Origin of the sequence: Paracoccus subflavus (assembly GCF_004310345.1) — a bacterium.
Classification (GTDB): domain Bacteria; phylum Pseudomonadota; class Alphaproteobacteria; order Rhodobacterales; family Rhodobacteraceae; genus Paracoccus; species Paracoccus subflavus.
On the sequence record NZ_SISK01000004.1, the window covers coordinates 1 to 55,162 of the forward strand.

Genomic DNA, 55,162 nt, shown 5'->3' on the forward strand with positions numbered 1-55,162 from the left:
CGACCGGCGCCGGAAAGCGGCCATGCACGCTGTCATAGCGCAGAAGATGCGCATTGGTCTCGACCGGCCCCAGATCGTTGATGGCGACAACCTCGATATCGGTGCGCCCCGATTCGATGATTGCCCGCAGAACATTCCGCCCAATCCGCCCAAAACCGTTGATCGCAACCTTCACAGACATGGTTCATTCTCCGACCAGATGATGCTGGTCTCGTGTATCGTGCTGTTTCGGCTGATGCAAATGCTGCAGGCCGGCGCCTGTCCGTGTTAGCGCCAGAAGCTGAGATATTCGATCAGCCCGTCGATCAGGCGCGCCGCGTTCAGGGGCAGCGCCCATTGGAACAACAGTTGGTCGGCGACGAACAGGACGCCGATCATCACCAGGATGGCGATCGCGATCGTATTGGTCATGACGGAGTTATCCATCGGACCCCGCCCCCGCGCAAGTGGCCCTCGCACGCAGACCTTGTGCTAGCAGCCTAGTCCTCATCCTGCGGAAGGGCCAGCGTGATGTCGCCCGATTCCTCCAATCGGCGGATGGTCCCAATGACTTCGTTCTTGGCCTCGTCGATGTCGGAAGCGCGCAGCCGGCCCAGGTCGTCACGCTCCTCACGCAGGATATCGGCCAGGCGCTGCGACAGGTTGGCCAGGATGAATTCCGCCGCGGCGGCGTCGTCTTCGCCCGTGGCGGCGAGGGCGCGGATCAGCACGGGCTGGTCGACTTCGCGCATGATCCGCGGGATGTCGCGAGGCAGCACCCGGGCCGGGATATGGGAAAAGATGAAGATCGCCTTGCGCACCCTGTCCGCGAACTCGGCATCATGCCGGCCAAGGTTGTCCAGCACATCATTGCGCAGGTCGGCGGTGGCAAAGTTCAGGATCGCCCCCATCCGGTCCGTCGCGGGGGTGGACATCGCCTGTTTGGGCAGGGCTATGGCCGCCTGGAGAAGGATCAATCCCATGCGGTGCAGTGATTCGGGGGTCACGTCTGCGGTCATCGACATGGCCTGGGCCACGGCCCGCGCCCGTTCGCGGGGCAGGGTCGTGAATATCTCGGACGCGCGTTCGACCGGCAGCTTGGACAGCATCAGCGCGACTATTTCCACCGCCTCGGAACCGGCCAGCGACATGATGGCGTGGGCCGGCAGGACCGCAATGCGTTGCCAGGGATCGCCCCCCCGCCCCTCGATCACGGCGCGACGGAGAAGCCGGTCGGTGCTGTCCGCAGACAGTTGCCCACCCAGAATGGCAAGCGTGCCGTCCAGATCGCCGGGAAAGGTCACGCCCACCGATTCCAGCCGGTCGCAGAATTCGGTGATGATGGCGTCCCGCGTCTGGCGGTCGATCACCCCCATGCCTGCCATTGCCTCGGCCAGAAGGGTCTGGCTTTCGCTGTCCAGCCGCGACAGGCTGGATACCTCGCCGTCGTCCAGAAGAAGGCGCACGATCACCGCCGCCTTTTGCCTTTGGCTCAGTCCCGTATACATCGTCTTGGCCCTATCGGTCGTCCGTCACGGGCGCAATCTGGCAGGAATTGTCTAACGTCGGGTTTATGCGCCCCTATTTTTCCGCATTCTCGAAGACGCGGCGAAAGATCGTGTCCACGTGTCTGGTATGATAGCCAAGGTCGAACTTATCCTCGATCTGGGCCGGCGACAGGGCTGCCGTCACCTCGGGATCGGCCAGCAGTTCCTCCTTGAAGTCGGCGCCCTGTTCCCAGACCTTCATGGCGTTGCGCTGCACCAGCCGATAGGCATCCTCGCGTGAGACGCCGGCCTGCGTCAGCGCCAGAAGAACCCGCTGCGACATTATCAAACCCCGGAACCTGTTCATGTTCTTCAGCATGTTGTCGGGATAGACGACCAGCTTGTCGATGACGCCCGCCAAGCGGTTCAGCGCAAAATCCAGCGTGATCGTCGCATCGGGCGCGATGCCCCGTTCGACCGATGAATGGCTGATGTCGCGTTCATGCCACAGGGCCACGTTTTCCATGGCGGGGATCACGGCCATGCGGACAAGGCGGGCAAGCCCGGTCAGGTTCTCGGCCAGGACCGGGTTGCGCTTGTGGGGCATGGCGGACGAGCCCTTCTGGCCGGGCGAAAAGAACTCCTCGGCCTCCAGCACTTCGGTCCGCTGCATGTGCCGAATCTCGATGGCGATGTTCTCGATGGAACTGGCGATGACGCCCAGGGTCGCGAAGAACATCGCGTGCCGGTCGCGGGGGATGACCTGGGTGCTGATCGGTTCCGGCCGCAGGCCCAGCTTGGCGCAGACATGTTCCTCGACGGCCGGGTCGATATTGGCGAAGGTGCCGACAGCCCCGGAAATCGCGCCGGTCGCGACTTCCCAGCGGGCCTTTTCCAGACGGTTCCGGTTGCGGTCCATTTCCGCGTAGAAGCGGGCGAAGGTAAGGCCCATGGTGGTCGGCTCGGCATGGATGCCATGGCTGCGGCCGATGCGGATCGTGTCCTTGTGTTCATAGGCGCGGCGCTTGAGTGCGGCCAGCACGCGATCGATGTCGGCCAGCAGGATGTCGGCGGCGCGAACAAGCTGCACGTTCAGTGTCGTGTCCAGAACATCGCTGCTGGTCATGCCCTGATGGACAAAGCGCGCGTCCTCGGCCCCCACATGTTCGGCCAGATGGGTCAGAAAGGCGATCACGTCGTGCTTGGTCACGGCCTCGATCTCGTCGATGCGGGCCACGTCGAATTCGACGTCTTTGGCCCGCCAGACGGCCTCGGCATTCTTGCGCGGGATCACGCCAAGGTCGGCCTGGGCGTCGCAGGCATGGGCCTCGATCTCGAACCAGATGCGGAACCTGGTTTCCGGCGACCACAGGGCGGTCATCTCGGGGCGGGCATAGCGGGGGATCATGGCGGGCTCCTTTCCGGTTGGGGCGGGCATAGCGGCACGCTTGGGCGGCGGCAAGATTTCGATTCCGGGCAAAGGTCCGGGCGGGAACATTCAGGGGGTGCGGACGGTTGAGGATCAGACCGATCCGAAACGCCGGAGTGAAGACATGTATCCGACCCATGATAGTGACCTTGGCCTGACCGAGGCCGACCGCACCAGTGAAACCCGCTTTGGCCCCCGCCCCGTGCCGGGCGGCCATCAAAAGCCCAAAGGCATCCAGTCCAGGCGCGCGGTCCCGTCGGGGCGCGTATCGCCTGACGGACGCTCGGCCTATCCGACGCCGGCCCTGAGCACCAAGATCGCCGTCTGGGGCGGCGTCGCGGTGGGCGTGGCGGGCGGAACCGCCGCCGCGATCTTTGCCATCCGCAAGCTGGCCGAGGCGATTTCCGGAGATTCTCCGTCCGGCCGCCACGACCGCAAGTCCATGGCCCCCCGTTTCCGAGAGATGGACGAGAACGAGCGTGACGCGATGCGTCAGCGCGTCCGTGCCCAGGACCGGGAGGATCGCCAGGAATTTGCCCGGCTGCGTGCCCAGGCCTCGCAGAACCGCCAGCCGACCCGGCCATCCCGCCAGAAGGGCAATTTCGTCGAGGATCTGATCCAGACATCGACCAAGCTGTCGGAAAGCCTGGAAGGAGTGGCGAAATCCGTATCGGTCGCCATGGACGGATTCCGCGGCGTCGCCCGGCAGGCGACCGAGGTCGTGTCCGAATTCGCCGATACCGCCGACCAGTTGCGTGCCGCGCTGAGGGGCGAGGCGCCAAGGCGTTCCCAGGCCAGCCCGGACGATCACGACCGCACGCGCCGGATGTAAAGAAGAGGACCAGAGCATGAGCAGCAGCCCGCCCGGAGTCCTCGATGCCCTGTTCGGCGACCTGGATGACCGGACCCGCCATCGTTTCGGTCTGAAAGCTGACGGACCGGCACCCGAGGATCGGCCCCTGCGCCGCAGGGCCGGGCCTGACATCGGCCTGCGCGACCTGACCCGTGACGACTGGATCACCGTAATCAAGGCGGTTTATGAACAGATCGGCCTGGACCGGGTGACGTCGGTCGCGGGGGGCATCACCTTTTTTGGGCTGCTGTCGCTCTTTCCGGCCCTGACCGCGCTGGTATCCATCTATGGTCTGGTCGCCGATCCGGGCACGATTTCAGAGCACCTCGATCTGCTGCAAAGCTTTCTGCCCGCGGGCGCGCTGGACATCATCAGGGGGCAGGTCGAATCCATCACCTCATCGCCCGAAACGGCCCTGTCGCTGGCGGGTATCGCGGGTCTGCTGATTGCCTTCTATTCGGCCAACGGCGGCATGAAGGCGTTGCTGTCGGCCCTGAACGTCGCCTTTTTCCAGACCGAGACGCGCGGCTTCATCCGCCTGAACCTGGTATCGGCGGCCTTCACCCTGGGGGGGCTGGTCATGATCGTGCTGATGCTGGGCATCATCGCGGTCATTCCCATCCTGCTGGAAATGCTGCCCCTGGCGGGAACCACGACGATGTGGGTGTCGCTGATCCGCTGGCCGATCATGTTCGGGATGCTGATCCTGGCCTTGGCGGCCCTGTACCGCTGGGGTCCTGCGGCGCCCGATTCGCGCTGGCGATGGGTATCGCCTGGCGCGGTCGTCGCCGCCATCGGCCTGGTCATCACCTCAATCCTGTTCAGTTGGTATGCCGCGAATTTCGCCGACTACAACGAAACCTATGGATCGCTGGGCGCGGTGATCGCCCTGATGACCTGGCTGTGGTTCGCATCCACCGTGGTTCTGGTCGGGGCGGAGCTGAATTCGGAGCTGGAAGGGCACATGAAAAGGCTGGCGGGCCTGCCCGACAATCGCAAAACCGACAAGAAATAACCCTCAGCGCTCGGTCAGCTTCAGCTCGATCCGCCGATTGGCCGCCATGGCTTCGGCGGACGGGTCCATGACCACCGGGCGGGTATCGGCAAAGCCCGCCGCGGCCAAGCGGTTGGCGGGAAAACCCAATCTGTCGATCATGTACTGAACCACCGCCAGTGCCCGTCCTTGGCTGAGTTCCCAGTTGTTGCGATACCGGCCCGACCCGGACAAGGGTGTGCTGTCCGTATGCCCGTCCACCCGGATGATCCAGTCGATCTCGGGCGGAATGTCGTCCGACACCTCTGACAGCAGGTTTGCCACGCGCTCGATCTGGCCGTATCCCTCGGGCGACAGCGTGGCCGATCCGGGGGGAAACAGCACCTCGGATTGAAACACGAAGCGATCCCCGACGATCTGCACGCCTTCGCGTCCTGACAGGATCTCGGACATCCGCCCGAAGAACTCAGACCGATAGCGTGCCAGGTCGCGCGCCTCCTCCTCGGCGCGCAGCCGGGCCTCTTCTTCCAGGGTCAGGCGACGGTCGCGTTCTTCGGCCACCCGCAGAAGGGCGGCGTTCAGTTGCTGGCCCAGATCGGCCACCCGCAATTCGGCCTGCCGCTGGTCCTCGCCTGCGGTGTCCAGCAGCGCCTGCAACGACCCCAGTTGGGCAGTCAACGAGGCCACCTGTTCATTGAGCAGCGCAACCCGCCGCTGCCCCTCGTCTGACAGGCGCTGTTCGTCAGCCAGGGCCTGTTCCGCCGTGGCCAGAACGGCTGCCTGGCGTTCCACTTCGGACAGGGCCTGGTCGGCCCGAGCCAGGGCCCCGTCGCGGGCGGTTTCGGCGGCGGCCAGCAAAGTCAGAGTTTCCTCGGCCCGCCTGCGGCTTTCCTCGAGCGCGAGGGTCATGGCGGTCAGTTCGGTATCGGCCTGTTCCAGCCGTTCGCGCAAGACCCGCGCGGCTTCGGCATCGGTCAGCCGGGCAGCCTCGGATTCGGTCAGTTGCGCCTGCAGTTCGCCGGTCCGCGCTTCGGCCGCCTGATTGTCCTGCCGCAGATCGGCGACCAGGGCCTCGAGCGCGTCGCGGCGGGCGGCGGCAAGACGGGCCTGCTCGGCCTGCGCGTCGATTTCGCGGCGCGCGGCGGCAACGGCCAGTTCGGCCGCGCTTGCGCGGTTCTGCGCCTCGGCCAGTTCGGCCTGCGCCTGATCCGTCCGGGCCTGGGACTGGGCCTGCTCGGCGGCGCGCGCGGCCATCAGGGCTGCGACCTCGGCCTCGAAATCGGTCAGGCGGCTGCGGGCTTGGGCCAGTTCGCTCTGGGTGGTTTCCAGTTGCGCGGTCAGACGCGTCACCCGGGCCGCACGGTCTCGCGCTTCGGATTCGGCATCCGCCAGGCGCGTTTGCAAAGAGACTTCGCGATCCTCGGACGCGGTCAGGGCCTGGCCCAAGGCCGCGACCTGACGGCCCAGTTGGCCCAGACGTTCCTCTTGCGCGGACAGGGTGCGGTCCTGTTCGGCAATGGTATCATCCTTGTCGGTAAGCTGTTCGCGCAGCACGGACTGCATCACGGTGAAAATGGTCAGAACAAAGACCAGAACCATCAGCAGCGTCGCCAGGGCATCCACGAATCCCGGCCAGATGTTCGTGGAAAAGCGGTTGCCCATGGTGGCGCGGCGCAGGGTCATGGCGTCAGCCCTTGCCGCGCGACATCAGCGGATCGCGCAAAAGATCGTCACGGAACGGGTCATTGAAGCGCGCCGCCCGTACCGCACGGGTCAGAACCAGAATGTCGGATCGCAATTCGGCCACCATCTCGTCCCGGCCTTCGGTCAAGTCGACCGAAAGACGATTGAGCGCGGCCTCGATCCCCGAAAGGTCGGGCGGGGATGCCCCCGGACGTTCGGACTGGGCGCGGATCAGGTCAACCAGCCGCTCCTGCCCTTCCGCCAGCCGTGACAGGGCGTCGGTCAACTGGGCGATGCGGGTCGCCGACTGTTCCCGCCCGGCCTCGGTCGCCAGCGCCAGCGACTCGACCGCCTGCGCCATCACGACCACCCGCTCGTCGGCCATGCCGGCGGACTCGTCGCGCAGCAGGTCGCGTTCCACCTGCATCTGCGCAAGCCGGTCCATCTGTCCGGCCATCTGGTCCAGGAAACCCGCCAGCGCGGCCTGGTCCAGGCCATCACCCTCGGCCCCGGCAAGGCTGACACGGGTAAAGCCTGACATCCATTCCTCGAGCTCGCGGTAAAAGCGGTTCTGGCCGTGGGTCGCGAACAGTTCCAGAAGCCCCACCACCAGCGATCCGGCCAATCCCAAAAGCGAGGAGGAAAAGGCCGTCGCCATGCCGCCAAGCTGGGATTCCAGTCCCGCCATCAGCTTGTCGAACACCGCGATCCCGTTGTCGCCGGGCTGGGGGGCAAGGCCGCGGATGGTTTCCACCACCGCCGGGATGGTTGTCGCCAGTCCGTAAAACGTGCCCAGCAGCCCGAGAAAGATCAGCAGGTTGGTGATATACCGGGTGATCTCGCGCAGTTCGTCGATGCGCGCTGCTACCGAATCGAGGATCGAGGCGGCCGCCGTGGTCGAGATGACGCCCCCTGCGGACCCCCGCGTGCCCAGCAGGGCGGCCAGCGGTGCCAGCAGCCGCGGCGGCTGGTCACCGCTGTCCAGGCTGCCGCGCGGGGCAATGCCCTTTTCGGCGGCATTGCGGCGGCGGGCGGCGAAACGCTCGATCCAACTGACCGACCGGATCAACTGGCCCACTTGCCAGAAACAGGCCAGCACCCCCAGGGCGAAAACGCCAAGGATCAGCCCGTTCAGCCACAGGTTTGCCTGAAAGATCGGCAGGATGCGTCCATAGGCGATCCATCCGCCCGCCAGCACCAGGACCAGCAGCGTCACCATCATCACGATCTGGCGCACCGGCTGGGAAAAGCGCGGGGCGACCGGCCCCATCGTGCGGGTGGCGGATATTCGGCGGTCAGAAGGCCCGATGCGGCGCGGAGAGGCAGACGGATCAGACGGCTGGCTTGTCGTATCGCTCAAAGGACTGCATTCCCGTTGCCTGGGGCCATGATGGGCAAGTGTAGGGCGGCCCCCACCGCTTGCCAAGCGATCCAATGGGGTCAGGTCGGGGGATCGTTGCGCCCCAGCAACCGCCGCACCCGCTCGGTGAGGCGATCAAGATCGGCATCGGCAAGCCCGATCCGGGTCAGATGCGCGGCGGTATTGAACAGATAATCGGCATTGGCCCCGCGACGCCCCTGCGCCCGGGCGATGATGCGCGCTTGCTCGTCCAGGTCCAGCCCGCCCGCATACTGGACATGATCGCGCCGCATCACATAGGTCAGCGCCTCGACCCGGCGTCCGTCGTCCAGCCGCAAGGGCAGAATCGCCTCGCGATAGGCTTCGGTCACCAGCTCGCGGGCGCGCAGATAGGCGATCACCTCGTCATGGTCCGTCTCGGCGACGCGCAGGGCCAGACCGCTGCATTCTGCGCCCGCCTGTTCATCAAGGCCCAGCACCAGCCCCGGCAGGGATACGGTGCCCCGATACCGGGTCGAGCGCATGCAGAAGCTGCGCGCATAGCCCGTGACCCAAGCCCGCCGGGCTTCGACCGGCGTAAAGCCGGGATCCCAGATCAGGGAGCCATATCCAAAGACCCAGTCAATCCGACGCATCGTTCCGGCATCCGTTCATGCCTGACAGACTAGCCGTGGCCGGACCCGGACGGAAGGGCCGGGGCCGGGTTGCCGGATGAAGCCACACGGCCGAAATCGGGCGCGGCGGTATCCTGGCCCGCCTCGATGATGCCACGGCGGATGGCCCGGGTGCGGGTGAAGTAATCGTGCAACTGCTGGCCGTCGCCCATGCGGATAGCGCGTTGCAGGACGAACAGTTCCTCGGTGAAGCGGCCCAGGATGTCGAGCGTCGCCTCCTTGTTGTGCAGGAACACGTCGCGCCACATAGTCGGGTCGCTGGCCGCGATCCGGGTGAAATCTCGAAAGCCCGCAGCGGAATACTGGATCACCTCCTCGTCCGTGACACGGCGCAGGTGATCGGCCACGCCCACCATCGTATAGGCGATCAGGTGGGGGGCATGGCTGGTCACGGCCAGGACCAGGTCGTGATGGGCAGCCTCCATGCTGTCGGTCTTGGCGCCCATGGCCCGGACCAGATCGGACAGGCGTGCGACGGCATCCGGGTCGCTGGCGGGCAGGGGCGTCAGCAGCCACCAGCGGTTGCGGAACAGGCTGGCAAAACCGGACCGCGGGCCGGAATGTTCGGTTCCGGCCAGCGGATGGCCGGGGATGAAATGAACGCCCGCAGGGATATGCGGGCAAACCGCGTCGATGACCGACTGTTTGACCGAACCCACATCGGTGACGGTCGCGCCCGGCTTCAGATGCGGGGCGATCTCGGCCGCCACGGCGCCCATGGCGCCCACGGGCACGGCCAGCACCACCAGATCGGCATCCGCCACAGCCTCGGCGGCGGTGTCGAATATGCGGTCGCACAGGCCGATCTCGCGGGCGATGTCGCGCGTCTCGGCGCTGCGGGCATGGCCGGTGATCTCGCGCGCAAGGCGGCCCTCGCGGATGGCATGAGCCATGGACCCGGCGATCAACCCCAGGCCGATCAACGCCACGCGGTCATAGATGACGGTCATGTCCGCCGCCCCTGCATGAAACGACCAAGGCAGTCGAGGACGCGGGTCACGCCGGTCTCATCGCCCAGGGTGATGCGCAGGGCGGCAGGCAGGCCGTATCCCGCGACGCGGCGGACCAGGATGCCGTCGGCGCGCAGGGCGGCGTCTGCCGCCTCGGCCTCGGCCGGGCCGGCAAAGCGGACCAGCACGAAGTTGGCGAAACTTTCGTCGCAGCCGATGCCCATCTGGATCAGGGACTGTCGCAGGCGATCCCGCATCCGGGCGTTCAGGTCCGCGCAATGGTCGCGAAAGGCGGTATCGCGGATCGCGGCCTCGGCCGCGGCCATCTGCGCATTCGACAGGTTGAACGGCTGGCGGATGCGGTTCAGCACGTCGATGATGTCGCGCGCCGCATAGCCCCAGCCGATCCGCAGCCCGCCAAGACCATGGATCTTCGAGAATGTGCGGGTCATGATGACGTTGGGATGCCGATCCACCAATCCTGCGCCGCCGTCCGCGCCCGCCGCGAATTCGGTATAGGCGCCGTCATGGACCAGCAGCACATGGGCGGGCAGGCCGTCAACCAGCCCCTGCACCTCGTCCTGGGTCAGCATCGTGCCGGTCGGATTGGCCGGGTTGGCGATGAAAACGATCCGTGTCCGGTCCGTCACGGCAGCCAGGATCGCGCCCACGTCGATGCGGCGTTCGGTTTCGGGGACGGTGACCGGAACGGCGCCGACCATGCGGGCCAGGATCGGATACATGGAAAAGCCATGCTGGGTGGTGATGACCTCGTCGCCCAGGCCGGCAAAGGCGTGGGTCACGAATTGCAGCACCTCGTCCGATCCGACGCCGCAGATGATCCGATCGGGGTCGAGGCCGTGGATCTCTCCGATCGCATGGCGCAGGGCGGCGTGGTCGGTGGAGGGATAGCGGTGCAGATCGGCCGCAGCCGCCACAAATGCCGCGCGGGCCTTGTCGCTGCATCCCAGGGGATTTTCGTTGGACGACAGCTTCAGCACATCGCTGCGCCCCGGCAGCCTGCTTTCGCCGCTGACGTAAAGCGCGATATCCATGATGCCGGGTTTGGGGATGATCTGCGTCATGTTCCTGATCCTTGTCGCGCCCCGTCTAGTGCATCCCGGCATGGCGCGGAAGTGCTGCGGCACAAGTCCCGGCTAAGAAAAAGCCGCACCCCGAAGGATGCGGCTTTCGGAAGGCCATGACAGGAAAGGTCAGTTCTTGGCGTAGTATTCGACGACCAGGTTCGGTTCCATCACCACGGCATAGGGAACATCGCCCAGGGCCGGCTGGCGCACAAAGGTCGCGGTCATCTTGTTGTGGTCGACTTCCAGGTAATCCGGCACGTCGCGTTCGGCCAGGCCCACGGCCTCCAGCACGATGGCCAGTTGGCGCGAGCGTTCGCGAATGGCAATCACGTCGCCTTCCTTGACCCGGTAGGAGGCGATGTTGACGCGCTGGCCGTTCACCTCGACATGGCCGTGGTTCACGAACTGGCGGGCTGCAAAGATCGTCGGCACGAATTTCGCGCGATAGACGACGGCATCCAGGCGGCGCTCCAGCAGGCCGACCAGGTTCTCGCCCGTGTCGCCCTTGACGCGCTCGGCCTCGGCATAGATGCGGCGGAACTGCTTTTCGGTCAGATCGCCGTAATAACCTTTCAGCTTCTGCTTGGCCCGCAACTGGGTGCCAAAGTCCGACAGCTTGTTCTTGCGCCGCTGGCCGTGCTGGCCGGGGCCGTATTCGCGGCGGTTGACCGGGGATTTGGCGCGGCCCCAAATGTTTTCGCCCATGCGGCGGTCGATCTTGTACTTGGCAGACGTGCGCTTGCTCACGGCTGATCTCCTTTTGCGTGTTTCAAAAGGGCGTTGTCCTTTGGTCCGATGACCCGACAGGCATCCCCTTGCGGAGGCCGCCAACACCAATGAAGTGCGCGCTTATAGACGCGTGCGCGCCGCTGTCAAGCCAGGGCGCCGCCCGGTTCAAAGAAATGTGCAAGCGGCAGGGCGGCGGCGCCCAGGATGCGCGCGCTCCGGCCCAGGCTGCCGGGAACGATATCGGGCCGGTCGATGCCCGCGGCGGGCAGGTTCATCATGGCAGTGCGGGTGGCGTCCGCCAGCCTGCCCCGCACGGCGGGGGGGATCGCACCGTCAATGACCACCGAGGGAACATCCAGAAGCGCCACTGCCGACACTGCCGCCAAGGCCATGGCGTCGGCCGCTTCGCCGATCCAGGCCCGCTCGACCTCTATGGGGACGTCCCATCCCGAATCGTCGGGCGGCAGCGACCGGCCCAGCCGCGATTCCAGAACCGAGACCGAGGCGCAGTCCAGAAGTTGCCGCCCCCCAGGGATGGGCATCGACCCAATCGCCCCTGCATTCCGGCGTGGTCCGATCCGCAGCCGCCCGTCCAGAACCACGCCGCCGCCGGCGAAATGCGCGATGTAGATATGCACGAAATCGCGTGGCAGCGTTGATCGGCCGAAAATCAGTTCGGCGGCGCAGGCGGTGCTGGCGTCGTTTTCCAGAAATACCGGAAAGGGCATGGCGCCGGCCAGTCCGGATGCCAGATCCATGTCGTGCCATGCCGTCATCTCGGCCCCCCAGTCCCAGAGGCGAAAGGGAATGGCGATACCCAGCCCGGCGATTCGGTCGGACTGGGGTGTGGTTTCCAGGATGGTCGCAATCCCCTGCCGGGCAAAGGTCAGCACCCGATCCGGGGTGGGATGGCTGTATATCTCCTGCCGGTGGAGTTTTATCTGTCCGGTAAAGTCCACCAAGGCCAGTTCGACCAACCTGCGCCCGATCTTCAGGCCCAGGAACATGGCCCCGTTCGGCGCCAGGGCCAAGGGCGTCGAAGGCTGTCCCACCTTGCCGCGCACAACCTGTTCTTCGGCTATAAATCCCTTGTTTATCAGATTTCTGCTGAGGTTGGTGATGGCCTGCGGAGAGACGCCCGTCGCTTGTGCCAAGGCGGCACGGGGCAGGGGGCCGCGCCGCCGGATCAAGGACAGGATCTGGCGTTCGTTCTGGCTGAGGTCCAGCCAGCCTTTCGCTTGATACAGCATCGAAACGGCCCTCCCGCTCTCATTAGTCAGTTTAATTGAATTATTGACAAGAGGGAATCGTTCATGTTTTGTGAAGGGGCAAGGCGGAGGAGGTTGCCGCCATTCGGAGGAAGTATCATCATGATCAATGCGTTTGCGCGGCTGTCTCTGGCCGCTTCTGCTGTTGCGCTGTCGGCGGGGTTCGCCGCCGCGCAGGAACCCGTCAAGGCCTGCATCATCACCAAGACCGACATCAACCCGTTCTTCGTGAAGATGAAGGAAGGCGCCACCGCCAAGGCCCAAGAGCTGGGCATCGAGCTGATGAGCTATGCCGGCAAGATCGACGGCGACCATGAAACCCAGCAGCAAGCCATGGAAAGCTGCATCGCGGCGGGCGTCAAGGGCATCCTGATCACCCCGTCCGATACAAAGGCCATCGTGCAGTCCGTGCAGCAGGCGCGCGATGCGGGCATTCTGGTGATCGCGTTGGACACCCCGCTGGACCCCATCGACGCGGCCGACGCGACCTTTGCCACCGACAACCGCGAGGCCGGTCGCCTGATCGGTGCCTGGGCCGCCGGCAGGATGGGGGACGAGGCCGCGAATGCGCGGATCGCCATGCTGGACCTGTCCCCCAGCGCGCCGTCGGTCGATGTGCTGCGCAACCAGGGTTTTCTTGAAGGCTTCGGCATCGACGTCAAGGACGTGAACACCATCGGCGACGAGGACGATGCACGCATCGTCGGCCACGAGGCCACCTCGGGCAACGAGGAGGGCGGGCGTCAGGCCATGGAGGCCCTGATGCAGAAAGACCCCGGCATCAACCTGGTCTATACCATCAACGAGCCTGCGGCCGCTGGCGCCTATGAGGCGCTGAAATCGTTCGGCATGGAAGAAAATGTCACCATCGTGTCGATCGACGGCGGCTGTCCGGGCGTGGAAAACGTCAAGGCGGGCGTGATCGGCGCGACTGCGCAGCAATATCCGCTGAAGATGGCCTCGATGGGGATCGAGGCGATTGCCGCCTTTGCCAAGGACGGCACCCGGCCCCAGTCCAGCGAGGGGCTGGATTTCACCAATACCGGGGTGAACCTTGTCACGGATCAGCCGGTCGAGGGCGTTGATTCGATCAGCGTGGAGGACGGTCTGTCCCAGTGCTGGGGCTGATCCTATCCTGCGGGCGGCGGTTCCGGCGCGCCGCCCCTTTTCTTCGGAGAGCATGATGTCCGACACTCCCGACCCCGTGGTCGAGCGCAACCCCGCAGAAGCGGTTGCCAGTTTTGATCGCCACACTCGCAGACCCCTGGAGCGGGTGCAGCATTTCCTGCACCGCTATCCGACGATGGTTCCGGTGATCGTGCTGGTGCTGTCGGTGATCGCCTTCGGGCTGATCGCGCCCAATTTCTTTTCGGCCTTCAACCTGTCGCTGATCCTGCAACAGGTGGCCGTGGTCGGCACCCTTGCCGCCGCGCAGTCGCTGGTGGTCCTGACGGCGGGCATCGACCTGTCGGTGGGCGCGGTCATGGTGATGGTGTCCGTCATCATGGGCAAGCTGTCGATCGATTTCGGCATTCCGGTGCCTATCGCCATCCTGATCGGACTGGGGGTGGGGGCGGCGACCGGGGCGCTGAACGGCGCGTTGGTGACGCGGCTGAAGCTGCCGCCCTTCATCACTACGCTGGGGACGTGGAATATCTTCCTTGCATTGAATTACTATCTGTCGAACCGCGAGACGATCCGCAGCCAGACATTGGACGCCGAGGCCCCGCTGCTCAAGTTCTTCGGGGAACGGTTTTCCCTTGGTGGCGCCGTTCTGACCTATGGCGTCGTGCTGATGGTGATCGTCTTTGCGGTGCTGTGGTATGCGCTGTACCAGACCGCGTGGGGGCGGCGTGTCTATGCGGTTGGGGACGATCCCGAATCCGCAGCCCTGGCCGGCATCCAGACGAACCGCGTGCTGATGTCGGTCTATGTCGTGGCCGGGGTGATCTGCGGCCTTGCGGCCTGGTCGTCCATCGGGCGCGTGGGATCGGTCAGCCCGACCTCCTTCTTCGAGGCCAACCTGGAATCCATCACCGCGGTGGTGATCGGCGGCATCTCGCTGTTTGGCGGGCGCGGGTCGATCCTGGGACCGCTGATCGGGGCGCTGATCGTCGGCGTCTTCAATTCCGGACTGCGCCTGGCGGGCGTGGACGTGCTGTGGCAGCTTTTCGCGACCGGCTGGCTGATCATCGTCGCCGTCGCCATCGACCAATGGATCAGGAAAATCTCGTCATGAGCCAGCCGCTTCTTTCAGCCCGCAATCTGGTCAAGCGCTATGGCCGCGTGACTGCCATGGATCATGCCGATTTCGACCTGTATCCTGGCGAGATCCTGGCCGTGATCGGCGACAACGGTGCCGGCAAGTCCAGCCTGATCAAGGCGATCTCGGGCGCCGTTCAGCCCGATGAGGGAGAAATCCGCCTTGATGGCCAGCCGGTCAGCTTTGCCAGCCCGCTTGAGGCCCGGCAGATGGGGATCGAGACGGTCTATCAGACGCTGGCCCTGTCGCCAGCGTTGTCGATCTCGGACAACATGTTCATGGGCAGAGAGATCCGGCGCCCCGGGGTTCTGGGCAAGTGGTTCGGGATGCTGGACAAGCCCGCCATGGATGCCTTTGCCCGAAAGAAGCTTTCGGAACTGGGGCTGATGACCATTCAGAACATCGGCCAGCCCGTCGAAACCCTGTCCGGCGGCCAGCGCCAGGGCGTCGCCGTCGCCCGCGCCGCCGCCTTTGGCAGCAGGGTCATCATCCTGGACGAACCGACCGCCGCCCTGGGCGTCAAGGAAAGCCGCCGGGTGCTGGATCTGATCCTGGACGTCCGGTCGCGCGGCATTCCCATCGTTCTGATCAGCCATAACATGCCCCATGTGTTCGAGGTGGCCGACCGCATCCACATCCATCGCCTGGGTCGGCGGCTGTGCGTGATCGATCCCAGGGAACACACCATGTCGGATGCTGTGGCCTACATGACCGGCGCGCGCCTGCCCGAAGGAATCGCTGCATGAAAGGGGTGGCAGGGGGGCTTTGCCCCCCGTCCTGCGGACTCCCCCCAGGGTATTGGGACAACAGAGAAGGACAGAAGGTGCTGGACCGCATTCGCGCGCTGGAGGGTGCGCGGGTTCTGGTTGCGGTAGCGGGGGCCCCGGGATCGGGAAAGTCGACATTGGCCGAAGCCCTGGTCCAGCGGCTGGACGATGCCGTTCTGGTGCCGATGGACGGGTTCCACCTGGACGACCGGGTGCTGGAGGCACGCGGCTTGCGCGCACGCAAGGGTGCGGTCGAAACCTTTGATGCCCAAGGGTTTGCGGCCCTGGTTGAACGGCTGGCCGTGCCCCGGTCCGAGGTGATCTTTCCGATCTTCGACCGCAGCCGGGAAATCGCCGTGGCCGGGGCTGGGGTGGTGGCACCCGATCATCGGGTCGTCTTGATCGAGGGCAACTATCTGCTTTTGGACTCCTCTCCGTGGAAGCAGGCGCGATACGACCTGCGGATCTGGCTTGATGTGCCCGAGGCGGAACTGGAACGCCGGCTCGCCGCGCGCTGGCAGGGATATGGCAAAAACGCGCAGCAGATTGCAGCGCATCTGGAAAATGACCTTGCCAACGCGCGCCTTGTCACCCGGCGGTCGAGTGGGGCAGACCTGTCAATCGTGTATCCAGCCCATCAGCCGCCAGGCCAGGGCTGAGCAGATCAGGGTGGCGGCGATGGCTGGAACGGCGGTGCCGTCGTAAAGCAGCCCGACCGGGGCCGCGATCAGCGTGGCGGCAAGGGTCGACAGGGCCGCGATGATGGATGCCGCCATGCCCGCGATATGTCCCATGCCCTGCAAGGCCAGCGCATTGAGATTGCCGAACGTCACGCCCGCCATGAAGAAGACGCTGACCGCCCAGAAGAAGAAGGCCGGGAACCGCAGGCCGTCGGGCAGGGCATCCGACAGGATCAGGACCAGCATTGCCGCCGATACAAAGGTCTGCATGACATAGGCCCATTTCGCAATCCGCCGCATCCCGAAGCGCATCACGAAGGTTGCGTTCAGCAAGGTGCCCGTTCCCGACAAAAGCGCCATCGCCGCGAACCAGGCCGGGAAACTGTCGCCCTTGCCATAGGTTTCCGCGAAAAGCTGCTGGGCCGAGGATAGAAGCGCGAACATCTGCCCGAAACCCAGTGTCAGGATCAGGGTGCACAGCATGACCTGACGGTCCGACAGAACCTCGCGCGCGGCGGCGGTCAGCGGGCCGAGGCGCAGGGGGCGGCGGTTCGCAGGCGCCAGGGTTTCGGATTGGCGCAGACCCATCCACAGCGCGCCCACCAGGCCGAACACGACAAAGGCCAGGAAAACGCCCTGCCATTCTGAAAACCGGATGATGACCGCGCCGATGAAGGGAGCAAGCGCCGGGACCGTGATGAAGACCATCATCACGAAGCTGGAAATCCGCGCCATGTCGCGGCCTGCATACAGGTCGCGGATCAGCGCCATGCCGATGATCCGCGGTCCCGAGGCGCCGAGCCCCTGAATGAACCGTGCGACCAGCAGGAATTCGATGGATTGCGAAAACACGGCTGCAATGCTGCCGGCCACATAGATCGCCGTTCCCAGATAGATGGCCGGTTTGCGCCCGATGGCGTCCGAAATGGGGCCGGCGAACAGCGTCCCGATGCCCATGCCCGCCATGAACACGGTCAGGATCAGTTGCGCACGGTTCACGTTGTCCGGCGTCAATTCCGCCGCGATGTCGGGCAGGGCAGGCAGCATCGCGTCGATGGAAAAAGCGATGGTGGCGAACAGAAACGCCAACATCGCCACGAATTCGGGCAAGGCCAGACGGCGAGGAAGCGCGTCGGGTTCAGGGGTGGTTACGGACATGGGGGGCCTCTGGATCAGAGGAGCCTCGTATCAGTAATTTGCACGATGTGCAAGTCACGCATCCGGGTGATTGAGCAGTTCGTCGATGACCTGCTGCCACAGGCTGGCCGGCTGTGCGCCGGCGACGACATGCCGGTCAGCCACGATGAAGGTCGGCACCGAGGTGATGCCGCGCTTCCGGGCATGGATCTCGCGGGCTTGAACCTCGGCCCGGTCGGCATTGCTGTTAAGCAGGCGGCCCGTCAGAGCGGCATCCATGCCTGCGGCCCTTGCGATCCCCACCAGTTCGGTCCGGTCGCCGATGTCGCGAGCTTCCTGCCAGTGGGCGCGCAGCAGACCGGACATGACGCGCGTCTGCGCCCCTTCCAGCCCGGCCCAATGCATCAGCCGGTGCGCATCGGTCGTGTCGGGTTCGCGGGGTGACGGCTTCAGGACCAGCCCCAGCATTGCGGCCCGCTGGGCTACGGCACGCGATGCCTGCTCGGCCCTGTCGCCCAGTTTCATGTGCAGGAACTCGATCCGGTCCATGCCTTCGGGCGGCATGTCCGCGTTCAAACGAAACGGATGCCAAGCGATGCGAAAGGGATGCGCGGGCCTGCTTTCCAAGGCGCGGTCCAGTTCGACCTTGCCGATCAGGCACCAGGGGCAGACCGGATCGGCAAAAATATCCAGAGAAATCATGAAGACCCTTTCCGATTGGGGCAGGCATGGCCGGCAATGAAAAACGGCCCGCGAGCGGGCCGTTGGGGGCAACGGGAAAGTTGGATCAGAGCAGTTTCAGATCGCTGGCCGAGGCCCGGCCGTCACGGCCCGATTGCAGTTCGTATGCGATCTTCTGGTTGTCCTTGAGGCCCGTCAGCCCGGCACGCTCTACGGCCGAGATATGGACAAAGATGTCCTTGCCGCCGTCGTCGGGGGCGATGAAACCATAGCCCTTGGTGGCGTTGAACCATTTCACCGTTCCGGTCGCCATAACCGTTCTCTCCTTCAAGTCCATCCCGACGCAGGATTGCGCCAGGCCGTGCAGCCCGCTTTCGAACTTCCGGCTGCCCAGAACGGGAGGCGGTAGAAAGGCTTCGCTCACGCAGATGCGAGGATGGACGAATCGTTAAAAAAGGCAAGACGGAAACGCGCGCAGACAGCAATCTGCACGCGACAAGCCTGCCAGACAGACTGGACCCTTAGCGCAGGTCGGGCGGCGTGGCTTCGTCTTTCAGCATGGCGATGGCTTCGACAAGGGGCAGCGGGCGCGATCCCTGCTGATCCAGACGGCGAAGCGATACGGTGCGATCCTCTACTTCTTTCATGCCGATGGCAAGGATTGCCGGCACCTTGGCGACCGAATGTTCGCGCACCTTGTAGTTGATCTTTTCGTTGCGAATGTCGGCCTCGGCCCGGATGCCAGCCGCGCGCAGGGTGTCGACCACGTCGGCGACATAGGCGTCGGCATCGGAGACGATCGAGGCCACCACCACCTGCCGGGGCGCCAGCCAGAAGGGCAGCTTGCCCGCGTTGTTTTCGATCAGGATGCCGATAAAGCGTTCGAACGATCCCAACACCGCGCGGTGCAGCATGATCGGGCGGTGCTTGCCCCCGTCCGCGCCGACATATTCGGCATCCAGCCGTTCGGGCAGGTTGGGATCGACCTGAAGGGTGCCGCATTGCCAGTCGCGACCGATGGCGTCGCGCAGCACGAACTCCAGCTTCGGTCCATAAAAGGCGCCTTCGCCGGGGAACAGTTCGTAATCGTGACCGGCGGCCTTGCAGGCATTGCCCAGGGCGGCCTCGGCCCGATCCCAGCTTTCGTCCGATCCGATGCGTTTTTCGGGGCGGGTGGACAGCTTGATGCGCCAGTCGGTAAAGCCCAGGTCGGCATAGATCGCGGCCAGAAACTCGATGAATTTCCTGGTTTCGGGTTCGATCTGATCCTCTGTGCAGAAGATGTGGGCATCGTCCTGGGTGAAGCCGCGGACCCGCATGATGCCGTGCAGCGCGCCCGAGGGTTCATAGCGGTTGCAGGATCCGAATTCGGCCATGCGCAGCGGCAGATCGCGATAGGATTTCAGGCCGTGATTGAAGATCTGCACATGGCAGGGGCAGTTCATCGGCTTGAGGGCGTTGACGGTCTTTTGCCGGGCATGATCCTCGTCCACCTCGACGATGAACATGTTGTCCTGATAGTTTTCCCAGTGGCCCGACGCTTCCCACAGCTTGCGGCTCACGACTTGGGGCGTGTTCACCTCGACATAGCCGTCGGCGCGCTGTCTGCGGCGCATGTAGTCCTGCAAGGTCGTGTAGATGTTCCAGCCGTTCGGGTGCCAGAAGATCTGGCCCGGCGCCTCCTCCTGCATGTGGAACAGGTCCATCTCGCGGCCCAGCTTGCGGTGGTCGCGCTTGGCGGCCTCCTCCAGCATGGTCAGGTGGGCCTTCAGGTCGTCGCGATTGCGAAAGGCCACGCCATAGATGCGTTGCAGCATCGGGCGCGTGGCATCGCCCAGCCAGTAGGCTCCGGCGATATGGGTCAGCTTGAAGGCGTCGGCGGGCAACTGGCCCGTGTTCTGCAAATGCGGGCCGCGGCACAGATCCTGCCAGTCGCCGTGCCAGTACATCCGCAAGTCCTCGCCCTCGGGGATGCGGTCGATCAGTTCCAGCTTGAACGGCTCGTTCGCCGCCTTGTAATGGGCAATGGCGCGGTCGCGGTCCCAGACCTCGGTGCGGACCGAGTCGCGGGCGGCGATGATCTCCTTCATCTTCGCCTCGATCCGGCCCAAGTCCTCGGGGGTAAAGGGTTCGGTGCGGTCAAAGTCGTAGAACCAGCCCTGATCGCGCACCGGACCGATGGTGACCTTCACCTCTGGCCAGATTTCCTGCACGGCGCGTGCCATGACATGGGCGAAATCGTGACGGATCAGGTCCAGCGCGGGGACGGCGTCCTTGATCGTATGGATGCTGATCGTCCCGGACGCCGTGATGGGCCAGGCGAGGTCGATATGGCGTCCGTCCAGACTGGCCGAGATGGCGCGCTTGGCCAGGCTGGGCGCAATGCTTTCGGCGACCTCGGCGGCGGTGACACCGATGGGATAGTCGCGCGCAGTTCCATCGGGAAAGGTCAGGGAAATCTGGGACATGGTCCGTATTCCTCGTCGGTCTGGCGCCCACGGAACGCCCGGTTGCGGGTTGTCCGCTCTCCATTGGACGCGCGGCGGAAAACTGTCAAGATAAGCCGTCCAAAGCGAAAGGCCGGCCATGACCGAATATCTGGACACTCCCGCCGGGCGGCGCATCGCCTATCGGTTCCGCGACGGGCAGGGACCGGGCATTGTCTTTCTGGGCGGGTTCCGGTCGGACATGACCGGCACCAAGGCGGAATGGCTGGACGACCGGGCGCGCAAGCAGGGCAGGGCCTTTCTGCGCTTTGACTATTCGGGGCATGGCGCCAGCGCCGGCCGGTTCGAGGACGGCTGCATCGGCGACTGGCTGGCCGATGCGCACGCCGTGATCCAGGCTGTGACACAAGGGCCTCAGGTGCTGGTGGGATCGTCCATGGGAGGATGGATCGCCATCTTGCTGGCCCGCGCCATGCCGGACCGGATCGCCGGCCTTGTGACCGTTGCCGCCGCGCCCGATTTCACCGAACAAGGGTTCTGGGCCGGCTTTGACGACAAACAGCGCCAGGCGCTGATGGCGACAGGCCGGGTGGCGTTGCCCAGCGACTATGGCGACGAGCCCTATGTGATTTCCCGCCGCCTGATCGAGGACGGGCGCGATCACCTGGTCATGGACCGGCCGCTGACATTGCTCTGTCCGGTGCGGATGTTCCAGGGCACCGCCGACCGGGATGTGCCGGTTGACTGGGCCCTGCGGCTGCTGGATCACGCGACTGGTCCCGACATTCGCCTGACGCTGGTCAAGGATGCCGATCATCGGTTTTCGACGCCCGAATGCCTGCAACTGATCGGGCAGGGCGTGGACGATGTCGTGGCCTAGGCTGCTGCCCGGAGTCGTGGTGGGGGTCGTGCTGGCCCTTTTCTGGGTCTGGGGACCGCGCGACCGGTTGCGCGGCGATTCCGCGGTGGACCTGCGCGTCGACCCGCAGGCGTGGCTTGCCGCGCGAGAGGCGGGCATCCGCCCCGCGGTCGCGTCCTATCTGCAATGGGCAGGGCCGCCGGGGCAAAAGACCGATATTGCGATCCTGTATGTCCATGGCTTTTCCGCCAGCCCTGCGGAACTGCGCCCCTTGCCCGAGGAACTGGCGCGCCGGCTGGGGGCCAATCTGCTGGCCGTCCGATTGACCGGCCACGGGCGGAACGGCGATGCCCTGGCGGCAGCGCGAGCCGATGACTGGTGGCGCGATCTGATCGAGGGCCTGACCCTTGCCCGAGGCATGGGTCAGAGGGTCGTCGTGCTGGGCATGTCCACTGGGGCCACGCTGACTGCGCTGGCCGCGCGCGACCCGCATCTGGGGGCGATGATGGACGGGGTTATCCTGGTGTCGCCGAACTTTGCCTTGAAAGCGCGGGGCGCCTGGATGCTGGACCTGCCGGGGCTTCGGACAATCCTGCGGCTGGCGGGCGATCCCCCACGGTGTTTTGCGGTTCGCAACGACAGGCATCGTGACGGCTGGACAAGCTGTTATCCGATGTCCGCGACCCTGCCCGTCGGCGCCTTGCTGCGACAGGCCCGTCGGGGCGATTACAGTCAGGCAAGGATGCCGGCCCTGTTCGTCTGGTCGGATGCCGACCGCATCGTCGATCACCGGATCAGCGCCCGGATTGCATCGGAATGGGGCAACGCCCCGACCATCCTGCGCATCATTCCGGGCGCTGGAGACGATCCCGACGCCCATGTTCTTGCGGGCGATGCCTTGTCGCCAAGCATGACCCCGATGCTGACCAAGGCCATCGCCGACTGGATCGCCAACCTGCCCTGACGGTCGCGTCCGGTTCAGACGGCGGTCTTGCTGCTGTCCTCGACCTGGTCGGTGGCGCCGCAGTCTGCCGCTTCTCCACCCCGGATGCGGCGTTTCTTGGGTTTGATCGAATCAGGCACCGCCATGTTGTCGTCGATGAAGTCCAGAACCAGCGGCCGGATGTTCAGGCGCCAGGACTTGCCTGCAAAGATGCCATAATGGCCGGCGCCGGGTTCCAGATGCTGCTTCTTTCGATCCGGGGAAACCCCCGTGCACAGATCCAGGGCGGCAACGCATTGTCCGGGGGCCGAAATGTCGTCGTTCGCGCCCTCGACCGTCATGATGGCGACGTTGCTGATCTTGCCGATGTCCACGGCTCGACCGTTCACGACGAATTCGTTATGGGCGATCTCGCATTTCTTGAACACCCGCTCGACCGTCGAAAGATAGAATTCGGCCGTCATGTCCATGACCGCCAGGTATTCGTCATAAAACCGGTTGTGCCTGTCGCCCTCGGATGCGGTGCCCCGCGCCTCGCCCCAGATCTTGTCCAGAAACGCCTTGGTATGGGTTTCCGCGTTCATCGCAATGAACGAGGCCAGTTGCGCAAGGCCCGGATAGACCATGCGCCCCGCGCCGCGATACTTGAACCCGACCGACTGAATGGCAAGGTGTTCCAGTGCGCCCATCGTCATGCGGTTGCCGAAATCCGTCACCTCGGTCGCGGCGGCATCGGGATCGACCGGGCCGCCAATCAGGGTCAGGGTGCGCGGTTGGGACGCGGGATCGTCTTCGGCCAGAATGGCACAGGCCGCCAGGGCAAGGGGGGCGGGCTGACATACGGCGATGACATTGGTGTCCGCGCCCAGGCGGCGGATGAAGTCCACCAGATACTGGGTATAATCCTCGATATCGAACTTGCCTTCGCTGACGGGAATGTCGCGGGCATTGTGCCAGTCGGTGACATAAACCTCGCAATCGGGCAAAAGCGATGTCACGGTAGAGCGCATCAGCGTTGCATAATGGCCCGACATGGGGGCGACCAGCAGAACCTTGCGCGGCATCGGCTCGCGTCGGGCGACGCGGAAATGGATCAGATCGCCGAAGGGGCGCTTCACGACCGGCTCGACATAGACAATGTGATCCTGCCCCTGTTCACCGGGAATGGGCGGAATTTCCCAGTCGGGCTTGATGACCATGCGGGCAAAGCTGCGTTCCGTCACGCGGCCCCACGCGCTCATCAGCTTGAGGATGGGGTGGGGGTTCAGCGCGAAAACCGGGTAGGAGGCGATAGCGCGGGCCGAGGCCCCCATCCATTCGTTCGTATTGCGAATGGTTTCCATCGCGTCATAGGACACGATGCCCTTGATACCCTTGATCGTCATCGTGTCGCCCTTTCGCTGGTGCAGCATGACGGAAAGCGAGGTTGCCGAATTTTGGTTCCCAAACCGGGTTTGCGCATTTTCCGCCCTGCGCATATCATCGACTCCGTATAAGGGGGGAACCGGGATCATGGCAAGAAGTGCAGAATCCGGCAGTCGGAAAGTTAAAAACAAGTCGTCGCGAATTGAATCGGTTGAAGATTCAGAAAATTTGCCAAAGCAGAAAGAAAAGGGTGTCGCCCGAAAACCCCGGGCGCCCCGTGCCGAGGCGAGGGAATCGCCGTCGGCCGAACCATCTCCCCTTTCTGCCGCCCCTGCCGTGAATCCGCCGCAGGTGCAGCTTGAACAGGTTGCCTCGACTCGGGCTCAGCCCCTTGGGGACAAGGCGCCGTCGGCGGAGCAAAGGGCCGGTTCGCTTGCACAGGGGGCCTCGGCCTCGACCGCGCGAAAGCTGGCCGAGAACATCGAGCGCATCGAGGCCCTGGGGCAGCGGCTGATGGCGGCCCTGTCGTCGCGGCCCCTGCCCAATCCGTCCATCGAGGTGCCGGGGCCGGAACTGATGATGACCGCCGCCAGCGCCTGGATGAAGACCCTGTCCGAGCAGCCGGGCCGTGTTCTGGAAAACCAGGTCCGATACTGGGGGGAAACGATCCGGAATTATGCCGATACGCAGATGGCGCTGGCCCGCGGCCAGACGGCGACGCCCGAAGACGAACCCAAGGGCGATCCGCGCTTTGCCAACCCGCTGTGGCACAGCCACCCGTTCTTCAGCTTCGTCAAGCGGCAGTATCTCATCAATGCCAAGGCCATGCGGGACGTGTCCCGCAATCTGCAGGTTTCAGACGATGTTGCCGGCCGCCGCATTGCCTGGATCACCGACCAGATCGTGGACATGATGGCCCCGACGAATTTTCTGGCTACCAATCCCGACGCCTTGGAACGCGCGGTGGCCACCGATGGCGAAAGCCTTGTCAAGGGTCTGGAAAACCTCGTCCGCGATGTCGAGCTGAACGGCGGCGACGTGATCGTGTCGCTGGCCGACCGGGATGCCTTCACCGTAGGAGAGAACGTCGGCGCCTCTGAAGGCACGGTGGTCCACCGGACGCCCATGTATGAGCTGATCCAGTACAAACCCGCGACCGATCAGGTTCACGAACTGCCGCTGCTGATCTTTCCGCCCTGGATCAACAAGTTCTATGTCCTGGATCTCAAGCCGCAGAACAGCCTTATCAAGTGGTTGACCGAACAGGGGCACACCCTGTTCATAGTAAGCTGGAAGAACCCGGATGCCAGCTATGCCGATACCGGGCTGGAGGACTATGTGTCCGCCTATCTCGAGGCGATGGACAAGGTTCGTGCCCTGACAGGGCAGCCGCGCCTGAATGTCGTGGGCTACTGCATCGGCGGCACCACCCTGTCGCTGACGCTGGCGCTGCTGAAACAGCGCGGCGACGACCGGGTCAATTCGGCGACCCTGTTCACGACCTTGGCGGATTTTTCCGATCAGGGGGAATTCGTCAACTTCCTCCAGGACGATCTGGTGAACGGCATCGCGGACGAAATCCAGCGGCACGGCATCATGCGCGCCAAGCTGATGTCCCGGACGATGAACTTTCTGCGGCCCCGCGATCTGGTCTGGGGGCCGGCAATCCGCAGCTACATGATGGGCGAGGCGCCTCCGGCCTTCGATCTGCTGTTCTGGAATGGCGACAGCACCAATCTTCCGGGCCGGATGGCCATCCAGTACCTGCGCGGCCTGTGCCAGAAGAACCTGTTCGCGGGCGAAGGCTTTGACCTGATGGGGCAGAAGCTGCGCTTGTCCGATGTGACGGTGCCCGTGTGTGCGATCGCCTGCGAAAAGGACCACATTGCGCCCTGGAAGGACTGCTGGAACAGCGTCGCTGCCATGGGATCGAATGACCGGACATTCATCCTGTCGGAATCGGGGCATATCGCGGGCATCGTCAATCCGCCCGGCAAAAAGAAATACGGCTTTTATGTGGGCAGCCGGGATTTCGGAAAAGGATACGAGGCCTGGAAGGACGCTGCGACCTTCACGGCCGAAAGCTGGTGGCCCACCTGGGGGGAATGGCTGGCGGATCGCGCCGGAGCGATGGTGCCCGCGCGTGATCCCGGCAAAGGTCTGGGGCCGGCTCCGGGAACCTATGTCCACGAAAAAGCGGCCTGATCGCGATCCGCTGAACCGAGAAGAATTTTTCGCGTAGCAGGAGAAATTTTGCTGCACCGCAGCATATTCCTCTTGCAATGCCGCAGTGCAGCATGCATATTGCGGTCATGAGAATGGCTTGGCCGCGGAACCCTCTCTCACGATCCACTATCTTGCTGCGGTGACAGGAGTGAAGAACATGGCAAAGACCCCCGATTTCGCAAAAACCTTTCAGGACATGATGTCCAACTTCCCGGTCGACATGTCGTCCTATCAGGATGCGTTCAAGTCGCAGGGCCTGCTGGGCGAAAAGCTGGCAAAGGTCGCTCTGGCGGCTGCCGAACGCTCGACCGAAATCTCGGCCCAGTGGGCCAAGGACACGATTTCCCGCATGGGTGAACTGGCTGCCGTCAAGCAGGAGCCGTCGGACTATGCCAAGTCGCTGAGCGATTTTGCATCCGCTTCGGCCGAAGTGGCGGCAGAACACATGGCCGCCTATGCCGAAGTGGCCAAGAAGGTTCAGATGGACACGGTCGATCTGATGCTGACCGCTGGCAAGGATGTGGCTGCCGAAGCCCGCACGGTTGCCGAAACGGTTGCCCGCGACAACCAGTTCGCGGTGAAAAAGGCTGCCGGTGCCGCCGCTGCCGCGACCTCGGCCGCAAAGTAATTCCGAACCGGACGGTTTGGGAAAAAGGGGCGTCAGCGCCCCTTTTTTCATGTCTGACGAACGTTTCCCCGCAGCCACGCAATTTTCTTTGCCTTTTGCAGGTGCAGCACCCATCATGCGGGAAACCGCGTTTCTTCCGAGGTTCGAGATGGCCGCACCGTCCAGGCCGCTGCTGATCAAGCGCTATGCCAGCCGCAGGCTTTATAACACTGAAACCAGCGATTACGTCACGCTGGAAGACATCGCGTCCTTCATCCGCGAGGGTCGTGAGGTCAAGATCGTCGATCTCAAGTCTGGCGACGACCTGACGCGGCAATATCTGCTGCAGATCATCGCCGAACACGAGGGCAGGGGCGAGAATGTCCTGCCCATCGACGTGCTCACGGACCTGGTCCGCAGCTATACCACCAGTGCGCACTCCGTTGTCCCGCAGTTTCTGGCCGCCAGCTTTCAGATGCTGCGCGACAGCCAGTCCAAGCTGATGGAGAACATGACGGCCATGCCGCCGCCGATCGCGCATATCCCCGGGCTGGATACCTTGCACCGCCAGCAGCAAGCCTTTCTCAAGGCGATGATGGGGGGCTGGACCGGCTCATCCGGCCCCGAACCAGAGGATCTGGAGGTTACCGGCCCGCGGGACGCCAAGTCTCATCGACCCCAGGCCGACGGCGAGGGCGCCGAGGATATGGCCGAGATCCGGCGCCAGCTTGCCGAACTTCAAAAACGGATCGCCAAGCTCTGACTTGCGCCGCGCTGAAACACCGGCTAGACCGCGCCCGACGGACAGTTGGCCGAGTGGTCGAAGGCGCACGCCTGGAAAGTGTGTAGGCGGGGAACCGTCTCGAGGGTTCGAATCCCTCACTGTCCGCCACTTGCACAGTGCAAACCCGAAAACAGGTCCCTCACGGGGCCTTTTTCTTTATGTGCCAAAGGGGTTTGCAAGGACCATCCGCCCTTCGGAGACTGGCCAACTGCGCGAGATCGGTCTCCAAACGCCCGCCGTCTCTTTCCACCCGCCCTGCGCTATCGGCGAGACGGATTCAAAACCTCCATACATTTCAATGAACTGACGGGGTCGCGTTGCGCCCGTGTTTCGCTGGTTCCGGCTTGTTTCGATGGAGACGGAGCGACGACACGGGCGGCGTAGTCACTGGTATGTCTTGGGAGTTTTGCGCGAAGTCTCTGATGACAAACGCAGTTTCCGCCCCTAGCCTGGCGCGATGTCAAATGGGACTTGGACCGATCAAGAGAACGACCTGATCGTCGCGGATTACTTCGCGATGCTGGCCGACGACGTCTCTGGTCGCCCCTACAACAAGGCCGAGCACCGGCGCGGGCTTCTGCCGCTGTTGAACGACCGGTCCGAGGGATCGGTCGAGTTCAAGCACCAGAACATCAGCGCCGTGCTGAAGGGGCTGGGTGAGGACTGGATCCCGGGCTACAAGCCTGCCTTCAATTTCCAGATGACGCTGGTGGATGCCGTGGCGCGTTGGCTGGCGCTGAACCCGGCTTGGCTCGGTCGCCATTCGCGTCAGGGAGCGCCGACAGGCCTCGCGGAGGCACGGCCGATCTGGATCGGGCCGCCGCCCACTTTGTCGAACCAGCCGGCGCCGCAGGAGCTTGAGCAGATGCTGCACATCGCCCGCAAATTCGATGTCGCGGCGCGAGACGAGCGAAACCGCGCCCTCGGCCGTGCCGGTGAGGAGCGCGTGCTAGCGCACGAACGGGCATCCCTGAAATCAGCGGGCCGTGACGATCTTGCGCGCAAGGTCCGGTGGGTGTCGGAGGAAGATGGTGATGGCGCCGGCTACGACATTGCCAGTTTCGCGCCGGATGGCCGCCCGCGCCTGATCGAGGTGAAGACGACGAATGGCTGGGAACGCACACCCTTCCACATCAGCCGCAACGAGCTGGACGTGGCCGAGGAGCGGCGTTCGGAATGGTCCCTGTTCCGGCTCTGGAACTTTGCGCGCGAGCCGAAGGCATTCAAACTGCACCCGCCGCTGGACGCGCATGTCTCGCTGACCGCGACGTCCTTTCAGGCGAGTTTTCATTGAAGGTCAGCGAAACGCCCGCTCAGCCTGCTCCTGCCATGTCTCCCCGGCCAGAAAGCACAGGTCGTAGAGGCTGACCGCCGACGCCTCGCGGCCGCAGGTCAGGCGTTTGAGGACCTCCGGCGCCAGATAGGCGAGACGCAGCTGGCGGCTGACGTGGCGTTCGGCCAGACCGAAGGCCTCGGCCAGTTCCTGGATCGTCGCGAACTCGCCTGCCTCCATGCGCCGCCGCCAGCCCCATGCCCGGCCGATGGCGCGCAGGATGTGCGGGTCCTGCGTCTGATCCTCGCTCGGGCTGTAATCGGCGGGCGGCATGATCTTGGGCCGACCGTTCTTCTTGCGCAGCTTCAGGGGGATCAGCACGCGGATCGTGTCATTGCCTCGGGTCATTCGGCGGCCTCCATGTCGCGCGGCGCGATCATCTCGCGGATGACGCCCGCGACGCCTTCGCGCCGAATGTCGACCTCGAGCCCGGCGGCGGTGACGGTGACGCGCCGGACCAGAAGCTGGATGATCCGCGCCTGTTCGAGCGGAAACAGCTGCGCCCAGAGCGTGTTGAAATCATGCAGCGCCGCGATGGCCTCGGCCTCGGAGACCTGATCGCGCTTCAGCGCCGCCAGCACCTGCGTAACCACCTCTGGCGTCTGCAGAATGCGCCGGACCTCGGTGACGATGGCGTCCTCGACCATGCCCGCAGGCAAGCGGGTCGGTGCTTGATCGCCGCCGCTGTCGTCCTCCGTCGTGCGGTTCTTGATCACGTCCATCGACACGTAATAGCGGTAGAGCTTGCCGCGTTTTTTGGTCGCGGTCGGGGTCATCGCCGCGCCCGTGTCCGTGAAGATCAGGCCCTTCAGCGGCGCGGGCGTCTGCATACGGCTGTTGCTGGACCGGGCGTGGCGGTTGCCCTGCAGGATGGCGTCGACCTGATCCCAAACCTTGTCGGTGACGATGGCCTCGTGTTCGCCGGGATAGGCCTTGCCCTTGTGGACGGCCTCGCCGCGATAGACGCGGTTCCGAAGCACCCGATAAAGGTAGCCCTTGTCGATCAGCGTGCCTTGCTTGCTGCAAAACCCTTCCCGCCGCAGCTCCTTCGCCAGCATCGTGGCCGAGAAGCGTTTGTTCTTCACGCAGCGTGACGACGTTCTTGCTGCCCGCGCGCAGGACAGCCAGTTCGATTTGACTGAGGCACATTTCTCGCATTTTCGTTTCCTTTCGAGCGACCACCGTGGTCGCACGACAACGAATGCGTAGAAAGAAAACCTGTTCAAGTCAGTGCGTTGCGGGGCTCTTCGCGTTGCGGGCTACGTCCCTCGGACATTGGGCGCAGCAGCGAATTGCCCGGTGGACCGGCGTCAAATTGCGAAATGTTCCCTAGAAGTCCGTAGGACACGTTAGCCTGCCGGAGCTTCCTCAGGGGTCACAGGAGACGGTCCGGTTGGAAGCGCACTTCCTCCGCCACCATCCCTGTTGCGAACACGGACAGGCGCGGCCGGTGGTGCGCAGAAGGTGAGGATCCTGCCCGCGGTTCATGGTGATCTCGACGTGCTTCGGCGGCAAAATCCGGGAGCGGCCGCCGCCGCGGCGCAGTTCGAGCGGAATGTAGACGCGCAGGGTCTTGGGCATCAGGCGACCTCCTCCTTCGGCCGGGCCATTAGTGCGGCGATGGCGCCGAGGCCGTCGTGGCGCAGGTCGATGGCAAGGCCCGCTTCGCTCACCGTAATCTGCGCGACCAGCAGCTGGACGATGCGAGCCTGCTCCGCCGGGATCAAGCCCTGTCGACCAACGCATGAACTCGCTCCTGCTGACTGGCCCCCCGGGGAGCGGAAAAATCATATGGCTGGAGCAGGCAGCTCCGGTTGCCGCCGTCCGGAAACCATTGAACACCCAAAGCGCGAGAAGCACAGATCCATCTTTTTCAATAGACCAACCTATCGTCTTGTAGGGTATCGGTTCTGCGGGAGGGCGCACCGATGGAATATGAGGAAGAAAGATATTTTGGCCTGCATTTTTTGCCTCGCCATGGCGAGAAGATGCAGCACCTCCCGCGGGCATTAACCCTCGTTAAAGCGCTTGAGGGATTGCAGCGCACCATTCATCTCGTTGCAATAATGAAAGAGGGGCGATAAATCCGGAAGCGCGCACGCGTTACTAGAGATATCGAGGACCGATTTCCACTCCACTGCAAGGGAGCAGCGGAGGGGAAGTTCTACCAACCGACGTTCATTGCCGAAAAAGATCACAGCCTTTTCAGACTAGGGCCTGTGGGGATTCACCTTGAGTTGATGGCGCCTGCGGCAGATAGATCAATGCCTCGAAGCTTTGGTCGGTTTTGCAGCCGCGCATGGCGATACGCTTGAACTCCTTCAGCTTGCAAGAGAAGGTCTCGATAAGGGGGCGCCACTGGGAGATGCTGAGGTCGATCTTCAGCTTTTGCGCGCGTCCAGAGTGCTGGGAGATAACGACTTGGCGCCACGACCGTCGAGTTCAGCCACAAGCGCATTGCTGTCAAAGGCTTTGTCGGCGACCAGGCCATCAAAGGCGATGCCCTCGATCAGCTGAGGCACATCAACGCTGTCGCAGCAGTTCCCCGGCATGAGCCGAAAGCGCACCAGATTGCCCAATGCGTCCGTCAGCGCGAGGATCTGGGTTGTCATGCCGCATTTTGAGCGTCCGATGGTCTGGCCTTGAGTCCCCTTTTTGCGCCCTGTCCGTGACGGTGGCCCTTGACGATGGTGGCATCAACCATGGCGTATTCCATGTCCGGTTTATCCGTTAGCACATTGAATATATGCTTGAAGACGTCAGCTTTTCGCCAGTCGCTGAACCGCCGAAAGGCCGTGCTCCAATTGCCGAACAGTTCAGGCAGATCCCGCCATGGGCTGCCTGTCCGTGCAATCCACAGCACCGCCTCCATAGACAGCCGATTGTCTCGGCCACTGCGCCCGGGGTCGGCACGCTTGCCCAAGCAGCACGGTTCCATCTTTGCCCACCGGGCGTCCGTCAGCACATTGCGATCAAACCGGAGCGTGAATCACATCCACGCTGCCTTGTGAATCCCCACAGGCCCTAGTGCTCGTTTGTGCGGAAGCTAGTGTGCAGCCACATTTCCGTCCTAGAACCCGTCTTAGGTGGCCGACAGGGCGCAACCCTTTGATTTCTTGGCTCCGGCGGTAGGGATCGAACCTACGACCAATTGATTAACAGTCAACTGCTCTACCGCTGAGCTACGCCGGAACACGGGGGCCGTATAGCAATGGCCGTCATGGGCGTCCAGAGGGGTTTGCGACTTTTTCACGAACGGAAAAATTCTGCGCGGGGATGCAGTTCACCCCGTGGGACCACGGCGCCCAGGTCGGCCAGGGCCAGCAGGTGCGCCAGAACGTTCCGGGTTGCGGCCGGCAGCAGAGGCGGGGCGATGTCGTAGATGCGGCGCGCCAGGGTTTCGGCATTGGCCGGACCCTGTGACAGGGCCGCAAGGATTTGCACGGTGCGTTCGCGCCGATGGGCGGCCAGGTCCGCCAGGCGCGCGGCCGGATCGTCGATGGGGGCGCCATGGGCGGGCAGAAGCTGGCGGGCCCGGGCCTCGGCCAGGCGGTCCAGCGTGCGCAGATAGTCTGACAGATCCCCGTCCGGGGGCGAGATGATCGTCGAGGACCAGCCCATCACCACATCCCCGCACAGGATGCGGTCGCCCCACCCGAACGCCAGATGGCCGCCGGAATGGCCCGGGGTGTGCAGGACCGACAGCACCCAGTCCGCACCCTCGACCCTGTCGCCGTCGCGCAGGGTCACATCGGGGGCAAACCCGTGATCCAGCCCCTCGCCGCCGCCGGTGATGCCCTCTGCGGCCAAGCGGCGCATCAGGGGGGACCGCCCCGCCGTGGCGTCGCCAAAGGCCAGCACCGGCGCCCCGGTCATCTGCGCCAGCCTCCGGGCTCCTGCGCTGTGGTCCAGATGGGCGTGGGTCACAAGGATATGGCTGATCCGCCCATCGCCGGCGCGAACGATGGCATCCAGATGGGGGGGATCGTCGGGGCCCGGGTCAATCACGGCCACGGCCTCGTGGCCCAGCAGAAACGTGTTGGTGCCCGGCCCCGTCAGGGGCGAGGCGTTGGGCGCACGGATGCAACGCAGGTCTTTCGTCAGGCTGTCCATGCCGCTAGCCTTAGCACGGTGAACAGGGGTTTCCATGGCAAACCATTCCGAGGGCGACTGGCTCAAGGGCATCTTTCCACGCGGGATATATGGCCGCGCGGCGCTGATCCTGTTCCTGCCGGTGGTCGTGGTGACGCTGGTCGTGGGCGTCATGTTCCTGCAACGCCATTTCGAGGACGTGACCCGGCAGATGACGTCCAGCATGGCGCGCGAACTGGCCTTTGTGGCCGCGCGGATCGACGGGGCTGGCGGCCAGCCCGATGCGGGACGCGCCATTGCCGCACCGCTGGGGATCACCATCGTGGCCCCCCCTCCGCCGGGGCAGGGGGACCGGCGGGTGTTCTACGACCTCTCGGGACGGGTGGTGATCGAGACATTGCGCGCCCAAGTACCCGGCATCGCGGCGATCGACCTGGCCGGGGACGACAGGCGGGTGATCGTCACCATGGCCAGGGATGTCAGCTATGCGCTGGAATTCGACCGCCGCCGGGTCAGCGCCTCGAACCCGCATCAGTTGCTGGTGCTGATGGTCGTGACCTCGGCCCTGATGACGGGGATCGCCACGGTGTTCCTGCGCAACCAGTTGCGCCCCATCCGGCGGCTGGCCGAGGCCGCCGAGGATTACGGCAAGGGACGGATCGTGGCCTATCGCCCGTCGGGCGCGACCGAGGTGCGCAGCGCGGGCACCGCATTCCTGGACATGCGAAACCGTCTGGAACGGCAGAACGAGCAGCGCAAGATGATGCTGTCGGGGATCAGCCACGATCTGCGCACCCCGCTGACGCGGCTGCGGCTGGGCCTGTCGATGATGTCGCCCGACATGCCCCCGGATGCCGAGGATCTGCGCGCGATGGAGTCAGACATCGCCGAAATGGACCGCATGGTGGCTGCCTTTCTGGACTATGCCCGCGACGAGGCGCGCGAAAGCCCGCCCGAGCCCACGCCGGTGTCGGATTTCGTGGAGGCGGTGGTCGCCGATGCCCAGCGGGCGGGACATCCGGTGACGCTGCACGATCTGGTTGCCGAAACCGGGGAACGCGCCACCTTTCGCCGCGACATGCTGCGCCGTGCGCTGGAAAACCTTATCGGCAATGCCGCGCGCTATGGCACGCGGGCCGAACTGGACGCCGTTCTTGGTCCGCGCAGCCTGCGCATCGGGATCGAGGATGATGGCCCCGGCATCCCAGCGGAAAGCCTGGACGCCGCCATGCGACCCTTTACCCGGCTGGACGCCTCGCGCAACCGCAACGGCGGGCAGGGGGCCGGTCTGGGTCTGGCCATCGCCGCCGACGTGGCCCGTGCCCATGGTGGGCAGTTGCGGCTGGGCCGCGGACGCCGCCTGGGCGGGCTGCGCGCGGAAATCGTCATTCCCCGCTGAACGGGCGGCAAGTGCGGGGCATTTTTCGGGTCAACTTGAATGCCATCCCCGGCAGCCCTAGATTGTGCGCAAGCAGGGGCTGTGTGCCGCCACGACGGGGTCCATGGTCTCGGGCAGAAAGGAACGCATAATGAACGAATTTGCTGCTGCGACCTATCCGGTGCTGCCGTTGCGCGACATCGTGGTGTTTCCCCACATGATCGTTCCGCTGTTCGTAGGACGCGAGAAATCGGTCCGCGCGCTGGAGGCCGTGATGGAATCGGATACGCCGATCCTGCTGGCTGCGCAAAAGGATGCTTCGGTCGATGAGCCGACCGAGGACGGGATCTATCGTGCCGGCGTGCTGGCCAATGTGCTGCAACTGCTGAAACTGCCCGACGGCACCGTCAAGGTGCTGGTCGAGGGGCGCGAACGCGTGCAGATCACCGGCTTTGTCCCCAATGACGATCATTTCGAGGCGACCGCGATCCTGCTGGCCGAAACGCCAGGTGATCCCGCAACGGTGACGGCCCTGGTCCGCACCGTGGCCGAGGAGTTCGAGCGGTATGTCAAGGTCCGCAAGAACATCCCCGAAGAAGTGGTGACCGCCGTGGCCGAGGCGCAGGAGCCTGCCAAGCTGGCCGACCTGGTGGCAGGCCACATGGGCATCGCCTTGGATCGCAAGCAGGATCTGCTGGATACGCTGGATGTCGCGGAGCGCCTGGAAAAGGTCTATGCCGCCATGCAGGGGGAAATGTCGGTCCTGCAGGTCGAGAAGAAGATCAAGTCCCGCGTCAAGACCCAGATGGAGAAGACGCAGCGCGAATATTATCTGAATGAGCAGATGAAGGCCATTCAGAAGGAACTGGGCGACGGCGAGGACGGCCAGAACGAGATCGCCGAGCTTGAGGAGCGCATCAAGAACACCAAGTTCAGCAAGGAGGCCCGCGACAAGGCGGAATCCGAGCTCAAGAAGCTGAAGTCGATGTCGCCGATGTCGGCCGAGGCCACCGTCTCGCGCAACTATCTGGACTGGCTGCTGGCGCTGCCGTGGGGCGTGAAGTCGCGCACCCGCAAGGATCTGGTCGCGGCGGAAAAGATCCTCGATGCCGATCACTATGGCCTGGAAAAGGTCAAGGAACGGATCGTCGAATACCTGGCCGTGCAGACCCGCAGCCAGAAGCTGAAGGGGCCGATCCTGTGCCTGGTCGGACCGCCGGGCGTCGGCAAGACCTCGCTTGGCCGGTCGGTCGCCAAGGCCACCGGACGCGAGTTCATCCGCATCAGCCTGGGCGGCGTGCGTGACGAATCGGAAATCCGCGGCCATCGGCGGACCTATATCGGCTCGATGCCGGGCAAGATCATCCAAGCCCTGAAAAAGGCCAAGACCACGAACCCTCTGATCCTGCTGGATGAGATCGACAAGATGGGTCAGGATTTCCGGGGCGACCCGGCAAGCGCGATGCTCGAGGTGCTGGACCCCGAACAGAACGCGACCTTTGTGGACCACTATCTCGAGGTGGAATACGACCTGTCGAACGTGATGTTCGTGACCACGGCCAACAGCTACAACATGCCGGGGCCGCTGTTGGACCGGATGGAGATTATCCCCCTGTCGGGCTATACCGAGGACGAAAAGCGCGAGATCGCGCGCCAGCACCTGCTGCCCAAGCAGATCGCGGCGAACGGCCTGCGCAAGGCCGAGTTCGAGGTGACCGACGAGGCGCTGACCCATGTGATCCGCTATTATACGCGGGAAGCCGGGGTGCGGTCGCTGGAGCGCGAGATCGCCAAGCTGGCCCGCAAGGCCGTGACCGAGATCCTGAAGGGTCAGGTCAAGTCCGTGACCGTGGATGTGGCAAAGGCCGAGGAGTACCTGGGCGTGCGCCGCCACCGCTATGGCTTGGCCGAGAAAGAGGATCAGGTCGGCGTGGTCACGGGCCTGGCCTGGACCTCGGTCGGGGGCGATTTGCTGCAGATCGAGGCGCTGCGCCTGCCGGGTAAGGGGCGGATGAAGACGACCGGGAAACTGGGCGACGTGATGAAGGAATCGATTGACGCGGCCTCGAGCTTCGTGCGCTCGATTTCGCCGGAAATCGGGGTAAAGCCGCCGGAATTCGACCGCCGCGACATCCACGTCCACGTCCCCGAGGGGGCAACTCCCAAGGACGGTCCGTCGGCGGGCATCGCCATGGTCACCTCGGTCGTGTCGGTGATGACCGGCATCCCGGTCCGCAAGGATGTCGCCATGACCGGCGAGGTCACGCTGCGCGGCAACGTGCTGGCCATCGGCGGCCTGAAGGAAAAGCTGCTGGCAGCACTGCGCGGGGGCATCAAGACGGTGATGATCCCGGCCGACAACGAAAAGGATCTTGCCGAGATCCCGGACAACGTGAAGACCGGCCTGACCATCATTCCGGTCAGCAATGTCCGCGAGGTTCTGAAACATGCCCTGGTGCGGATGCCCGAACCCGTCGAATGGGACGAGGCTGCCGAGGAGGCCGCTCAGGCCGCCCGGACGGCATCGCGCGACACCCTGCCGGGGGGCAGTGCGGTAGCCCATTGAGCATCGCAAGGGCCGGCAGCTGCGTCGGCCATTTCAGCGGCCGAACGGATCGGAAAAGGGGCGCGATTGCCATTCGCGCCCCTTTCCTTATGCTTGACGGCATGAACCGTTCGCTTGGCCCCGTCCTTTTTGCTTTCGGCATTTCTGCCGCCTCGCCCGTCATGGCGGAACCCTTGATGGGGGTCTGGCAGACCAATCCGGGCCGGGATGGGGGCTTTGGCCATGTGCGGATCGGTCTCTGCGAAGATTCTCTTTGCGGCACTGTTGTGGAAACCTTTGGCGCCGATGGGCGGCCGATCCGGGCCGACGATCTGGGCGCTGTCATCCTTGAAGGCATCGCGGCGACCGGAAACGGCGGCTATGGCAGGGGGCGCATCATCAACCCCGAAACCGGGCGCAGCTACACGGCACGCCTGCGCCTGCAGGGCGACCGCCTGACGGTCGGGGGCTGTATCCTGATGATCTGCCGCGACGCCGGAACGTGGTGGCGGGTGGACTAGGCTCGCGGTCGCGTCATTCCGCCGCGCAGCGCGAGGCCGAGCGCAGCAGATCCGCCAGCGTGCGGCGCAGCACGTCCGGGCGAAACGGCTTTTGGATCAGCGGCGTATCGGCGAAATCGGCCGGCAGATGTTCGCGGCCATAGCCCGAAACAAAGCAGAACGGAATGCCTTCCTTGCGCAGCACGACCGCCACGGGATCGACCGGCTCTCCCTTGAGGTTGCCGTCCAGCAGCGCAAGATTGAACCGTTCGGTGACGACCGCGGCCAGGGCGGCCTCGACCGAACGGGCCATCGTCACGTTTTTCGCCCCGGCATCCTGCAACTCGGCCTGGATATCCAGGGCGACCAGCGGCTCGTCCTCGACCACAAGGATATTCTGTCCTGCCAGTCCCGTCTGAACGGCGGCGGGGGCGGGGATGACCATGACCTCGGACGATGCCGGGACGGCCGTGATCGCGGTCACGCCATCGGCCAGCCGGATGGTCCACTCGACACCCTCGGGACGCCAGTCCACCGAAACGGACCCGTCCTCGCCCCCGGCCACGGCGGCGATCAGGTCCGATCCGAAGCCATGTCCCTGGGGCGGCGCGACCGGGGGGCCGCCGGTTTCGCGCCAGACCAGCGTGATGCCTGTGCCCGCCAGTGTCCAAGACAGATGAACCGCCCCCCCCGGAACGCTGAGAGCGCCATACTTGCCGGCGTTGGTTCCCAGTTCATGAAGCGCAAGGGCCATCCGCAGCATCGTTTCGGGGGCAAGCTCCACGGCCGGACCGTCGCGGTGCAGCCGTTCGCCGTCCAGCGTTCCTGCGCGGATCTGATCGTCGATCAACTGGTCCAGCGGGGCGCTGGACCAGGTCGAATCCGACAGGATCGAATGCGCGCGGGACAGGGCCTGAAGCCGGCCCGAGAAACCCTTTCGGAAATCGTCCAGACTTTGTGCCCGGCGCAGGCCCTGACGCGCGATCGCCTGCACATTTGCCAAGGTGTTCTTGATCCGGTGATTGAGTTCGCGGATCAACAGCGACCGCACCTCCTCGGCCTGCTTGCGTTCGCCGATGTCGAGGATTTGCAGCGACAGGGTCCGCCGCCCCCCGTTGCCCAGGATCGAGCCATACACCTCGCAGGGGATCGGCCCGCGCGCGGTATGGCTGAGGGGCATCTCGCCGGAATGGCGGGCGGTGCTGTTGTCTACGGCCAGCCAGCCCCGCATCGTGTCGGCCTGCGCCGCATCCAGCCAGCCGTTTTCCGTGGCGGGGCGCCCCAAAAGGCTGTTCGCCGGCCATCCGAACATCCGCTCGGCGCCCTGTGACCAGTCGGCGACCGTCAAATCGTCATTCAGCGTCACAAAGGCCAGGGGAGAGTTGTCGGTATGGGCGCGCAGAAGATCGGCGGCACGGTCGCGGTCCAGCGCGATCCGGCGCATCTCGTCGCGCTGCCGTTGCAGATCCTTGGCCTGGCGACCGATCCGAAAAAACACCTCGGCCTTGGACTTGAGGATCAGGGGGTCGATGGGCTTGACGATATAGTCCACCGCCCCGGCCTCGTATCCGCGAAAGCGGCGCGTCTCGTCCCGGTCGGCGGCGGTGACGAAAATGATCGGAATGGGGCGGGTGCGTTCGGTGGATCGCATCAGCTCGGCCAGTTCGTAGCCGTCGGTACCGGGCATCTGCACGTCCAGAAAGGCAAGGGCATAATCATGCACCAGCATCAGTTCCAGCGCCTCGGCCGCCGAATGGGCATGATCGACGATCAGGCCGTCCCGCTGCAGCAAAGCGTCAAGCGCCGTGATGTTTTCGGCAACATCGTCAACGACCAGAAAGCGAATGGAACTGTCAGGCATGAATACTCTCGTCGGCAGCGATGCGGCGCCAGATCCGCGCGGGTTCATCAAAGGCCGCGAAACATCGCGCATGAGGCGAAAAGCGCAACGTTTCGTGCGAGCCAAGTCCCAGGAACCCGTCCCGGGCAAGGGATTCGGCGAACAGCCCCAGGGCGCGATCCTGCAAGGGCGTGTCGAAATAGATCAGGACATTGCGGCAGGACACCAGATGCACCTCGGAGAACACCTGGTCGGTGGCCAGGTTGTGTTCGGTAAAGACAGTTCTTTCGCGCAGACTTCGATCAAAGGCGACGCGTCCATAGGCCGCGGTGTAATGGTCGGCAAGGCTGCCCGTGCCTCCGGCCTGCTGATAATTGCGGGAAAAGGACGGCAGGCGGTCGATGGGATAGACCCCGGCCTCGGCATGGGCGAGGGCCCGGCCGTTGATTTCGGTCGCATAGAAAAGGGTGCGGTCGAACAGCCCTTCCTCGCGGAACAGGATCGCAAGGGAATACAGTTCCTCGCCCTCGGCACATCCCGCCACCCAGACCTTGAGCGAGGGGAAGGTCCGCAGATACGGGATCACGTTGCAGCGCAGGGCCAGGTAATAGTCGGGATCGCGGAACAGTTCGCTGACCTGCACGGTCATGGCGTCGATCACATCGGGCAGGATCGAGCCGTCGCGCAAGAGCCGCCCCTGAAGGTCCGACAGCGTCTTGCAGCCCAGCCGTTCGCGCGCAAGATCCGCCCGCCGCACCAGCGAGGCGCGGCTGTATGACCGAAAGTCGTAATGCCAGCGACGGTGCAGCGCCTCGAGAAACAGATCCAGTTCGATGCCTTCGGCCGGTCCCGCCGCGATCGGGGCCGGCGTCATCGCGGCATCCAGACGCGGGTCAGCGACAACAGCTTGTCCACATCCAGCGGCTTGGACAGATAGTCGTTGGCGCCCGCCTCGATGCAGCGGCTCTGATCCTCGGGCATGGCCTTGGCCGTCAGCATGATGATGGGCAGCGTCTTCCAGCGGTCGATCTTGCGGATCTCGCGCGTGGCGGTCAGGCCATCCATTTCCGGCATCATCACGTCCATCAGAACCAGATCGACGCGTGGCGCGGCGCCGTCATTGATCCGGGCCAGCGCATCGATCGCCTCGCGACCGTTCCGCGCGATCTGGACGGTGGCGCCATGGGGTTCGAACACGCCGGTAAGGGCATAGATGTTGCGGATGTCGTCCTCGACCACCAGAATGCGGCGGCCTTCCAACTGGTCGTCGCGGTTCAGCGACGCCGCCAGCATCTGCCGCTGTCGTTCGGGCAGTTCGGATACGACCTGATGCAGGAACAGCGTCACCTCATTCACCAGGCGCTCGGGCGATTTGGCGCCCTTGATGATGATGGACTTTGAATAACGGCGCAGCCGCGCCTCCTCGGCATCGTCCAGCGCGCGGGCGGTATAGACGATCACCGGCGGAAAGGCCGATGCGCTGTCGGCGTCAAGCTGTTCCAGAACGTCAAGGCCCGATGCATCCGGCAGCGTCATGTCCAGAACGATGCAGTCCACGGTCGTGTTGCGGCAGACGGCAAGCGCCTCGGCGGCGGTGCCGACGCCGATGGTTTCGACCTCGTCGTTGCCCAAAAGAGCGCGCAGACCCTCCATCTGTGCCGGATCGTCCTCGACGATCAGCACCCGGCGCGACCGACCCTCGAGCCGATGTTCCAGATTGCGGATCGCCGTCTTGAGCTGGTCGCGGGCCACGGGCTTGAGAAGATAGCCCACGGCACCCTGGGACAGGGCCGCTTGCGTGTAGTCCTGGGCCGAGATGACGTGAACGGGGATGTGGCGCGTCGTGGTATCGCGTTTCAGCCGGTCCAGGGCCGACAGTCCGGAGTGATCGGGCAGGTGGATGTCCAGGACGATGGCCTGGGGGCGGAACCGCCGGGCCGCAGGCACGGCATGGTCGGCCCGGTCCACGCAGACGCAGCGAAAGCCCAGTTCGCGGGCCAGATCGCACAGAATGCCGGCAAAGGCGGGATCATCCTCGATCACCAGCATGACCCGGTCGCCGGGCTGGATGGTGTCGCGGTCGTCGGTCAGACCGGACAGCACCGCAAGATCGACCTCCTCCGACGCAGGGCCGGACAGGGCCGCGGCGGGCTTTGGCGCGGGCAGGGGGGACGGGCCATCGGCGGGGCGGTCCGTTGTCTTGGGCAGGATCAGCGTGAAGGTGCTGCCGCGTCCCTGGGCACTGTCCAGGACGATCCGTCCGCCCAGCCGGTCCGCCAGTTGGCGCGAGATCGACAGGCCCAACCCCGTGCCGCCAAAACGCCGCGAAATGGTGCCGTCGGCTTGGCGGAAGGCCTCGAAAACCGTATCCTGCTGGTCCGGATCGATGCCTATTCCGGTGTCGATTACCGAAAAGGCGATATTGTCGCCATCCGGGGCGACGCGCAGGGTCACCTGGCCGCGTTCCGTGAACTTGATCGCGTTCGACAGGAAATTGCGCAAGACCTGTTCCAGCCGCGTGGCGTCGGTCCAGACCGGGGGGGTCGTGGGCGCGATGTCGGCCGAAAACCCCAGTCCCTTGCTGCGGGCTTGTTCTTCGAAGGCACGCATCAGCTTTCGGACGACGGCGGCGGGATCCACCTCGTCCGGCGTCATGTCCATGCGCCCGGCCTCGATCTTGGACAGGTCCAGAATGTCGTTGATCAGAACCAGCAAGTCCTTGCCCGAGCTTTCGATCGTTTCCGCCCAACGGACCTGTTCGCCGGTCAGCGTTCCGCCGCGGTTTTCCGCCAAAAGCCGTGCCATGATCAAAAGGGCATTCAGCGGTGTGCGCAGTTCGTGGGACATGTTGGCCACGAATTCGGACTTGTAGCGGCTTTCGCGCGCCAGTTCCGCCGTGCGCGTTTCAAGGTCCCGGCGGGACCGGGCCAGGGCGTCGCGCTGGTTTTCCAGTTCCTGGGTCTGGCTTTCAAGCTGGGTGTTCTGCTGTTCCAGTTCGGCCTGCTGGTCCTCGAGCCGTCGCTGGTTGTCCAGCAGGGCGCTGCTTTGCTCGGAAAGCTCCTCGTTGGCGGCGGCCAATTCCTCGGTCTGGCTTCGCAGTTCCTCGGCCTGGTGGCGGGTTTCCTGAAGCAGGTCGTGAAGGCGATGACGGTACAGGGCCGATTGCAAGGCCAAGGCGATGCGTTCGCCGGCGCGGTCCAGCAGATCCGCAACCCCCTTGGCGGGCGGCCCGCCAAAGCCGAACTCCATCACCCCTTCGGAATGGCCTCCCTGACGAAGCGGCACGATCAGGGCATGGGCGGCACGCCCGCCCGCCAGTCCCGACCGCCAGCCAAGCGACTGTTCCGCCGTCAGGGTCAGGGTCGCCGGCCGATTTTCGTTCAGGCAGCGCAGCAAATGGCCGTCGGTGACGGTTTCGCGGTCGGACAATGCCGTCCGATCGACCCCCCAGTCTGCCAGCCTCTGCAACCTGCCCGACTGCGCCGAATACAGAACCGCGGCCCGCGCGCCGGTCCGTCCGGCAAGCACCGACAGAACCTTGTCGCCCAACTGCTGGGCGGTCAGATCGCCCTGAACGGCGTCCGAAACGGCGAATTCCCCGGACTTCAGCCAAGATTCGCGCTTTGCAGCCTCGCGATTGCGGATCAGAATCCGCAGGGCCAGACCAAGCCCCAGATACAGAATGCTGGCCGTCAAACGATTTCTGGCTTCGATCTGCGGGGCGATCCCCCCATCGTTCAGGGCAAAGGCCAGCCCCATAAAAAGGCAGGATGCTGCTGCGATAGCCAGAGGCAGGACGGCCAGCCGCATGGCGGCACCCAGGGAAATCGGCAGGATATACAACAGCCAGACCGCATTTCCCAACGGGGCTGTCAGGTCAAGGGCCAGCACGCCGACCATGGCGGCGGCGATCACGGCGAGGATCGCCATGTCCTGGGTCTTTGTCACAATCTCTCCTGCAGGGGCGCCCGTTATATGGAGGCCTCATAACAATCCGTGTCGTATGCGTCAGGTTCCCCGATCGCTTGCATTTTCCGGATCAGGACAGGGGATGCCCAGGCGCAAAGACACAGGCCCGTGCAATCTTTGTTTGTTCCGGGCCTCGCAATCCGTTTCGTCTGGAACGCATTGCGGCGGGGGCCGTTGTTGCAGGCAGACCACAGGGGGTCAGGATGCCTGACGAAATGCAGATCGGACCCATTCCGGTTGTCGAGGAAACGGCCTTGGTGACAACGCGCAAGGTCGTCACCGGCCGCGTCCGGATCGAAACCCGGACCGAGGAGATCACCCAGTCCCTTGCGACCGACCTTCTCAGTTCCGAGGTCGAGGTGATCCGGGTGCCGGTCGGCCGGACGGTCGAGGCGGTTCCCGATGTATCCGAGAACGGCGACCTGACCATCATTCCCGTGGTCGAAGAACGCCTTGTGGTGACGCGCGAACTGTATCTCCGCGAGGAGATTCACATTCGCCGCGTCGAACGCAGGGAAACCATCGACGTGCCTGTCACGACACGTCGCCAAACCGCCCGGATCGAGCGGCTGTCCCCCGACGGGGACTTACTCGAGCCGGACCAATCACCTAGCAAGGATGATGATGATGACCTATGACAACGACGCCGGCGCCTCTGGCAACCGCTCTGTTTCCGCGATGTTCGACAGTCAGGCCGACGCGCAGCGCGCCGTGGACCGGCTGGTCGAGGCGGGCATTCCCACCGGGCGCATCCGTCAGGTCGCAGGCGAGGCCGGTTCGACCGCGACGCGGGTCGATGACCAGGACAAGGGTTTCTGGGACGGCCTCGCCGATTTCTTCTTTCCCGACGAGGACCGCTATACCTATGCCGAGGGTCTGTCACGCGGCGGATGCCTGGTCACGGTGACGGGCCTGAGCGGGTCCGAATACGAAACCGCCCTCGATATTCTGGATGACGAGGGCAGCATCGATCTGAACGAACGCGAGGCAAACTGGCGGTCCGAGGGCTGGGGCGGCTACGAGGCCAGCAGCTATGCGACGGGCACAGGCACCCCCCGTGGCGCCGTGGCCGGCGGCTATGACGACATGGCGACCATGCGTCGCGATGCCCTCCGCGATAACGACGTGACTGGCAATGACGAAAGCATTCCCGTCGTCGAGGAAAGCCTGCGCGTGGGCAAGCGCGAAACCGGCCATGGCCGCGTCCGGGTGCGGGCCTATACCGTCGAGGAGCCGGTCAGCGAAACCGTCGACCTGCGCGAACAGCATGTCGAGATCGAGCGTCGCCCGGTCGATCGCGCCGTCTCGGCGGCCGATGCCTTCCAGGACCGCACCATCGAGGCCGAGGAATACCGCGAGGAAGCGGTGGTCCAGAAGGAAGCCCGGGTGGTCGAGGAGATCGGCCTGCGCAAGACCACGGACACCCGTCGGGAAACCGTGACGGACACCGTCCGCCACACCGAGGTCGAAATCGAGAAGGACGGGGATATGGACCGCGACGGCGTGGAGGGCGGCGTGCGCCGCGACATGGATCGCGACCGGATCTGATCGTTCCAAGATATATGGAAAGGCCCCGCATTTGCGGGGCCTTTTTTTATGGCGATTGTATATTTGACAAACCCAACTCAAGCCGCTATTGTGAAGGCATAGAGTTGAGGAAGTTGCCATGTCCGTCCTGTCCAAACCTTACATGCACGACGAAGCCGCCGCGTTCGCGCACGTCGAAAGCATTATTTGGCCTGATGGTCCGGTCTGCCCGCACTGCGGAAACGGTGGCAAGGTCTATGGGCTGATTGGCGTTCGATCCAAGCCGTCCAAGAAGAACCCGGAAGGTGTCGAGCGCCACGGCCTCAAGAAGTGCGCAGAATGCCGCAAGCAGTTCACCGTGCGTATCGGAACGATCTTTGAGGAAAGCCACATTCCGCTGCACAAGTGGCTGCAAGCCATTCACCTGATGGTGTCCAGCAAGAAGGGCATCAGCAGTCACCAGCTTCACCGCGTTCTGGAAATCACGCACAAGAGCGCTTGGTTCATGTCTCACCGCATCCGCGAAGCTATGCGCAGCGATGGAGCGGTAAACTTCGGCAATGGCGGCGGTGTTGTTGAAGTGGATGAAACCTTCATCGGCACCAAGCACAAGAAGGCGGAAGGCGCACGCGGCTATGCCCACAAGAACGCCATGCTTTCTCTCGTGGATCGCACCACGGGCCGCGCCAAGAGCATTGTGGTGGACGATGTGACCAAGGCAACGCTGCTACCGATCCTGCGCGAGAACATTGCCAAGGAAGCCACGGTCTACACCGACGAGGCGAAGCAATACACCGGCATTGACGCGCACTTTGCTGACCACGACTTCACCACGCATAGCAAAGGCGAGTATGGTCGTGGCACCGTCCACACAAACACGATTGAAGGCTATTTCAGCATCTTCAAGCGCGGCATGAAGGGTGTTTACCAGCACTGCGGCAAGAAGCACCTGCACCGCTACGCCGCAAAGTTTGAGTTCCGCTACAACAATCGTGCAGGCAATGGCGTCAATGACCTAGAGCGGGCGCAGATCGTTCTTAACGGGATTTTAGGGAAGAGAGTGCTTTACCGGGACTCGTTGGGCGCGTAGAATCTGCGCCGGAGGCGCAGAAATTGGCAAAACCGATAAAAATCACTGTCAAGGGGAAGACGATGTTCGGCGATGATGCGCCGACTGTCGAGGACCTGCTTTCTCAAATTCAGGATTTTGTTGCCATTCTGCGAGGCGTTGAAGAAGCGGTTGCCGATGGCCAGGGGGGTGAAATTGAGTGGCGAGTAACCGATGTTACGAAGAACTCTCCGCTCACCTTTGAAGTGACCCCATTTCCTAAGCGCCATGCGATGAATGTGGACAATAGAGCACAAGAGGTTGTCGCTGCTACTGCCATTGGCATCAACACGCTTACACGGGGCAGAGGCCGACCCTTGTATTTTTCTGATGCGCTGATAGGAAAGGTTGAAAAGGTTGTTGATCGTGTCGAGAACGGTTTAGCCGAGACAATTATTGACGTATCTGCTTATGATGGCGCTCCGCCGATCAGCGTTACTAGATCTTCTGCGCCGAGTGCGCTCACTCATTTGAGTCAGTTTAGAAGTCCTGAACCAATATCTTATCGGGAATTAGGTTCTATCGAAGGGTTCATCACAAAGGTTGAACTTGATGGGTATCATAGGCCCATAGTGTGGCTTCGGCATCGGCTAGACGGTCAAGCAGTGAAGTGCGTTTCCAAGGAGCGAGGCCTTGATCGCATTGGGCACTTTGAGGTTGCAGAAGTTCTGAAAGGTCTCCGCGTGCAAGTGTTCGGGTTGATAAGCTATAAAGACTTGGAGAAGATTGCGTCTGTTGAAGTTGATGATGTGCATGTATTTGCGGAAGATAGTGAACTCCCTGACATCAGCGACATCATCGATCCACAACTTACTGGCGGTATAGAGGCGGTTAAGTTTTTGAGGCAGCTTCGCGAAGATGGCTAATCCGCAGCGGATATATTGGGATGCGTGCGCATGGATCGCATACATAGCCAAGGAAACTACTATTCCTCTGAAGGGCGGAGGACAGGAGAATCGCTTTGTTATGTGCGAGGCAGTGCTTAAAGGCGCTAGAGAAGGCAAATATGAAATCGTTACGTCTTGCTTCACACTTGCCGAGGTCTGCAAAAATGGTGAGGTAAAAAGCAGTCCTGTTGATAATTTGCCTGCTTTCTTTGAACACTCTTATATACTTACTGTTCCTGTCGATTTAGCCTTGGGACGGCATGCGCAGAACATACAAGCCAGTGGGCTGGTTGCGCTAAAGCCACCAGATGCTGTCCATTTGGCATCAGCACTTCGTGCGCGAGTCGATCAGATTCACACTTTCGATGCAAACATCCTTAAACTGGATGGGACCATTCCCGGAAGGGACGGCAAGCCGTTAAAAATTGTGAAGCCGGGGGCTGACACGTCTCCAATGCCGCTTTTTGGAAAGGGCAACGATGAAGAGTGAAAGCAAGTCTCAACTGGAAAAGTTCAAGGAAGCCGCTCGCCAGCTTGAAACGGACGACGATGACGAACGGTTTGAAGAGCGGCTCAAGCATATCGTGAAGCAGAAGCCGGACGACAAGAAACCGTCCGACTGATCCAGCCTGTCAGGGAGAGCGATAGGCACTGTGCAAGGTATGGGTTTGTAAAATATACAATCACCTTTTTTATGGATTAGGACAGATCCTCGATGATGTAGTCCTCCCAGTCCTCCTCATCCACGCTGACCTCGCTGACGGTCCAGCCGCGCACGCTTGCCCCGGCCCGATGCACCGACTCCGGATCGCCCGAGATCAGATGGTGCCATTCATACAGCGGTCGGCCCTCGTGGCGCAGACGATAGGCGCAAGTGACGGGCAGCCACCAGGCGATCTCGGCCAGCTTCCTGGGCGTCAGGACCACGCAGTCAGGGACGTAATCGTGGCGGTTCGGATAGCTGCTGCAACGGCATTGTTCGCCGTCCAGCAGCTTGCAGGCCACGCGGGTAAAGGCCAGTTCGTTCGTATCCTCGTATTCGATCTTGTTCAGGCAGCATTTCCCGCAGCCGTCGCACAGGGCCTCCCATTCGTCGGGGGCCAGGTCTGACAAGCGCAGTTCCCAGAACCGGTCGCGCATCACGCGCCCGCCAGAACCGCACGTGCCTGTTCCGCGTCGGCGGCGATCTGGTCGATCAGCACCTGCACACTGTCGAAACGGGCCTCGTCACGAAGAAACTCGACCAGGCCGACGGACAGGTGCTGGCCATACAGATCGCCGTCGAAATCGAACAGGTGAACCTCCAGGTTGGGGGCATTGCGGCCGAACATCGGGCGCACGCCCAGGCTGGCGACACCCTGGCAGGACAGCCTGTCGGGGCCGGTCAGCACATCCACGACCACGGCATAGACCCCCAGGCGCGGCAGGTGCAGGTCGTCCATGCGCATGTTGGCGGTGGGCCAGCCGAACTGGCGGCCGCGTTTGTCGCCGTGAACGACCTCGCCCTCGATGCGGTGCAGGTGGCCCAGCATCCGCTCGGCCTCGCGGGGCCGTCCCTCGGTCAGCGCCCGGCGGATCGCGGTCGAACTGAAGCTGTGCCCCTCGGCCCCCAGCAGGGGCACCGTTGTCACGCCAAAGCCAAGCTGCTGGCCCAGATCGTGCAAGGTCGCGACATGTCCGGCCCGATGCTTGCCAAAGACGAAATCCGCCCCGACCGTGACATGGCAGACGGCAAGCCCCGCCACCAGAACCTCGCGCGCGAACGCTTCGGGCGACAGGCCCGCCAGCACCGGACCAAAGGGCAGTTCGAACAGATGCTGGACGCCCAGACGTGCCAGGCGGTTGGCCCGGGATTCGGCATTCATCAGGCGGAAAGGCGGGGCGTCGGGGGCAAAGAACTGCCGGGGATGGGGTTCAAAGGTGACGACCCCAAGGGGGGCGCCAAGGGGGGCGCTGGCCGCCTGACGCGCGGCCTCGATCACCGCGCGGTGGCCCAGGTGAACGCCGTCGAAATTGCCCATGGCGACAGAAGCGCCGCGGGCGCCTGCCGGAAGTCCTGTCCAGTCGCGGTGGATCTGCAAAGGGCGCCCCCCACTGGGGTGCCTGGGCGCCCCGTCAGTCGAACTTGCGGCCTGGCGCCGGAACGACCGCCTTGCCTTTCAGAAACGACCGTATCACCCACGAGACTGCGGGTTGCAAGCGTGACCCGCCGTTTCGGATGGCCGATGGCGGTGTCTTTGGCTCCATGCACCGCATGGCCAGGATCGGGCAGGACCATCGGCCTGACCCCATCCGAACCATCAGGCCCACCCATAGACAGCGCCGGCACGACCGGAAAACCGATGCGTCTGCGGTCTTTGGAACGGACAGCACAGGGGGGTGAATTCGTTTGACAGCCCGGAACGACAGGCGCACGCTTGATGGGTGGGTCCGGAGGCATGGAGGACACCATGAGGAATGTTGCAGCCCTAGCCTATGTTTTTACTGGTTTTCTTGCTTTTTCGGCCGGCCCTGGACTGGGGGCGACCGTTACCTTTACCCCTCCCAACGTCAACGAGCATCAGGAAGACGACGTGCTCGACGACGATCTTGACGTGACCGCCGATATGGGGCCGGGAAATTCCGAGGATCTGGCCGGGGGCGATACCGGCACCTGGGATTATGTCTACAAGCGCCCCTACAAGGTGCTGAGCGATGACAAGGCCGATCTGGAACTGGTGCTGAGTCTGCTGCCCGGACTGGGGGCAGGCGGCACGATCGAAAGCCTGACGTTTTACCTGACCAGTTCGGATGGGGAAATAAAGGGGACGCGGATCACCGCCGGTCCGACCAACTTCATCGGAACGACCGCCACGATTTCCTTTTTCGGTGACGATGTCCTGGGCAATCTGCAAGGAAAGACGATCACCGATTTTCACCTGGAGTTCAAGCTGGGCTCGGGTTTCATGCGCTGGCATGACGCATCGGTGCTGATCGAGGCCGACGATATCGAGCCTGTCCCACTGCCGCCGGCCTTGCTGTCGCTGATGGTGCCCATTCTGGTCCTAGGGGGATTGGCACGGCGAAAGGCGCGCCACCACGGCGGTTGACGGCCTTTTCTTGACGAAAGGCGATGCGGCCGGCGTCAGCACGTCGCATCGCCGTTTCTCGGCGGGACGGGATGCCGGGCGCTTAGCGCAGCCGCCCGATGCTGTAATGCGGCGCCAGACCGTGGTTGTCCAGCCAGCCCAGCAGCAGATCGCTGTCCGGGTTTTCCACATCCGCGCCCATGGACTCGGCCGCAAGGCCGCCGGTCACGAACAGCACGTCGATGCCCTGATCCAGCGCGCCCTTGACATCGGTGAAGATGCCGTCGCCCACGGCCAGGATGCGCGCGTCAGGCCCCAGATCCAGCAGGCGCCGCGCACGGTCGTAGATGGGCGGATGAGGCTTGCCGAAATAAAGCGAGGTGCCGCCCAGGCCCTCGTAATATTCCGCAAGGGCACCGGCGCAGTAGATCCGCGTCTCGCCCATGTCCACGATCACGTCGGGGTTGGCGCAGAGCATGGGCAAGCCACGGTTGCGCGCCTGAATCAGCCGGTCGCGGTAATCGCCCGGCGTTTCTGTCAACTCGTCAAAGGGACCGGTGGCCACGATCCCCTCGGCCTCGGACAAGGGCACCCGCGTGATGGGGGGGGCGTCTGTGAATTCGGCGGGAATGTCGTCGAAAAAGCCGTCGTCCTTGGCGGTGCCGATATGCCAGACCTTGCGTCCGACGCGGCCTGCAAACATCGCCTCTTGTGCGGCGTCGCCCGAACTGACCACGATGTCCCAGGCGTCGCGGGGCACGCCCATGCGGTCAAGCTGTCGCGTGACATACCGGTTCGGACGCGGGGCATTCGTCATCAGCACGACCTTGCCGCCCTGCGCGCGAAATGCCTGCAAGGCCGTGACGGCGGCAGGATAGGGGTGCTCGCCATTGTGCAAACACCCCCACAGGTCACAGAACAGCACGTCGTAATCGCCGCCGATCTGCGCCAGCGAGAGGATGATCCGGCTCATCAGACGGCAAGAACCGGGATGATCTGCTTCTTGCGGCTCATCACGCCGGGCAGGACCACGCTGTCGCCGGTCACGGTCACGCCAAAGCTGCGTTCCGCGATCTGGCGCACATGGTCGTTGGGAACCAGCAGGGTCGCTTCTTTGCGCAGGATGTCCACGACAAAGCACAGAACCTCGTCCGCGCCGTCCTCGGCCGCGACGCGGGGCATGGCCTCCATCAGCCCGGCCTTGCGCGCCAGGATCAACTGGGGCGAGGTCGTCTCCAGCACCGTGATCCGCAGCATCTTGCCGTTCAGGTCGTATTCCTTGCTGTCCAGGCGCAGCAGCCCCTCGTCCGAAAAGGCGCTGACGTCGGACTTGGCCGCGAACATCTCGGTCGCGTAGTCGGTGATGTTGATGCCCAGATCGGATGCCAGCCTTTCGGCCACCGCGCGGTCATGGGCGGTGGTGGTCGGGCTGCGGAATTCCAGCGTGTCCGACAGGATGCAGGTCAGCATCGCGCCCTTGATGCCCTGGGGCGCGCGGGCCATGTCCTCGGCGATCAGGTCGTGCATGATGGTCGCCGTGCAGGCCAGCGGGCGCACGGTGATGTTGATTGGCACCAGGGTCTTGATGCCGCCGGCCAGCAGGTGGTGGTCGATGATCTCGATCACCTCGGCCTGATCCAGGCTCGGGGGCAGTTCGGCGGGGTTGTTGGTGTCCACGATCACGCATTGATCGCCCGGCGCCACGTCCGCGATGATCTGCGGCTTGTCCAGGTTCCAGCGTTTCAGCATCCACAGCGCCTCGTTGTTCGGCTCTCCCTGCAGGACGGCCTGGGCGGGGGTCTTGCGCACCTCGGTCAGATACCAGGCCCATATGATGGGCGATCCGGTGGAATCCGTGTCGGGGGCGGTGTGGCCAAAAACCTTGATCATGATGCACCTGTGAAGCGTCTGGATTTGCGCGCCTTATAGGCCGGGGCGGTGCGGATGTCCAACGGGGCGGGAATGGTGCCGGTTGAGGGGATTGAACCCCCGACCTTCGGTTTACAAAACCGCTGCTCTACCGCTGAGCTAAACCGGCGTGCTGCATGACGCGAGGATCAGATAGCCCCTGGCCGCGATTTCCGCAAGCGCCCGCGTGCGGCGAAACCCGTTTGAAACCCGTTTGACTGTGCGGTTCGCCCCGCTACTGTGCGCCAGCCCGGTTCGGGCGGCAAGAGGATCGGTGCTACGATGCAGATGGTGTTTCACCTGGGGGTCCACGGGACGGACGACGGCAGGCTGCTGAAAACGCTGCTGAAGAACCGCGACTGGTTGACGGCGCACGGCACCGACGTCATCGCCCCCGACCGCCACGGCGGCCTGTTCGAGAAGGCGCTGGCATCGCTTAAGGGGGGGCGCGCCACGCCCGAGATGCAGCAGATCCTGCTGGACGCCGTGCTGCATGGCGAGGCGCCGGCCCGCGCGGTCTTTTCCACGCCGACCTTCATGGGGGCGCCGGGCCGGGCGGTGGGGCAGGGGGGGCTGTATCCGCAGATGGGCGCGCGGGCGGCGGCGCTGGCCAACCTGTTTCCCGATCACGACATCGAGTTCTTTGTGGCGATCCGCAACCCGGCCAGCCTGATCGCCGAAGTGCTGTCGATCTTTACCGGCGGCGGCTATGACGCGCTGATGCAGGGCTGCGGCCCGCTGGATCTGCGCTGGCGCGATCCGATCCAGGCGCTGCTGCGTGCGGTCCCCCGCCGCCGCGTGGTGATCTGGTGCCACGAGGACGTGCCCCTGATCTGGCCCGAGATCGCCCGGCTTATCGGCAACATTCCCCCTGACGCGCCGCTGAAGGGCGGGACGCTGTATCTGGAGGAAATCCTGGGCCAGGATGGCATGGCCTGCCTCAAGGAAGCGCTGGCGGCCCAGGATCAACTGTCGGTCGCGCAGCGCCGGACAATCTCGTCCCAGGTCATGCAGACCCACGCCCTGCCCGCCGTCCTGGATCAGATGATCGACCTGCCGGGCTGGACGCAGGACACCGTGGACCGCGTGACGGACCAGTACCGCACCGAGGTGGCGCAGATCGCGGTGCTGTCGGGGGTGGAGTTCGTGCTGGTATGATGTTCTGCCGCCTGCCGGCGCGGTTTCTCTCAGGATCGGCGGGCGACCTGCCCGGCCAGGTCGGCCAGATCGCGCGCCACCAGATCCCAGTCTTCTTCGGGCTTCAGATCACGATCCTGGCCCGGCCCGTATTCTGTGGGCCGGGCAAAGAACGCCGTCCCCAGACCCGCGGCACGCGCGGCTGCCAGATCGCGGTTGTGGGCCGCCACCATCACCACCTGTTCCGGCCCAAGGCCGAAGGCGCGGGCTGCGGCAAGATAAACCTCGGGACGGGGCTTGTAGTCCTGCGCGATCTCGGCGCCCAGGACCGCGTCCCACCGCAAGCCCGCAAAGCGCGCCAACCGGGCCGATAAGGCAATCGAGGCGTTTGAACAGGGCGCAAGCAGGCCAAAGGGCCGCAGCCTGTCCATGCCTTGATGGACATCCGGCCAGGGCGGCAGGCATTCCCAGGCGCGGTTCAGGGCGTTCCGCGCCGCCTCGTCGAAGGCATCGGCGATTCCCATGGCGGTCAGGGTCTGGTCCAGGTTCTCGCGGTGCAGCAGGTCCAGCGGAACATAGCCGCGGCTTCCGGAACGCACCCGTTCCATCGCGGGATCATAGCAGGCGCGCCAGTGATCGGCAAAGGCATAAGGATCGACGGACAGCCCCCGGCATCCGAACGCCTCGCGGGCTGCGTCAGCGATGCCCTGCCGCCAGTCAACCAGCGTTCCGAACACGTCGAAGATGAAGGCACGGTCCATGGAACGCTCCGCAATGTCATGAAACCTTGCTGCCACGAGGCGACCCGCCGCGCCAGCCCCTTCGACACCCGGACCATCGACCGAGAGAAGGGCGCAACAAAAAAGGGTGCCCTTGGGCACCCTTTGTGATTGCCCGGCCTGACGGTCGGGCCGGTTGGACAAGACCTTACTTGATCTTGCCTTCCTTGTATTCGACATGCTGACGGACAACCGGGTCGAATTTGCGGACGGTCATCTTTTCGGTCATGGTGCGGGCGTTCTTCTTGGTCACGTAGAAGTGGCCCGTGCCGGCGGTCGAGTTCAGCCGGATCTTGATGGTGGTCGGCTTGGCCATGTCATTGCTCCTGCTTCGGGGCAATCGCGCGGCGCAGACCCCGTGGAATTCGTGTGAAGCCCGGCTTTTACCCGCCGATACGGCAAAGTCAACCCGAATCGCCGGGAAAACGACCGAATGCGCGGAGGGCCTGTAAGCCGGATTCTGTCCACCGCATGATGCGGCTGGATGACCATTCCTCTGGCCCGGCGGTTGCCCGCCGGATCAAGCTGCCTACCCGGACCTGCTGGGGCAAGGCGGCCCTGCGGGGTTTCCCCCGCGCGCGGTCCCTATTCGGCATTGCTCCCGGTGGGGCTTGCCATGCGGGGCCTGTTGCCAGGCCCCCGGTGGGCTCTTACCCCGCCGTTTCACCCTTGCCTGCACGGATGCAGGCGGTCTGTTCTCTGTGGCGCTTTCCCTGGGGTTGCCCCCGCCGGGCGTTACCCGGCACCGTCGCCTCATGGAGTCCGGACTTTCCTCGACAGGTCGCCCTGCCGCGGTCATCCAGCCCTCCGCGCGCGTCCGATATGGCGGGGCAGGCGAGGCGCGTCAATGGAAAACCCCCGCTGCGGGGCAGCGGGGGCTTCGGATCGGCGTTCAGGCCGGATCAGCTTGCGGCCAGGTTGCGCAGCACATAGTGCAGCACGCCGCCGTTCTTGAGGTATTCGATTTCCACCTCGGTATCGACACGGGCCTTGATCTGGATTTCCTTCACCCTGCCGTCGGCATAGCGGATGGTGCAGGGCACCAGCGACAGCGGCTTGAAATCGCCCGCCAGCCCGTGGATCGAGACGACCTCGTCGCCTTTCAGGCCCAGCGTCTTGCGGTTCTCGCCCGGCAGGAACTCGAACGGGACGACGCCCATGCCGACCAGGTTGGACCGGTGGATACGCTCGAAGGACTCGGCGATGACCGCCTTGACGCCCAGCAGGCTGGTGCCCTTGGCCGCCCAGTCGCGCGACGACCCGGCCCCGTATTCGATGCCGCCAAAGATCACCAGCGGCGTGCCCGCCTCCTGATAGGCCATGGATGCGTCGAAGATCGTCGTCTGCTGCCCGTCCGGCCCTTTGGTGTAACCGCCCTCGACCCCGTCCAGCATCTCGTTTTTGATGCGGATGTTGGCAAAGGTGCCGCGCATCATGACCTCGTGGTTGCCGCGGCGAGAGCCGTAGCTGTTGAAGTCCCTGGGCGCGACCTGACGTTCCAGCAGGTACTGGCCTGCGGGCGTGGTGGGTTTGAACGAACCGGCCGGGCTGATGTGATCGGTGGTAATCATGTCGCCCAGGATCGCCAGCACGCGCGCCCCGTCGATGTCGCTGATGACGCCCGCTTCCCTGGCCATGCCCCGGAAATAGGGCGGGTTCTGGATATAGGTCGATGTCGGCGGCCAGTCATAGGTTTCGCTGTCGGTGACCTCGACCGCCTGCCAGCGTTCGTCGCCCTTGAACACGTCTGCGTATTTCGACTGGAACGCCTCGCGCGTGACCGTGGCGTGGACCAGATCGGCGATTTCCTGGTTTGTCGGCCAGATGTCCTTGAGATA

55 protein-coding genes, 3 tRNA genes, 1 other RNA gene and 1 pseudogene (1 of these 60 cut by a window edge) are annotated in these 55,162 nt (G+C 64.0%); 25 read left to right on the forward strand and 35 right to left on the reverse strand.

Features of this window, described 5'->3' with window-relative positions; translation table 11 throughout:
* From EYE42_RS06530 to purB, 4 genes are all read right to left on the reverse strand, one after another.
* A partial coding sequence (locus EYE42_RS06530) for a glyceraldehyde 3-phosphate dehydrogenase NAD-binding domain-containing protein (protein WP_246020611.1) occupies positions 1-181 on the reverse strand: 181 nt, incomplete at its 3' end.
* Positions 182-267: 86 nt separating this feature from the next.
* Complete coding sequence (locus tag EYE42_RS15965; RefSeq protein ID WP_165455728.1) at positions 268-411, reverse strand: hypothetical protein; 144 nt, start codon at positions 409-411, stop codon at positions 268-270.
* A gap of 68 nt (positions 412-479) precedes the next feature.
* On the reverse strand, positions 480-1,487 hold the full coding sequence (locus tag EYE42_RS06535) for a flagellar motor switch protein FliG (protein WP_130990525.1): 1,008 nt from the start codon (positions 1,485-1,487) through the stop codon (positions 480-482).
* Positions 1,488-1,560: 73 nt separating this feature from the next.
* Positions 1,561-2,874 (reverse strand): adenylosuccinate lyase, encoded by a 1,314-nt coding sequence (gene purB / locus EYE42_RS06540; RefSeq protein WP_130990526.1) that lies wholly within the window; start codon positions 2,872-2,874, stop codon positions 1,561-1,563.
* A gap of 145 nt (positions 2,875-3,019) precedes the next feature.
* On the opposite strand from purB, the gene EYE42_RS06545 reads away from it, so the two are divergent.
* Together EYE42_RS06545 and EYE42_RS06550 are read left to right on the forward strand one after the other, a co-directional pair.
* The gene (locus EYE42_RS06545) at positions 3,020-3,727 is read left to right on the forward strand and encodes a hypothetical protein (RefSeq protein WP_130990527.1); all 708 of its coding nucleotides are present in this window, start codon (positions 3,020-3,022) and stop codon (positions 3,725-3,727) included.
* Positions 3,728-3,743: 16 nt separating this feature from the next.
* Positions 3,744-4,763 carry a YihY/virulence factor BrkB family protein gene (locus EYE42_RS06550; protein ID WP_130990528.1) on the forward strand — a complete coding sequence of 340 codons (1,020 nt, stop codon included), beginning with the start codon at positions 3,744-3,746 and terminating at the stop codon, positions 4,761-4,763.
* Between the two features lie 3 nt (positions 4,764-4,766).
* Here EYE42_RS06550 and EYE42_RS06555 read toward each other — a convergent pair whose 3' ends face one another.
* The 7 genes from EYE42_RS06555 to EYE42_RS06585 form a co-directional block, all read right to left on the reverse strand.
* Positions 4,767-6,425: a peptidoglycan -binding protein gene (locus EYE42_RS06555; RefSeq protein ID WP_130990529.1), complete on the reverse strand. Its 1,659-nt coding sequence runs from the start codon at positions 6,423-6,425 to the stop codon at positions 4,767-4,769.
* A gap of 4 nt (positions 6,426-6,429) precedes the next feature.
* Positions 6,430-7,695, reverse strand: a complete 1,266-nt coding sequence (locus EYE42_RS06560) for a biopolymer transporter ExbB (protein WP_130990769.1) — start codon at positions 7,693-7,695, stop codon at positions 6,430-6,432.
* Positions 7,696-7,865: 170 nt separating this feature from the next.
* Positions 7,866-8,420, reverse strand: a complete 555-nt coding sequence (locus tag EYE42_RS06565) for a gamma-glutamylcyclotransferase (protein WP_130990530.1) — start codon at positions 8,418-8,420, stop codon at positions 7,866-7,868.
* Positions 8,421-8,449: 29 nt separating this feature from the next.
* Entirely contained in the window at positions 8,450-9,409 is a 960-nt protein-coding gene (locus tag EYE42_RS06570; protein WP_130990531.1) for a prephenate/arogenate dehydrogenase family protein, read from the reverse strand.
* A complete protein-coding gene (gene hisC, locus EYE42_RS06575) occupies positions 9,406-10,494 on the reverse strand; it encodes a histidinol-phosphate transaminase (protein WP_130990532.1) in 1,089 nt (362 codons plus the stop codon). Before hisC ends, EYE42_RS06570 begins: the two co-directional genes overlap by 4 nt.
* Before the next feature lie 129 nt (positions 10,495-10,623).
* Positions 10,624-11,244 (reverse strand): 30S ribosomal protein S4, encoded by a 621-nt coding sequence (rpsD, locus tag EYE42_RS06580; protein ID WP_130990533.1) that lies wholly within the window; start codon positions 11,242-11,244, stop codon positions 10,624-10,626.
* Positions 11,245-11,369: 125 nt separating this feature from the next.
* Positions 11,370-12,476 (reverse strand): ROK family transcriptional regulator, encoded by a 1,107-nt coding sequence (locus EYE42_RS06585; RefSeq protein ID WP_130990534.1) that lies wholly within the window; start codon positions 12,474-12,476, stop codon positions 11,370-11,372.
* Between the two features lie 120 nt (positions 12,477-12,596).
* On the opposite strand from EYE42_RS06585, the gene EYE42_RS06590 reads away from it, so the two are divergent.
* The 4 genes from EYE42_RS06590 (at position 12,597) to EYE42_RS06605 (ending at position 16,183) form a co-directional block, all read left to right on the forward strand.
* Positions 12,597-13,622, forward strand: a complete 1,026-nt coding sequence (locus EYE42_RS06590; protein ID WP_130990535.1) for a sugar ABC transporter substrate-binding protein — start codon at positions 12,597-12,599, stop codon at positions 13,620-13,622.
* Between the two features lie 55 nt (positions 13,623-13,677).
* Positions 13,678-14,733: an ABC transporter permease gene (locus tag EYE42_RS06595; RefSeq protein ID WP_211657905.1), complete on the forward strand. Its 1,056-nt coding sequence runs from the start codon at positions 13,678-13,680 to the stop codon at positions 14,731-14,733.
* A complete protein-coding gene (locus EYE42_RS06600; protein WP_211657906.1) occupies positions 14,730-15,503 on the forward strand; it encodes an ATP-binding cassette domain-containing protein in 774 nt (257 codons plus the stop codon). Before EYE42_RS06595 ends, EYE42_RS06600 begins: the two co-directional genes overlap by 4 nt.
* A 77-nt stretch (positions 15,504-15,580) precedes the next feature.
* Positions 15,581-16,183, forward strand: coding sequence for an AAA family ATPase (locus EYE42_RS06605; protein ID WP_246020612.1), 603 nt, complete (start codon positions 15,581-15,583; stop codon positions 16,181-16,183).
* Here the strand turns inward: EYE42_RS06605 and EYE42_RS06610 are convergent.
* From EYE42_RS06610 to thrS, 4 genes are all read right to left on the reverse strand, one after another.
* Entirely contained in the window at positions 16,142-17,362 is a 1,221-nt protein-coding gene (locus EYE42_RS06610) for a multidrug effflux MFS transporter (RefSeq protein ID WP_246020613.1), read from the reverse strand. The two genes, EYE42_RS06605 and EYE42_RS06610, sit on opposite strands and share 42 nt — an antisense overlap.
* Positions 17,363-17,416: 54 nt before the next feature.
* Positions 17,417-18,043 carry a DsbA family oxidoreductase gene (locus tag EYE42_RS06615; protein WP_130990539.1) on the reverse strand — a complete coding sequence of 209 codons (627 nt, stop codon included), beginning with the start codon at positions 18,041-18,043 and terminating at the stop codon, positions 17,417-17,419.
* A gap of 85 nt (positions 18,044-18,128) precedes the next feature.
* Complete coding sequence (locus tag EYE42_RS06620; protein ID WP_089388183.1) at positions 18,129-18,335, reverse strand: cold-shock protein; 207 nt, start codon at positions 18,333-18,335, stop codon at positions 18,129-18,131.
* Positions 18,336-18,543: 208 nt separating this feature from the next.
* Positions 18,544-20,490, reverse strand: a complete 1,947-nt coding sequence (gene thrS, locus EYE42_RS06625) for a threonine--tRNA ligase (RefSeq protein ID WP_130990540.1) — start codon at positions 20,488-20,490, stop codon at positions 18,544-18,546.
* Between the two features lie 118 nt (positions 20,491-20,608).
* Here thrS and EYE42_RS06630 point away from each other — a divergent pair, with 118 nt between their 5' ends.
* Both EYE42_RS06630 and EYE42_RS06635 read left to right on the forward strand, forming a co-directional pair.
* Entirely contained in the window at positions 20,609-21,349 is a 741-nt protein-coding gene (locus tag EYE42_RS06630) for an alpha/beta hydrolase (RefSeq protein WP_130990541.1), read from the forward strand.
* Positions 21,336-22,292 (forward strand): alpha/beta hydrolase, encoded by a 957-nt coding sequence (locus EYE42_RS06635; protein WP_130990542.1) that lies wholly within the window; start codon positions 21,336-21,338, stop codon positions 22,290-22,292. The genes EYE42_RS06630 and EYE42_RS06635 overlap by 14 nt, the downstream gene beginning before the upstream one ends.
* A 14-nt stretch (positions 22,293-22,306) precedes the next feature.
* Here the strand turns inward: EYE42_RS06635 and phaZ are convergent, their stop codons facing one another.
* On the reverse strand, positions 22,307-23,641 hold the full coding sequence (gene phaZ, locus EYE42_RS06640) for a polyhydroxyalkanoate depolymerase (protein WP_130990771.1): 1,335 nt from the start codon (positions 23,639-23,641) through the stop codon (positions 22,307-22,309).
* A 508-nt stretch (positions 23,642-24,149) separates the two neighbouring features.
* Between phaZ and EYE42_RS06645 the strand changes: the two genes are divergently transcribed.
* From EYE42_RS06645 to EYE42_RS06665, 5 genes are all read left to right on the forward strand, one after another.
* Positions 24,150-25,841, forward strand: a complete 1,692-nt coding sequence (locus EYE42_RS06645; RefSeq protein ID WP_246020648.1) for a PHA/PHB synthase family protein — start codon at positions 24,150-24,152, stop codon at positions 25,839-25,841.
* A 178-nt stretch (positions 25,842-26,019) separates the two neighbouring features.
* Positions 26,020-26,490, forward strand: a complete 471-nt coding sequence (locus EYE42_RS06650) for a Phasin (RefSeq protein ID WP_130990544.1) — start codon at positions 26,020-26,022, stop codon at positions 26,488-26,490.
* Positions 26,491-26,638: 148 nt separating this feature from the next.
* Positions 26,639-27,232: a polyhydroxyalkanoate synthesis repressor PhaR gene (phaR, locus tag EYE42_RS06655; protein ID WP_130990545.1), complete on the forward strand. Its 594-nt coding sequence runs from the start codon at positions 26,639-26,641 to the stop codon at positions 27,230-27,232.
* Positions 27,233-27,271: 39 nt separating this feature from the next.
* Positions 27,272-27,361 (forward strand) — tRNA-Ser (locus tag EYE42_RS06660).
* 349 nt (positions 27,362-27,710) lie between these two features.
* Positions 27,711-28,547 (forward strand): protein NO VEIN domain-containing protein, encoded by an 837-nt coding sequence (locus EYE42_RS06665; RefSeq protein WP_130990546.1) that lies wholly within the window; start codon positions 27,711-27,713, stop codon positions 28,545-28,547.
* A gap of 3 nt (positions 28,548-28,550) precedes the next feature.
* On the opposite strand, the gene EYE42_RS06670 is transcribed toward EYE42_RS06665, so the two are convergent.
* The 4 genes from EYE42_RS06670 to EYE42_RS06685 form a co-directional block, all read right to left on the reverse strand.
* A complete protein-coding gene (locus EYE42_RS06670) occupies positions 28,551-28,934 on the reverse strand; it encodes a hypothetical protein (protein WP_130990547.1) in 384 nt (127 codons plus the stop codon).
* The gene (locus tag EYE42_RS06675; protein WP_246020614.1) at positions 28,931-29,671 is read right to left on the reverse strand and encodes a recombinase family protein; all 741 of its coding nucleotides are present in this window, start codon (positions 29,669-29,671) and stop codon (positions 28,931-28,933) included. Before EYE42_RS06675 ends, EYE42_RS06670 begins: the two co-directional genes overlap by 4 nt.
* Before the next feature lie 283 nt (positions 29,672-29,954).
* Positions 29,955-30,167: a hypothetical protein gene (locus EYE42_RS06680; protein WP_130990548.1), complete on the reverse strand. Its 213-nt coding sequence runs from the start codon at positions 30,165-30,167 to the stop codon at positions 29,955-29,957.
* Entirely contained in the window at positions 30,167-30,313 is a 147-nt protein-coding gene (locus EYE42_RS06685; protein WP_246020616.1) for a hypothetical protein, read from the reverse strand. Before EYE42_RS06685 ends, EYE42_RS06680 begins: the two co-directional genes overlap by 1 nt.
* 201 nt (positions 30,314-30,514) lie before the next feature.
* On the opposite strand from EYE42_RS06685, the gene EYE42_RS15970 reads away from it, so the two are divergent.
* The gene (locus EYE42_RS15970; protein WP_165455729.1) at positions 30,515-30,670 is read left to right on the forward strand and encodes a hypothetical protein; all 156 of its coding nucleotides are present in this window, start codon (positions 30,515-30,517) and stop codon (positions 30,668-30,670) included.
* A gap of 121 nt (positions 30,671-30,791) precedes the next feature.
* On the opposite strand, the pseudogene EYE42_RS06690 reads toward EYE42_RS15970, so the two are convergent.
* The 3 genes and pseudogenes from EYE42_RS06690 to EYE42_RS06700 form a co-directional block, all read right to left on the reverse strand.
* Positions 30,792-31,524, reverse strand: a pseudogene (locus EYE42_RS06690) (IS5 family transposase).
* 179 nt (positions 31,525-31,703) lie between these two features.
* Positions 31,704-31,778: transfer RNA gene (locus EYE42_RS06695), tRNA-Asn, on the reverse strand.
* 57 nt (positions 31,779-31,835) lie between these two features.
* Positions 31,836-32,699 (reverse strand): MBL fold metallo-hydrolase, encoded by an 864-nt coding sequence (locus tag EYE42_RS06700; protein WP_130990549.1) that lies wholly within the window; start codon positions 32,697-32,699, stop codon positions 31,836-31,838.
* A 34-nt stretch (positions 32,700-32,733) separates the two neighbouring features.
* Here EYE42_RS06700 and EYE42_RS06705 point away from each other — a divergent pair, with 34 nt between their 5' ends.
* From EYE42_RS06705 to EYE42_RS06715, 3 genes are all read left to right on the forward strand, one after another.
* Positions 32,734-34,077, forward strand: coding sequence for an ATP-binding protein (locus EYE42_RS06705; RefSeq protein ID WP_130990550.1), 1,344 nt, complete (start codon positions 32,734-32,736; stop codon positions 34,075-34,077).
* A gap of 130 nt (positions 34,078-34,207) precedes the next feature.
* The gene (lon, locus tag EYE42_RS06710; RefSeq protein WP_130990551.1) at positions 34,208-36,622 is read left to right on the forward strand and encodes an endopeptidase La; all 2,415 of its coding nucleotides are present in this window, start codon (positions 34,208-34,210) and stop codon (positions 36,620-36,622) included.
* A 101-nt stretch (positions 36,623-36,723) separates the two neighbouring features.
* Entirely contained in the window at positions 36,724-37,122 is a 399-nt protein-coding gene (locus EYE42_RS06715; RefSeq protein WP_165455730.1) for a DUF2147 domain-containing protein, read from the forward strand.
* Between the two features lie 13 nt (positions 37,123-37,135).
* Here the strand turns inward: EYE42_RS06715 and EYE42_RS06720 are convergent, their stop codons facing one another.
* Genes EYE42_RS06720 through EYE42_RS06730 form a run of 3 tightly spaced genes read right to left on the reverse strand, consistent with a single transcriptional unit; the run spans position 37,136 to position 42,889 of the window.
* Complete coding sequence (locus EYE42_RS06720; RefSeq protein WP_130990553.1) at positions 37,136-38,962, reverse strand: response regulator; 1,827 nt, start codon at positions 38,960-38,962, stop codon at positions 37,136-37,138.
* Entirely contained in the window at positions 38,955-39,815 is an 861-nt protein-coding gene (locus EYE42_RS06725) for a CheR family methyltransferase (protein WP_130990554.1), read from the reverse strand. Before EYE42_RS06725 ends, EYE42_RS06720 begins: the two co-directional genes overlap by 8 nt.
* Complete coding sequence (locus EYE42_RS06730) at positions 39,812-42,889, reverse strand: response regulator (RefSeq protein WP_246020618.1); 3,078 nt, start codon at positions 42,887-42,889, stop codon at positions 39,812-39,814. The genes EYE42_RS06725 and EYE42_RS06730 overlap by 4 nt, the downstream gene beginning before the upstream one ends.
* A 224-nt stretch (positions 42,890-43,113) precedes the next feature.
* On the opposite strand from EYE42_RS06730, the gene EYE42_RS06735 reads away from it, so the two are divergent.
* The 6 genes from EYE42_RS06735 to EYE42_RS15975 all read left to right on the forward strand — a co-directional run bounded on the left by EYE42_RS06735 (position 43,114) and on the right by EYE42_RS15975 (position 47,055).
* Positions 43,114-43,548 carry a YsnF/AvaK domain-containing protein gene (locus EYE42_RS06735; protein WP_211657907.1) on the forward strand — a complete coding sequence of 145 codons (435 nt, stop codon included), beginning with the start codon at positions 43,114-43,116 and terminating at the stop codon, positions 43,546-43,548.
* A complete protein-coding gene (locus EYE42_RS06740; RefSeq protein WP_130990555.1) occupies positions 43,538-44,458 on the forward strand; it encodes a YsnF/AvaK domain-containing protein in 921 nt (306 codons plus the stop codon). The genes EYE42_RS06735 and EYE42_RS06740 overlap by 11 nt, the downstream gene beginning before the upstream one ends.
* A 118-nt stretch (positions 44,459-44,576) precedes the next feature.
* On the forward strand, positions 44,577-45,527 hold the full coding sequence (locus EYE42_RS06745; RefSeq protein WP_130990556.1) for an IS1595 family transposase: 951 nt from the start codon (positions 44,577-44,579) through the stop codon (positions 45,525-45,527).
* 62 nt (positions 45,528-45,589) lie between these two features.
* Positions 45,590-46,411 carry a hypothetical protein gene (locus EYE42_RS06750; protein WP_130990557.1) on the forward strand — a complete coding sequence of 274 codons (822 nt, stop codon included), beginning with the start codon at positions 45,590-45,592 and terminating at the stop codon, positions 46,409-46,411.
* Positions 46,404-46,922, forward strand: a complete 519-nt coding sequence (locus EYE42_RS06755) for a type II toxin-antitoxin system VapC family toxin (protein WP_130990558.1) — start codon at positions 46,404-46,406, stop codon at positions 46,920-46,922. Before EYE42_RS06750 ends, EYE42_RS06755 begins: the two co-directional genes overlap by 8 nt.
* Positions 46,912-47,055 carry a hypothetical protein gene (locus EYE42_RS15975; RefSeq protein ID WP_165455731.1) on the forward strand — a complete coding sequence of 48 codons (144 nt, stop codon included), beginning with the start codon at positions 46,912-46,914 and terminating at the stop codon, positions 47,053-47,055. The genes EYE42_RS06755 and EYE42_RS15975 overlap by 11 nt, the downstream gene beginning before the upstream one ends.
* 76 nt (positions 47,056-47,131) lie before the next feature.
* Here the strand turns inward: EYE42_RS15975 and EYE42_RS06760 are convergent, their stop codons facing one another.
* Positions 47,132-47,572: a YcgN family cysteine cluster protein gene (locus EYE42_RS06760; protein WP_130990559.1), complete on the reverse strand. Its 441-nt coding sequence runs from the start codon at positions 47,570-47,572 to the stop codon at positions 47,132-47,134.
* On the reverse strand, positions 47,572-48,513 hold the full coding sequence (locus tag EYE42_RS06765; protein ID WP_130990560.1) for a bifunctional riboflavin kinase/FAD synthetase: 942 nt from the start codon (positions 48,511-48,513) through the stop codon (positions 47,572-47,574). The genes EYE42_RS06760 and EYE42_RS06765 overlap by 1 nt, the downstream gene beginning before the upstream one ends.
* A 369-nt stretch (positions 48,514-48,882) precedes the next feature.
* Here EYE42_RS06765 and EYE42_RS06770 point away from each other — a divergent pair, with 369 nt between their 5' ends.
* On the forward strand, positions 48,883-49,521 hold the full coding sequence (locus EYE42_RS06770) for a hypothetical protein (RefSeq protein ID WP_130990561.1): 639 nt from the start codon (positions 48,883-48,885) through the stop codon (positions 49,519-49,521).
* Positions 49,522-49,603: 82 nt separating this feature from the next.
* Here the strand turns inward: EYE42_RS06770 and EYE42_RS06775 are convergent, their stop codons facing one another.
* The 3 genes from EYE42_RS06775 to EYE42_RS06785 form a co-directional block, all read right to left on the reverse strand.
* Positions 49,604-50,473 carry a TIGR01459 family HAD-type hydrolase gene (locus EYE42_RS06775; RefSeq protein ID WP_130990562.1) on the reverse strand — a complete coding sequence of 290 codons (870 nt, stop codon included), beginning with the start codon at positions 50,471-50,473 and terminating at the stop codon, positions 49,604-49,606.
* Positions 50,473-51,390 (reverse strand): manganese-dependent inorganic pyrophosphatase, encoded by a 918-nt coding sequence (locus EYE42_RS06780; protein ID WP_130990563.1) that lies wholly within the window; start codon positions 51,388-51,390, stop codon positions 50,473-50,475. Before EYE42_RS06780 ends, EYE42_RS06775 begins: the two co-directional genes overlap by 1 nt.
* Positions 51,391-51,463: 73 nt before the next feature.
* Positions 51,464-51,538: transfer RNA gene (locus EYE42_RS06785), tRNA-Thr, on the reverse strand.
* A 152-nt stretch (positions 51,539-51,690) separates the two neighbouring features.
* Between EYE42_RS06785 and EYE42_RS06790 the strand changes: the two genes are divergently transcribed.
* A complete protein-coding gene (locus tag EYE42_RS06790) occupies positions 51,691-52,566 on the forward strand; it encodes a hypothetical protein (RefSeq protein ID WP_130990564.1) in 876 nt (291 codons plus the stop codon).
* Between the two features lie 29 nt (positions 52,567-52,595).
* On the opposite strand, the gene EYE42_RS06795 is transcribed toward EYE42_RS06790, so the two are convergent.
* From EYE42_RS06795 to acnA, 4 genes are all read right to left on the reverse strand, one after another.
* Positions 52,596-53,306, reverse strand: a complete 711-nt coding sequence (locus tag EYE42_RS06795) for a haloacid dehalogenase type II (RefSeq protein WP_130990565.1) — start codon at positions 53,304-53,306, stop codon at positions 52,596-52,598.
* Between the two features lie 166 nt (positions 53,307-53,472).
* On the reverse strand, positions 53,473-53,640 hold the full coding sequence (gene rpmG / locus EYE42_RS06800; RefSeq protein ID WP_089389030.1) for a 50S ribosomal protein L33: 168 nt from the start codon (positions 53,638-53,640) through the stop codon (positions 53,473-53,475).
* A 117-nt stretch (positions 53,641-53,757) separates the two neighbouring features.
* Positions 53,758-54,135: RNase P RNA component class A (rnpB, locus tag EYE42_RS06805), an RNA gene on the reverse strand.
* A 91-nt stretch (positions 54,136-54,226) separates the two neighbouring features.
* Positions 54,227-55,162, reverse strand: the end of a protein-coding gene (gene acnA, locus EYE42_RS06810; RefSeq protein ID WP_130990566.1) for an aconitate hydratase AcnA. 1,788 nt of this gene lie beyond the right edge of the window; the window shows 936 of its 2,724 coding nt (coding positions 1,789-2,724); its start codon lies beyond the right edge, outside the window — the gene reads right to left on this strand; the stop codon is at positions 54,227-54,229.

Excerpts from the sequence above, each read along its gene's own strand:
- EYE42_RS15965 (WP_165455728.1), bottom strand. The coding sequence starts at position 411 with ATGACCAATACGATCGCGATCGCCATCCTGGTGATGATCGGCGTCCTG.
- EYE42_RS06535 (WP_130990525.1), bottom strand. The coding sequence starts at position 1,487 with ATGTATACGGGACTGAGCCAAAGGCAAAAGGCGGCGGTGATCGTGCGC.
- purB (WP_130990526.1), bottom strand. The coding sequence starts at position 2,874 with ATGATCCCCCGCTATGCCCGCCCCGAGATGACCGCCCTGTGGTCGCCG.
- EYE42_RS06545 (WP_130990527.1), top strand. The coding sequence starts at position 3,020 with ATGTATCCGACCCATGATAGTGACCTTGGCCTGACCGAGGCCGACCGC.
- EYE42_RS06550 (WP_130990528.1), top strand. The coding sequence starts at position 3,744 with ATGAGCAGCAGCCCGCCCGGAGTCCTCGATGCCCTGTTCGGCGACCTG.
- EYE42_RS06555 (WP_130990529.1), bottom strand. The coding sequence starts at position 6,425 with ATGACCCTGCGCCGCGCCACCATGGGCAACCGCTTTTCCACGAACATC.
- EYE42_RS06560 (WP_130990769.1), bottom strand. The coding sequence starts at position 7,695 with ATGGGGCCGGTCGCCCCGCGCTTTTCCCAGCCGGTGCGCCAGATCGTG.
- EYE42_RS06565 (WP_130990530.1), bottom strand. The coding sequence starts at position 8,420 with ATGCGTCGGATTGACTGGGTCTTTGGATATGGCTCCCTGATCTGGGAT.
- EYE42_RS06570 (WP_130990531.1), bottom strand. The coding sequence starts at position 9,409 with ATGACCGTCATCTATGACCGCGTGGCGTTGATCGGCCTGGGGTTGATC.
- hisC (WP_130990532.1), bottom strand. The coding sequence starts at position 10,494 with ATGACGCAGATCATCCCCAAACCCGGCATCATGGATATCGCGCTTTAC.
- EYE42_RS06585 (WP_130990534.1), bottom strand. The coding sequence starts at position 12,476 with ATGCTGTATCAAGCGAAAGGCTGGCTGGACCTCAGCCAGAACGAACGC.
- EYE42_RS06590 (WP_130990535.1), top strand. The coding sequence starts at position 12,597 with ATGATCAATGCGTTTGCGCGGCTGTCTCTGGCCGCTTCTGCTGTTGCG.
- EYE42_RS06595 (WP_211657905.1), top strand. The coding sequence starts at position 13,678 with ATGTCCGACACTCCCGACCCCGTGGTCGAGCGCAACCCCGCAGAAGCG.
- EYE42_RS06600 (WP_211657906.1), top strand. The coding sequence starts at position 14,730 with ATGAGCCAGCCGCTTCTTTCAGCCCGCAATCTGGTCAAGCGCTATGGC.
- EYE42_RS06610 (WP_246020613.1), bottom strand. The coding sequence starts at position 17,362 with ATGTCCGTAACCACCCCTGAACCCGACGCGCTTCCTCGCCGTCTGGCC.
- EYE42_RS06615 (WP_130990539.1), bottom strand. The coding sequence starts at position 18,043 with ATGATTTCTCTGGATATTTTTGCCGATCCGGTCTGCCCCTGGTGCCTG.
- EYE42_RS06620 (WP_089388183.1), bottom strand. The coding sequence starts at position 18,335 with ATGGCGACCGGAACGGTGAAATGGTTCAACGCCACCAAGGGCTATGGT.
- thrS (WP_130990540.1), bottom strand. The coding sequence starts at position 20,490 with ATGTCCCAGATTTCCCTGACCTTTCCCGATGGAACTGCGCGCGACTAT.
- EYE42_RS06630 (WP_130990541.1), top strand. The coding sequence starts at position 20,609 with ATGACCGAATATCTGGACACTCCCGCCGGGCGGCGCATCGCCTATCGG.
- EYE42_RS06635 (WP_130990542.1), top strand. The coding sequence starts at position 21,336 with ATGTCGTGGCCTAGGCTGCTGCCCGGAGTCGTGGTGGGGGTCGTGCTG.
- EYE42_RS06645 (WP_246020648.1), top strand. The coding sequence starts at position 24,150 with ATGGCGGCCCTGTCGTCGCGGCCCCTGCCCAATCCGTCCATCGAGGTG.
- EYE42_RS06650 (WP_130990544.1), top strand. The coding sequence starts at position 26,020 with ATGGCAAAGACCCCCGATTTCGCAAAAACCTTTCAGGACATGATGTCC.
- phaR (WP_130990545.1), top strand. The coding sequence starts at position 26,639 with ATGGCCGCACCGTCCAGGCCGCTGCTGATCAAGCGCTATGCCAGCCGC.
- EYE42_RS06665 (WP_130990546.1), top strand. The coding sequence starts at position 27,711 with ATGTCAAATGGGACTTGGACCGATCAAGAGAACGACCTGATCGTCGCG.
- EYE42_RS06670 (WP_130990547.1), bottom strand. The coding sequence starts at position 28,934 with ATGACCCGAGGCAATGACACGATCCGCGTGCTGATCCCCCTGAAGCTG.
- EYE42_RS06680 (WP_130990548.1), bottom strand. The coding sequence starts at position 30,167 with ATGCCCAAGACCCTGCGCGTCTACATTCCGCTCGAACTGCGCCGCGGC.
- EYE42_RS15970 (WP_165455729.1), top strand. The coding sequence starts at position 30,515 with ATGGAATATGAGGAAGAAAGATATTTTGGCCTGCATTTTTTGCCTCGC.
- EYE42_RS06700 (WP_130990549.1), bottom strand. The coding sequence starts at position 32,699 with ATGGACAGCCTGACGAAAGACCTGCGTTGCATCCGTGCGCCCAACGCC.
- EYE42_RS06705 (WP_130990550.1), top strand. The coding sequence starts at position 32,734 with ATGGCAAACCATTCCGAGGGCGACTGGCTCAAGGGCATCTTTCCACGC.
- lon (WP_130990551.1), top strand. The coding sequence starts at position 34,208 with ATGAACGAATTTGCTGCTGCGACCTATCCGGTGCTGCCGTTGCGCGAC.
- EYE42_RS06715 (WP_165455730.1), top strand. The coding sequence starts at position 36,724 with ATGAACCGTTCGCTTGGCCCCGTCCTTTTTGCTTTCGGCATTTCTGCC.
- EYE42_RS06720 (WP_130990553.1), bottom strand. The coding sequence starts at position 38,962 with ATGCCTGACAGTTCCATTCGCTTTCTGGTCGTTGACGATGTTGCCGAA.
- EYE42_RS06725 (WP_130990554.1), bottom strand. The coding sequence starts at position 39,815 with ATGACGCCGGCCCCGATCGCGGCGGGACCGGCCGAAGGCATCGAACTG.
- EYE42_RS06735 (WP_211657907.1), top strand. The coding sequence starts at position 43,114 with ATGCCTGACGAAATGCAGATCGGACCCATTCCGGTTGTCGAGGAAACG.
- EYE42_RS06740 (WP_130990555.1), top strand. The coding sequence starts at position 43,538 with ATGACCTATGACAACGACGCCGGCGCCTCTGGCAACCGCTCTGTTTCC.
- EYE42_RS06745 (WP_130990556.1), top strand. The coding sequence starts at position 44,577 with ATGTCCGTCCTGTCCAAACCTTACATGCACGACGAAGCCGCCGCGTTC.
- EYE42_RS06750 (WP_130990557.1), top strand. The coding sequence starts at position 45,590 with ATGTTCGGCGATGATGCGCCGACTGTCGAGGACCTGCTTTCTCAAATT.
- EYE42_RS06755 (WP_130990558.1), top strand. The coding sequence starts at position 46,404 with ATGGCTAATCCGCAGCGGATATATTGGGATGCGTGCGCATGGATCGCA.
- EYE42_RS15975 (WP_165455731.1), top strand. The coding sequence starts at position 46,912 with ATGAAGAGTGAAAGCAAGTCTCAACTGGAAAAGTTCAAGGAAGCCGCT.
- EYE42_RS06760 (WP_130990559.1), bottom strand. The coding sequence starts at position 47,572 with ATGCGCGACCGGTTCTGGGAACTGCGCTTGTCAGACCTGGCCCCCGAC.
- EYE42_RS06770 (WP_130990561.1), top strand. The coding sequence starts at position 48,883 with ATGAGGAATGTTGCAGCCCTAGCCTATGTTTTTACTGGTTTTCTTGCT.
- EYE42_RS06775 (WP_130990562.1), bottom strand. The coding sequence starts at position 50,473 with ATGAGCCGGATCATCCTCTCGCTGGCGCAGATCGGCGGCGATTACGAC.
- EYE42_RS06780 (WP_130990563.1), bottom strand. The coding sequence starts at position 51,390 with ATGATCAAGGTTTTTGGCCACACCGCCCCCGACACGGATTCCACCGGA.
- EYE42_RS06790 (WP_130990564.1), top strand. The coding sequence starts at position 51,691 with ATGCAGATGGTGTTTCACCTGGGGGTCCACGGGACGGACGACGGCAGG.
- EYE42_RS06795 (WP_130990565.1), bottom strand. The coding sequence starts at position 53,306 with ATGGACCGTGCCTTCATCTTCGACGTGTTCGGAACGCTGGTTGACTGG.
- rpmG (WP_089389030.1), bottom strand. The coding sequence starts at position 53,640 with ATGGCCAAGCCGACCACCATCAAGATCCGGCTGAACTCGACCGCCGGC.